59 protein-coding genes, 3 pseudogenes and 1 riboswitch (1 of these 63 running past the window's edge) are annotated in these 57,671 nt (G+C 36.6%); of the genes and pseudogenes, 7 read left to right on the forward strand and 55 right to left on the reverse strand.

Annotated elements, in window-relative coordinates; genetic code table 11:
- The first annotated feature begins 228 nt into the window (after positions 1-228).
- Positions 229-438: a hypothetical protein gene (locus tag ACIQYS_RS18935; RefSeq protein WP_402983451.1), complete on the forward strand. Its 210-nt coding sequence runs from the start codon at positions 229-231 to the stop codon at positions 436-438.
- A 202-nt stretch (positions 439-640) separates the two neighbouring features.
- Here ACIQYS_RS18935 and ACIQYS_RS18940 read toward each other — a convergent pair whose 3' ends face one another.
- The 6 genes from ACIQYS_RS18940 to ACIQYS_RS18965 all read right to left on the reverse strand — a co-directional run bounded on the left by ACIQYS_RS18940 (position 641) and on the right by ACIQYS_RS18965 (position 8,713).
- On the reverse strand, positions 641-1,933 hold the full coding sequence (locus tag ACIQYS_RS18940) for a dihydrolipoamide acetyltransferase family protein (RefSeq protein WP_402983454.1): 1,293 nt from the start codon (positions 1,931-1,933) through the stop codon (positions 641-643).
- 12 nt (positions 1,934-1,945) lie between these two features.
- Positions 1,946-2,929 (reverse strand): alpha-ketoacid dehydrogenase subunit beta, encoded by a 984-nt coding sequence (locus tag ACIQYS_RS18945; protein ID WP_402983457.1) that lies wholly within the window; start codon positions 2,927-2,929, stop codon positions 1,946-1,948.
- The gene (locus ACIQYS_RS18950) at positions 2,929-3,939 is read right to left on the reverse strand and encodes a thiamine pyrophosphate-dependent dehydrogenase E1 component subunit alpha (protein ID WP_402983460.1); all 1,011 of its coding nucleotides are present in this window, start codon (positions 3,937-3,939) and stop codon (positions 2,929-2,931) included. The genes ACIQYS_RS18945 and ACIQYS_RS18950 overlap by 1 nt, the downstream gene beginning before the upstream one ends.
- Before the next feature lie 15 nt (positions 3,940-3,954).
- Positions 3,955-5,385 carry a dihydrolipoyl dehydrogenase gene (lpdA, locus tag ACIQYS_RS18955; RefSeq protein ID WP_402983463.1) on the reverse strand — a complete coding sequence of 477 codons (1,431 nt, stop codon included), beginning with the start codon at positions 5,383-5,385 and terminating at the stop codon, positions 3,955-3,957.
- Between the two features lie 117 nt (positions 5,386-5,502).
- Entirely contained in the window at positions 5,503-6,597 is a 1,095-nt protein-coding gene (gene bcd / locus ACIQYS_RS18960; RefSeq protein WP_402983466.1) for a branched-chain amino acid dehydrogenase, read from the reverse strand.
- A 91-nt stretch (positions 6,598-6,688) separates the two neighbouring features.
- The gene (locus ACIQYS_RS18965; RefSeq protein WP_402983470.1) at positions 6,689-8,713 is read right to left on the reverse strand and encodes a sigma 54-interacting transcriptional regulator; all 2,025 of its coding nucleotides are present in this window, start codon (positions 8,711-8,713) and stop codon (positions 6,689-6,691) included.
- A 129-nt stretch (positions 8,714-8,842) separates the two neighbouring features.
- On the opposite strand from ACIQYS_RS18965, the gene ACIQYS_RS18970 reads away from it, so the two are divergent.
- Positions 8,843-9,088, forward strand: a complete 246-nt coding sequence (locus ACIQYS_RS18970; protein ID WP_402983473.1) for a DUF2627 domain-containing protein — start codon at positions 8,843-8,845, stop codon at positions 9,086-9,088.
- A gap of 4 nt (positions 9,089-9,092) precedes the next feature.
- On the opposite strand, the gene ACIQYS_RS18975 is transcribed toward ACIQYS_RS18970, so the two are convergent.
- From ACIQYS_RS18975 to ACIQYS_RS19145, 35 genes and pseudogenes are all read right to left on the reverse strand, one after another.
- On the reverse strand, positions 9,093-9,818 hold the full coding sequence (locus ACIQYS_RS18975) for a glycerophosphodiester phosphodiesterase (RefSeq protein ID WP_402983476.1): 726 nt from the start codon (positions 9,816-9,818) through the stop codon (positions 9,093-9,095).
- Complete coding sequence (locus ACIQYS_RS18980) at positions 9,811-11,382, reverse strand: flagellar assembly protein A (protein ID WP_402983621.1); 1,572 nt, start codon at positions 11,380-11,382, stop codon at positions 9,811-9,813. Before ACIQYS_RS18980 ends, ACIQYS_RS18975 begins: the two co-directional genes overlap by 8 nt.
- Before the next feature lie 454 nt (positions 11,383-11,836).
- On the reverse strand, positions 11,837-12,628 hold the full coding sequence (gene spo0A / locus ACIQYS_RS18985; RefSeq protein ID WP_402983479.1) for a sporulation transcription factor Spo0A: 792 nt from the start codon (positions 12,626-12,628) through the stop codon (positions 11,837-11,839).
- Between the two features lie 224 nt (positions 12,629-12,852).
- Positions 12,853-13,809: a SpoIVB peptidase S55 domain-containing protein gene (locus ACIQYS_RS18990; RefSeq protein WP_402983482.1), complete on the reverse strand. Its 957-nt coding sequence runs from the start codon at positions 13,807-13,809 to the stop codon at positions 12,853-12,855.
- Between the two features lie 127 nt (positions 13,810-13,936).
- Positions 13,937-15,640, reverse strand: a complete 1,704-nt coding sequence (gene recN / locus ACIQYS_RS18995; protein WP_402983485.1) for a DNA repair protein RecN — start codon at positions 15,638-15,640, stop codon at positions 13,937-13,939.
- 73 nt (positions 15,641-15,713) lie between these two features.
- Entirely contained in the window at positions 15,714-16,163 is a 450-nt protein-coding gene (ahrC, locus tag ACIQYS_RS19000) for a transcriptional regulator AhrC/ArgR (protein ID WP_402983488.1), read from the reverse strand.
- Positions 16,164-16,263: 100 nt separating this feature from the next.
- The gene (locus ACIQYS_RS19005) at positions 16,264-17,082 is read right to left on the reverse strand and encodes a TlyA family RNA methyltransferase (RefSeq protein WP_402983492.1); all 819 of its coding nucleotides are present in this window, start codon (positions 17,080-17,082) and stop codon (positions 16,264-16,266) included.
- Complete coding sequence (dxs, locus tag ACIQYS_RS19010) at positions 17,079-18,974, reverse strand: 1-deoxy-D-xylulose-5-phosphate synthase (protein ID WP_402983495.1); 1,896 nt, start codon at positions 18,972-18,974, stop codon at positions 17,079-17,081. Before dxs ends, ACIQYS_RS19005 begins: the two co-directional genes overlap by 4 nt.
- Positions 18,975-19,063: 89 nt before the next feature.
- Positions 19,064-19,948, reverse strand: a complete 885-nt coding sequence (locus ACIQYS_RS19015) for a polyprenyl synthetase family protein (RefSeq protein WP_402983498.1) — start codon at positions 19,946-19,948, stop codon at positions 19,064-19,066.
- Positions 19,941-20,162: an exodeoxyribonuclease VII small subunit gene (gene xseB / locus ACIQYS_RS19020; RefSeq protein ID WP_402983500.1), complete on the reverse strand. Its 222-nt coding sequence runs from the start codon at positions 20,160-20,162 to the stop codon at positions 19,941-19,943. The genes ACIQYS_RS19015 and xseB overlap by 8 nt, the downstream gene beginning before the upstream one ends.
- 5 nt (positions 20,163-20,167) lie before the next feature.
- A complete protein-coding gene (gene xseA / locus ACIQYS_RS19025) occupies positions 20,168-21,520 on the reverse strand; it encodes an exodeoxyribonuclease VII large subunit (protein WP_402983503.1) in 1,353 nt (450 codons plus the stop codon).
- Positions 21,521-21,593: 73 nt separating this feature from the next.
- Positions 21,594-22,448, reverse strand: a complete 855-nt coding sequence (folD, locus tag ACIQYS_RS19030; protein ID WP_402983506.1) for a bifunctional methylenetetrahydrofolate dehydrogenase/methenyltetrahydrofolate cyclohydrolase FolD — start codon at positions 22,446-22,448, stop codon at positions 21,594-21,596.
- Between the two features lie 27 nt (positions 22,449-22,475).
- Positions 22,476-22,853 (reverse strand): transcription antitermination factor NusB, encoded by a 378-nt coding sequence (gene nusB / locus ACIQYS_RS19035; protein WP_402983508.1) that lies wholly within the window; start codon positions 22,851-22,853, stop codon positions 22,476-22,478.
- A gap of 122 nt (positions 22,854-22,975) precedes the next feature.
- Complete coding sequence (locus tag ACIQYS_RS19040; RefSeq protein ID WP_402983511.1) at positions 22,976-23,368, reverse strand: Asp23/Gls24 family envelope stress response protein; 393 nt, start codon at positions 23,366-23,368, stop codon at positions 22,976-22,978.
- Between the two features lie 14 nt (positions 23,369-23,382).
- Complete coding sequence (gene accC, locus ACIQYS_RS19045; protein WP_402983514.1) at positions 23,383-24,732, reverse strand: acetyl-CoA carboxylase biotin carboxylase subunit; 1,350 nt, start codon at positions 24,730-24,732, stop codon at positions 23,383-23,385.
- A gap of 33 nt (positions 24,733-24,765) precedes the next feature.
- The gene (gene accB, locus ACIQYS_RS19050; RefSeq protein WP_402983517.1) at positions 24,766-25,263 is read right to left on the reverse strand and encodes an acetyl-CoA carboxylase biotin carboxyl carrier protein; all 498 of its coding nucleotides are present in this window, start codon (positions 25,261-25,263) and stop codon (positions 24,766-24,768) included.
- A gap of 135 nt (positions 25,264-25,398) precedes the next feature.
- Positions 25,399-25,932 carry a SpoIIIAH-like family protein gene (locus ACIQYS_RS19055; protein WP_402983520.1) on the reverse strand — a complete coding sequence of 178 codons (534 nt, stop codon included), beginning with the start codon at positions 25,930-25,932 and terminating at the stop codon, positions 25,399-25,401.
- A gap of 1 nt (position 25,933) precedes the next feature.
- Positions 25,934-26,278 carry a hypothetical protein gene (locus ACIQYS_RS19060; RefSeq protein ID WP_402983523.1) on the reverse strand — a complete coding sequence of 115 codons (345 nt, stop codon included), beginning with the start codon at positions 26,276-26,278 and terminating at the stop codon, positions 25,934-25,936.
- A 291-nt stretch (positions 26,279-26,569) separates the two neighbouring features.
- Positions 26,570-27,484, reverse strand: coding sequence for a stage III sporulation protein AE (locus tag ACIQYS_RS19065; protein ID WP_402983526.1), 915 nt, complete (start codon positions 27,482-27,484; stop codon positions 26,570-26,572).
- A 15-nt stretch (positions 27,485-27,499) separates the two neighbouring features.
- Positions 27,500-27,883: a hypothetical protein gene (locus ACIQYS_RS19070; RefSeq protein ID WP_402983529.1), complete on the reverse strand. Its 384-nt coding sequence runs from the start codon at positions 27,881-27,883 to the stop codon at positions 27,500-27,502.
- Positions 27,884-27,886: 3 nt separating this feature from the next.
- Positions 27,887-28,096 carry a SpoIIIAC/SpoIIIAD family protein gene (locus tag ACIQYS_RS19075; RefSeq protein WP_402983532.1) on the reverse strand — a complete coding sequence of 70 codons (210 nt, stop codon included), beginning with the start codon at positions 28,094-28,096 and terminating at the stop codon, positions 27,887-27,889.
- Positions 28,097-28,461: 365 nt separating this feature from the next.
- The gene (gene efp, locus ACIQYS_RS19080; protein WP_402983535.1) at positions 28,462-29,019 is read right to left on the reverse strand and encodes an elongation factor P; all 558 of its coding nucleotides are present in this window, start codon (positions 29,017-29,019) and stop codon (positions 28,462-28,464) included.
- Between the two features lie 16 nt (positions 29,020-29,035).
- Positions 29,036-30,100 carry a M24 family metallopeptidase gene (locus ACIQYS_RS19085; RefSeq protein ID WP_402983538.1) on the reverse strand — a complete coding sequence of 355 codons (1,065 nt, stop codon included), beginning with the start codon at positions 30,098-30,100 and terminating at the stop codon, positions 29,036-29,038.
- Between the two features lie 70 nt (positions 30,101-30,170).
- Positions 30,171-30,593: a hypothetical protein gene (locus ACIQYS_RS19090; RefSeq protein ID WP_402983541.1), complete on the reverse strand. Its 423-nt coding sequence runs from the start codon at positions 30,591-30,593 to the stop codon at positions 30,171-30,173.
- A 643-nt stretch (positions 30,594-31,236) separates the two neighbouring features.
- A complete protein-coding gene (locus ACIQYS_RS19095; RefSeq protein ID WP_402983544.1) occupies positions 31,237-32,502 on the reverse strand; it encodes an erythromycin esterase family protein in 1,266 nt (421 codons plus the stop codon).
- A gap of 56 nt (positions 32,503-32,558) precedes the next feature.
- Positions 32,559-32,767, reverse strand: a pseudogene (locus ACIQYS_RS19100) (hypothetical protein); the annotation flags it as partial.
- A gap of 47 nt (positions 32,768-32,814) precedes the next feature.
- Positions 32,815-33,633 carry a sensor histidine kinase gene (locus ACIQYS_RS19105; protein WP_402983547.1) on the reverse strand — a complete coding sequence of 273 codons (819 nt, stop codon included), beginning with the start codon at positions 33,631-33,633 and terminating at the stop codon, positions 32,815-32,817.
- 109 nt (positions 33,634-33,742) lie between these two features.
- A complete protein-coding gene (locus tag ACIQYS_RS19110) occupies positions 33,743-34,492 on the reverse strand; it encodes an ABC transporter permease (RefSeq protein ID WP_402983550.1) in 750 nt (249 codons plus the stop codon).
- Positions 34,485-35,402: an ABC transporter ATP-binding protein gene (locus ACIQYS_RS19115; protein ID WP_402983553.1), complete on the reverse strand. Its 918-nt coding sequence runs from the start codon at positions 35,400-35,402 to the stop codon at positions 34,485-34,487. The genes ACIQYS_RS19110 and ACIQYS_RS19115 overlap by 8 nt, the downstream gene beginning before the upstream one ends.
- A gap of 95 nt (positions 35,403-35,497) precedes the next feature.
- Complete coding sequence (locus ACIQYS_RS19120; RefSeq protein ID WP_402983556.1) at positions 35,498-36,178, reverse strand: response regulator transcription factor; 681 nt, start codon at positions 36,176-36,178, stop codon at positions 35,498-35,500.
- Positions 36,179-36,622: 444 nt separating this feature from the next.
- Positions 36,623-36,875, reverse strand: a pseudogene (locus tag ACIQYS_RS19125) (heteromeric transposase endonuclease subunit TnsA); the annotation flags it as partial.
- A gap of 327 nt (positions 36,876-37,202) precedes the next feature.
- The gene (locus ACIQYS_RS19130; RefSeq protein ID WP_402983559.1) at positions 37,203-37,889 is read right to left on the reverse strand and encodes a hypothetical protein; all 687 of its coding nucleotides are present in this window, start codon (positions 37,887-37,889) and stop codon (positions 37,203-37,205) included.
- 312 nt (positions 37,890-38,201) lie between these two features.
- Positions 38,202-39,974: a vitamin B12-dependent ribonucleotide reductase gene (locus ACIQYS_RS19135; protein ID WP_483880191.1), complete on the reverse strand. Its 1,773-nt coding sequence runs from the start codon at positions 39,972-39,974 to the stop codon at positions 38,202-38,204.
- A gap of 336 nt (positions 39,975-40,310) precedes the next feature.
- Positions 40,311-41,105 (reverse strand): annotated as a pseudogene (locus tag ACIQYS_RS19140) (ribonucleotide reductase N-terminal alpha domain-containing protein); the annotation flags it as partial.
- A 159-nt stretch (positions 41,106-41,264) separates the two neighbouring features.
- Positions 41,265-42,101, reverse strand: coding sequence for a lipoate--protein ligase family protein (locus ACIQYS_RS19145; protein WP_402983562.1), 837 nt, complete (start codon positions 42,099-42,101; stop codon positions 41,265-41,267).
- A gap of 121 nt (positions 42,102-42,222) precedes the next feature.
- Between ACIQYS_RS19145 and ACIQYS_RS19150 the strand changes: the two genes are divergently transcribed.
- Both ACIQYS_RS19150 and ACIQYS_RS19155 read left to right on the forward strand, forming a co-directional pair.
- Positions 42,223-42,588, forward strand: a complete 366-nt coding sequence (locus ACIQYS_RS19150; RefSeq protein ID WP_402983624.1) for a rhodanese-like domain-containing protein — start codon at positions 42,223-42,225, stop codon at positions 42,586-42,588.
- 115 nt (positions 42,589-42,703) lie between these two features.
- Entirely contained in the window at positions 42,704-43,972 is a 1,269-nt protein-coding gene (locus tag ACIQYS_RS19155; RefSeq protein ID WP_402983565.1) for an AAA family ATPase, read from the forward strand.
- Between the two features lie 41 nt (positions 43,973-44,013).
- Here the strand turns inward: ACIQYS_RS19155 and gcvPB are convergent, their stop codons facing one another.
- From gcvPB to comGA, 11 genes are all read right to left on the reverse strand, one after another.
- The gene (gene gcvPB / locus ACIQYS_RS19160) at positions 44,014-45,474 is read right to left on the reverse strand and encodes an aminomethyl-transferring glycine dehydrogenase subunit GcvPB (protein ID WP_402983568.1); all 1,461 of its coding nucleotides are present in this window, start codon (positions 45,472-45,474) and stop codon (positions 44,014-44,016) included.
- Positions 45,467-46,813: an aminomethyl-transferring glycine dehydrogenase subunit GcvPA gene (gcvPA, locus tag ACIQYS_RS19165; protein WP_402983627.1), complete on the reverse strand. Its 1,347-nt coding sequence runs from the start codon at positions 46,811-46,813 to the stop codon at positions 45,467-45,469. The genes gcvPB and gcvPA overlap by 8 nt, the downstream gene beginning before the upstream one ends.
- Before the next feature lie 24 nt (positions 46,814-46,837).
- Positions 46,838-47,941 (reverse strand): glycine cleavage system aminomethyltransferase GcvT, encoded by a 1,104-nt coding sequence (gene gcvT / locus ACIQYS_RS19170; protein WP_402983571.1) that lies wholly within the window; start codon positions 47,939-47,941, stop codon positions 46,838-46,840.
- Between the two features lie 158 nt (positions 47,942-48,099).
- Positions 48,100-48,195, reverse strand: a riboswitch (glycine riboswitch).
- A 117-nt stretch (positions 48,196-48,312) separates the two neighbouring features.
- Positions 48,313-48,825: a shikimate kinase gene (locus tag ACIQYS_RS19175; RefSeq protein ID WP_402983574.1), complete on the reverse strand. Its 513-nt coding sequence runs from the start codon at positions 48,823-48,825 to the stop codon at positions 48,313-48,315.
- Positions 48,826-48,839: 14 nt separating this feature from the next.
- On the reverse strand, positions 48,840-49,046 hold the full coding sequence (locus ACIQYS_RS19180; protein WP_402983577.1) for a hypothetical protein: 207 nt from the start codon (positions 49,044-49,046) through the stop codon (positions 48,840-48,842).
- Positions 49,024-49,479 (reverse strand): competence type IV pilus minor pilin ComGF, encoded by a 456-nt coding sequence (gene comGF, locus ACIQYS_RS19185; protein ID WP_402983580.1) that lies wholly within the window; start codon positions 49,477-49,479, stop codon positions 49,024-49,026. Before comGF ends, ACIQYS_RS19180 begins: the two co-directional genes overlap by 23 nt.
- The gene (locus ACIQYS_RS19190) at positions 49,458-49,766 is read right to left on the reverse strand and encodes a hypothetical protein (RefSeq protein ID WP_402983583.1); all 309 of its coding nucleotides are present in this window, start codon (positions 49,764-49,766) and stop codon (positions 49,458-49,460) included. Before ACIQYS_RS19190 ends, comGF begins: the two co-directional genes overlap by 22 nt.
- Entirely contained in the window at positions 49,756-50,196 is a 441-nt protein-coding gene (gene comGD / locus ACIQYS_RS19195; protein WP_402983586.1) for a competence type IV pilus minor pilin ComGD, read from the reverse strand. Before comGD ends, ACIQYS_RS19190 begins: the two co-directional genes overlap by 11 nt.
- Before the next feature lie 4 nt (positions 50,197-50,200).
- Positions 50,201-50,524, reverse strand: a complete 324-nt coding sequence (comGC, locus tag ACIQYS_RS19200) for a competence type IV pilus major pilin ComGC (RefSeq protein WP_402983589.1) — start codon at positions 50,522-50,524, stop codon at positions 50,201-50,203.
- A gap of 12 nt (positions 50,525-50,536) precedes the next feature.
- Positions 50,537-51,601 carry a competence type IV pilus assembly protein ComGB gene (gene comGB / locus ACIQYS_RS19205; RefSeq protein ID WP_402983592.1) on the reverse strand — a complete coding sequence of 355 codons (1,065 nt, stop codon included), beginning with the start codon at positions 51,599-51,601 and terminating at the stop codon, positions 50,537-50,539.
- A complete protein-coding gene (comGA, locus tag ACIQYS_RS19210; protein WP_402983595.1) occupies positions 51,582-52,598 on the reverse strand; it encodes a competence type IV pilus ATPase ComGA in 1,017 nt (338 codons plus the stop codon). Before comGA ends, comGB begins: the two co-directional genes overlap by 20 nt.
- A gap of 184 nt (positions 52,599-52,782) precedes the next feature.
- Between comGA and ACIQYS_RS19215 the strand changes: the two genes are divergently transcribed.
- Entirely contained in the window at positions 52,783-53,463 is a 681-nt protein-coding gene (locus tag ACIQYS_RS19215; protein ID WP_402983598.1) for a helix-turn-helix transcriptional regulator, read from the forward strand.
- Between the two features lie 141 nt (positions 53,464-53,604).
- Positions 53,605-53,847, forward strand: a complete 243-nt coding sequence (locus ACIQYS_RS19220) for a DUF2626 family protein (RefSeq protein ID WP_093265843.1) — start codon at positions 53,605-53,607, stop codon at positions 53,845-53,847.
- 132 nt (positions 53,848-53,979) lie between these two features.
- Here the strand turns inward: ACIQYS_RS19220 and ACIQYS_RS19225 are convergent, their stop codons facing one another.
- A complete protein-coding gene (locus tag ACIQYS_RS19225) occupies positions 53,980-54,618 on the reverse strand; it encodes an MBL fold metallo-hydrolase (protein WP_402983601.1) in 639 nt (212 codons plus the stop codon).
- A 153-nt stretch (positions 54,619-54,771) separates the two neighbouring features.
- Here ACIQYS_RS19225 and ACIQYS_RS19230 point away from each other — a divergent pair, with 153 nt between their 5' ends.
- Positions 54,772-54,951 (forward strand): DUF2759 domain-containing protein, encoded by a 180-nt coding sequence (locus ACIQYS_RS19230; protein WP_093265849.1) that lies wholly within the window; start codon positions 54,772-54,774, stop codon positions 54,949-54,951.
- Between the two features lie 47 nt (positions 54,952-54,998).
- Here ACIQYS_RS19230 and ACIQYS_RS19235 read toward each other — a convergent pair whose 3' ends face one another.
- Together ACIQYS_RS19235 and ACIQYS_RS19240 are read right to left on the reverse strand one after the other, a co-directional pair.
- On the reverse strand, positions 54,999-56,111 hold the full coding sequence (locus tag ACIQYS_RS19235) for a YqgU-like beta propeller domain-containing protein (RefSeq protein ID WP_402983604.1): 1,113 nt from the start codon (positions 56,109-56,111) through the stop codon (positions 54,999-55,001).
- Between the two features lie 162 nt (positions 56,112-56,273).
- On the reverse strand, positions 56,274-57,671 hold the 3' portion of the coding sequence (locus ACIQYS_RS19240; RefSeq protein WP_402983607.1) for an LTA synthase family protein. 507 nt of this gene lie beyond the right edge of the window; the window shows 1,398 of its 1,905 coding nt (coding positions 508-1,905); its start codon lies off the right edge, out of view; it ends in the stop codon at positions 56,274-56,276.

Below are 57,671 nucleotides of genomic sequence, written 5' to 3' on the forward strand. Positions count from 1 at the left end.
CTCTTTTCTAGGATTGGTTGTGGTGACTTAATTCTACCAAGAAAAGGTCTTCCTTTTTTGTATTTATTCATTTACACAAAATATTTTACACTCTCGAAATCTAGCCTCTACATAATAAAAAAGTAACTTTCTAGCTCAAACAAAAAAAATAAGTTTACATAAAGAAAAATGAGGTACATAGAAAATAGACACAACAAACTTTAACCTATGGAAACGGAGGTAATTTCAATGAAAAGAAAAATGATTGCTTTACCATTTGCGTTATCTACCGCCTTATTATTAGGGGCTTGTGGCGATAGTGATGACGACTTAGATGATGTGGAAGTAAATGATCCATTATTAGAAGATGATGGTCAAAACGATATCGGGATTCCTGAAGACGAAAATGAGGAAGAGGTGGATGAAGGTACTGATTCCACTGAAAACTCCACACCATAAAACTTTCAACAAAAGCACACTCTCCTTTTTTATAAAGAGAGTGTGCTATAAATCTACTATCAATATTTTACATACATATAGTCCTAAAATCTAACTTGCAACTAAGAAAGTACCTGTGTACACGACTAATGAAATAACAACAATTCGCGATTAGATAAAAAAAACTCAAAATCGTTGAAAAAACGATTTTGAGTCACTTTCATTAGTAAACTGATGTATTCTCTTTCGTAATATTCTCCAAAATCTCTTTCACGCGCGCTAGGAAACGACCGGCAACTAAACCATCCAGTACACGGTGGTCTAATGATAGACATAAGTTCACCATATCACGTGCCGCAATCATGCCACCATCCATAATAACAGGGCGTTTCACAATAGACTCCACTTGTAAAATCGCAGCTTGTGGGTGGTTGATAATTCCCATGGATTGCACAGAACCGAATGAACCAGTGTTATTTACTGTGAAAGTACCACCTTGCATTTCGTCTGATTTCAATTTGCCAGAACGAACTTTTACAGCTAATTCATTTATTTCACGTGCGATGCCTTTAATTGTTTTTTCATCCGCACTTTTGATGACTGGAACGAAAAGTGCATCATCTGTCGCTACCGCAATGGAAATATTGATGTCTTTTTTCTGTACAATTTTATCTCCTGCCCACATCGAATTCATAATAGGGAATTCTTTTAGTGCTTGGGAAACGGCTTTTACGAAAAATGCGAAATACGTTAAGTTGAAGCCTTCTTTTGCTTTAAACTCTGTTTTTAGTGAATCACGGTATTGTACTAGGCTTGTTACATCCACTTCAATCATCATCCAAGCATGTGGAGCTTCATGTTTGCTTCGTAGCATATTTGCTGCGATTGCTTTCCGTACACCTGTAACTGGGATCTCAATATCCCCTACTGCTACTGGTACATTTACTGAAGCTGTTTTTGGCGCAGCTGTTGGTTGTGGAGCTAAATTAACTTGCTCTACATTTGGTTCAACTTGTGCAGCAACTGGGATTTCTCCGTTTTCAATAATTTTCAGCAAATCTTTACGTGTAATACGGCCTTCATTGCCAGTACCATTAACTAACGTAAGGTCAATTCCATGTTCTTGTGATAATTTAAGTACGGCCGGTGAATAACGAGCTTTTGCACCTTTTTCGCGGTCGACTTTCCCTGCATGCTTTTGTACTTCTGCAGGTTTAACTGTTTCGGCTGTTGGCTGCTCTGGAGCAGTTTCTACAACTTCTTCTGTAGATCCGCCTTCTGTTTCAATTGTACAAACGACTTCTCCAACCGCAAGTGTATCTCCTTCGTTAGCAATTAGTTCCTTAATAACTCCTGTAAAGGAAGAAGGCACTTCTGCCGTTACTTTGTCTGTGTTTACTTCAGCAAGTGCGTCATACTTATTTACTTGGTCGCCTGGTTTTACTAACCATTTTTCGATTGTACCTTCTGTTACACTTTCCCCAAGTTGAGGCATTTTGATTTGTTCTAAAGCCATGTAAGTCCCTCCTTAATAGTCCGCTAATTCGCGCATCGCTTTTTCGACTTTATCTGGATTGATCATAAAGAATTTTTCCATCGTTGGCGCATATGGCATAGCAGGAACATCTGGACCAGCAAGACGCATAATTGGTGCATCTAGATCAAATAAGCAATTTTCTGCAATGATTGCCGCTACTTCGCTAATAATGCTGCCTTCTTTGTTATCTTCGGTTACGAGAAGAACTTTACCTGTTTTAGATGCTGCTTCAATTATTGCTTCCTTATCTAATGGATAAATAGTACGTAAATCAAGGACATGCGTAGATATTCCGTCTTTTTCTAATCGTTCTGCAGCTTGCAGCGCAAAGTGAACAGCAAGACCATACGTTATGACTGTAATGTCTTCCCCTTCACGTTTTACGTCCGCTTTACCGATTTCGATTGTATAATCCTCTTCCGGAACTTCGCCTTTAATAAGACGGTACGCACGTTTATGCTCAAAGAACATAACAGGATCTTCATCGCGGATTGCCGCTTTTAATAGGCCTTTAGCGTCATAAGGAGTAGAAGGAATGACAATTTTCAATCCCGGTTGGTTTGCAAAAATTGCTTCTACTGATTGTGAGTGATAAAGCGCACCATGGATACCACCGCCGAAAGGGGCACGAATTACAATTGGACAAGTCCAGTCATTATTCGAACGGTAACGTATACGCGCTGCTTCCGAAATAATCTGGTTTACTGCAGGCATGATAAAATCCGCAAACTGCATTTCCGCAATAGGACGTAGACCGTACATAGCAGCACCAATTCCAACGCCTGCAATAGCAGATTCCGCAAGGGGTGTGTCTAAAACGCGATATTCACCGAATTCATCATATAGACCATTCGTAGCTTTGAATACTCCGCCTTTTCGACCTACGTCTTCTCCAAGAACGAATACGCGCTCATCACGAGTCATTTCTTCTTTCATTGCAAGTGTAATTGCATCGATATAAGACATGATTGCCATTATGCGTTCCCCCCATCTTTTTCTGCATATACGTGCTTCAATGCATCTTCTGGAGCAGCATACGGTGCATTTTCAGCATAATCCGTTGCTTCGTTTACTTCTTTCATGATGCGGTCGTTAATTTCTTTTTCTAATTCAGTCGTTAAAATATCATGATCTCGTAAATATTTTGCAAACGTAATAAGTGGATCTAGTGCTTTACCTTCCGCAATATCTTCTGCAGTACGGTATTGACGATCATCATCATCCGATGAGTGAGCAGTTAAACGATAAGTGACTGCTTCGATCAAACTTGGACCTTCTCCGTTACGAGCACGATCCGCTGCTTCTTTCACTACTTTATAGACAGCAATAGGATCTTTTCCATCAACTGTCACTCCAGGCATACCGTAACTGGATGCACGATCCGCAACCGTTTTACTCGCCACTTGGCGTTCAAATGGGACAGAGATTGCGTATTTATTGTTCTCAACCATTGTGATACATGGTAATTGGTGAACGCCCGCAAAGTTTAATCCTTCGTGGAAATCTCCTTGGTTAGATGAACCTTCTCCAAGCGTTACAAATGTAATGAAATCCTTTTTCTCGATTTTAGCAGCAAGTGCTACTCCCACAGCGTGTGGTAATTGAGTAGTAACCGGAGAAGAACCAGTTAAAATTCTATTTTTCTTTTGACCAAAATGCCCAGGCATTTGACGACCGCCAGAGTTTGGATCTTCCGCTTTTGCAAAAGCAGATAACATTAAATCCTTTGCCGTCATACCAAAATGTAATACAACACCCATATCACGGTAATATGGTGCAATATAGTCTTTTGTATTATCAAGAGCAAACGCTGCTCCCACCTGTGCTGCTTCTTGTCCTTGACAAGAAATAACGAAAGGAATTTTACCAGCACGGTTTAATAACCACATACGCTCATCAATACGACGTGCCATTAACATCGTTTCGAACATTTTCAGCACATCTTCGTTTGTTAACCCTATTTCTTCGTGACGATTTGTTGTCATATAGAACTCCTCCTTTTACATATGAATAGCTTTACCATCTACAGCTAGTGCCGCTTCTCCCATTATTTCACTAAGTGTTGGGTGCGGATGAATCGTATGCGCGATTTCCCAAGGAGTTGCATCCAGAACCATAGCTAGACCTGCTTCCGAAATCATATCCGTTACATGAGGTCCAATCATATGAACACCTAAAATATCATCCGTCTTTTTATCAGCAACGATTTTGACAAAACCATCTGATTCGCCATAAACAAGTGCTTTGCCAATTGCTTTAAAGGAGAATTTACCAACTTTCACTTCGAATCCTTGCTCTTTTGCTTGCTGTTCCGTAATCCCAACACTAGACGCTTCAGGGTTCGAGTAAACACAACGAGAAACTAGTGTATAGTCAATTGGCGAGATTTGCTTTCCGGCAATATGCTCGATAGCTGTAATACCTTCATGACTTGCAACATGTGCTAGTTGAAGACCCCCAATTACATCACCAATAGCATATATATGAGATTCTTTAGTTTGGAATGTTTCAGTTACTTGGATAAATCCTTTTTCTACAACTATATCTGTGTTTTCAATCCCAATACCTTCTACATTCGCTTGACGGCCAACTGAAACGAGCATTTTTTCAGCCGTGAACGTTTTATTTTCTCCATTTAGTTCTGCCGATATGGTTACTTGATTGTCCCCTGTTTCCAATGTTTCCGGGAGTACTTTTGCACTTGTTGCAAATGTGACTCCTTTTTTAGCAAGTAGTTTTTGCATTTCTTTAGAGATATCTTTATCTTCCGTTGGTATGATGCGATCAGCATATTCAATAACCGTCACTTCTACACCAAAATCATTTAACATGGAAGCCCATTCGATTCCGATAACTCCACCACCGACGATAACAATCGATTTTGGTAATACAGTCATTGCTAATGCATCGTCTGAACTCATGACAAAAGTGCCGTCGATTGTAAGACCTGGTAAAGTACGAGGTCTTGAACCCGTTGCAATGAGTACATTTTTCGGAATAAGCATTTCATTTTCATTGCCATTATTCATCTCAACGGAGATCGTTCCACCTGGTGAAGGAGAAAAGATGGATGGACCAAGCATTCTACCTGTACCTTCATACACATCAATTTTACCTTTTTTCATAAGCCCCTGTACACCTTGATGCAACTGGCTGACGATGGCTTCTTTACGAGCTTGCACACGATTAAAGTCCAGTGTCACGTCAGAAGTATTGACACCAAAATCGGCTGCATGATTTTTCGTCGTTGCGTACACTTCTGCGCTACGAAGCAAAGCTTTACTCGGAATACATCCTTTATGTAAGCATGTACCTCCAAGATTGCCTTTTTCTACAATTGCCGTTTTCAATCCTAATTGAGCCGACCGAATAGCCGCGACATAACCTCCTGTACCTCCACCGATGATAACTACATCATATTCTTTTGCCAACGAATTAGCCTCCTTCATACTAAACAGAACCAATTTTGAACGAAGAAGGCCGCTTTTTTCAAAGTCGGCCCTTCATTTGGTTATCTATTATTTTGCTTGTTTTTCGTCTACTTTATATTATCGATTTGTAATAATATGTTTGCCGTTTTGTAAAAATTGGCTACGAGATTTTCCTATACGTTCAATGCGCTCTTCCGCAAGTCGGTCTGCTGCAACGTACGTAGGAATTTCATCTCTTTTAGAAATAGCGAAAATCTTTTCTATTGTATCATATATACATGAAACTCGTTTCATCGCACGCTCGTGATTGTAGCCATATAATTCATCTGCAACGTTAATAACTCCACCCGAATTGATAACATAATCTGGTGCATATACAATGCCCATTTCATGAATGATATCGCCATGTTTTGTTTCTTTTAATTGGTTGTTTGCAGAACCTGCAATTACTTTTGCTTTTAGTTGTGGAATGGTGTTGTCGTTAATAATTGCACCTAGTGCACACGGTGCAAAAATATCTGCATCTTGTGCATAGATTTCGTCTACTCCAACTTGTACTGCACCAAATGCATTTACAGCACGGTCAACTGAAATCTGGTTAATATCCGCTACAATTAGTTTTGCGCCTTCTTTGTGTAAATAATCGCATAATGTGTATGCAACATTGCCTACACCTTGCACTGCAACTGTTTTTCCTTCTAAAGAATCAGAACCAAATGCTTCTTTTGCAGCAGCTTTCATTCCTACGTATACACCGTAAGCAGTTACTGGTGATGGATTACCTGATGAACCAAATGCTTCGGAAATACCTGTTACATAATTCGTTTCTTCATGAATAATATCCATATCTGCTACAGTTGTACCAACATCTTCTGCTGTAATATAACGACCATTTAACCCTTGAATAAAACGACCGAATGCACGGAACATTTCTTCGTTTTTGTCTTTCAATGGATCTCCAATAATAACCGTTTTCCCACCACCCAGATTTAGACCTGCAGCAGCATTTTTATATGTCATACCTTTTGCTAATCGTAGCGCATCTTCAATTGCCTCTTCTTCTGATGCATAATTCCACATACGAGTACCACCAAGTGCTGGTCCAAGCGTTGTGTCATGAATTGCAATAATCGCTTTCAATCCAGATGTTTTATCTTGGCAAAAAATTAATTGCTCATAATCGTAAGTCTCCAAATATTTGAAAATTTCCATGTGTAATTCCTCCTAGTAGTTAAATGATTTGTCTATCTATATAATCAATACCTCTTGTTGCTTGAACGTAACTCTCATTTTGTTGAGAAAGTTAAACTAAGTTATATTTTTCTAGTTTGTAATATAATGTACGCAGCGAGATTTGCAGTTTTTTAGCAGTTTGCGATTTATTTCCACCGCAAGTTTTCAGTGCACGAGACAATACTTTTTTCTCCATCTCATCCATCTGTTCGGCAAGCGTACCCTTTGACTCATCATCTTCGTCTCCATTAGTTGTTAAAACAAGCATTGATTTTGGTAAATGTTGTTCTTCAACAAATCGATCATTTGGCTGCAGGAAAATCATGGAACGGCTGATAATATTTTCGAGTTCACGAACATTTCCAGGCCAATCATAGTCAAGTAAGCTTGCCATCGCTTCCTCTGTGAACCCTTCTACATTCCGACCAAATTCTTGGTTTAGTCTCACAAGTAAATGTTCCGCTATAAGTGGAATGTCTTCTTTTCGCTCTCTTAAGGAAGGAATATGAATGGGCATTCGATTTAATTGGAAATAAAAATCTTCCCGAAAAGTGCCTTCGCGCATTGCTTTTTCTAAATTTAAACTGCTCGCTGCGATAATTCGTACATCTACAGGAATAGAAGAAGTACCTCCAACCCGAATGATGGCATTTTCTCTTAGAACGCGGAGCAATTTTGCTTGCGTCTTTTTCGTTAGTTCCCCAACTTCGTCCAAGAAAATAGTACCATTAACAGCACTCTCGATTAGTCCCGCTTGACTTAACCCACTCTCTTCAAAACCAAATAAGTCTTTTTCCAATAAATGCTCTTCCAAAGCACTACAATTAACACGGATAAATGGATAAGGCGCTCTGTCGCTTTCACTATGAATCGCATGGGCAAATAAATCCTTCCCCGAACCGACCTCTCCCCTCAAAAGAACGGTAACTGTTACACTTGCCGCTAGTTTCGCTTGCTCAGTCGCAAAAATTATTTGTCTAGATGTTCCGGAAATATCTTTCAGTGAATAGGATAATTCCAATGTCCGAATAAGCGTTTTTGCACGATCCAGCTCTTTCATTAGTCCGCGCATTTCAGTCATGTCGTGAATGACCCCGACACTCCCTTTTATCTCGCTATTCACAAGAATCGGAGCAACATTCACAATCACATCTTTTTTCTGTTTCCCAACTCGAAGATTTACTCCACGAATCGGCTTTTTCGTTTGCAATACCTTTAAATGGATACTTTCCCCTTCTGAAATATCCGCAGTTGCTGGCCTACCGATTACTTCTTCTTCGCTGAAACCGGTAATGCGGGTATATGCAGGATTAATAAGAATCCCTTTACCTTCTTCATCCACTACAGAAATAGCGTCATCACTTGAATGGATAATTGCTTCTAACATTTTTTGTATTTCTGTCAAATTTGTAATCTCTTCTGCAAGTCGAAGTACTTCAGTAATATCCTTAAATACCGCAAATGCGCCGACTCGTTTTCCCTCTGCATCAATCATTGGATATCTTGACGTAACTATTTTGGTACCGCTTTCAAGAGTGAGTTCTTTGTTCAATTCGACACTACCAGCCTCGAATATTCTCGGTAATTCACTTAAGCTTATTACTTCATGCACATGCTTTCCTATTGCTTGTTCAACGGGCATTTTCGTCATTCTTTCGGCACTTTTATTGAAAAAATTGACGATTCCTCGGTCATCAATCCCGATCATGCCTTCCTCGATAGAGTTAAAAATAAGTTCTTGCATCATTTTTTTGCGATCAATGATTTGAATATAATCATTTTTTTCTTCTAATAATGTAACGATTAAGTTGGCAATCCCACCTGGTATTATTACTGCTGTAGCAGGTCTATTTACAAGAAGTTGTTGAAAAACCTCTTTTTGTCCTGTTACATCAATGATGATTTGAATATTTCCGCTTATAAGAGGTTTCCAATCTGAATAAGTTGGAATTTGATGCTCTTTTGCGTAAATTATTCCTGGGGCTTCTTCGTTGATATCAACGATTGCAGATACTTGTAAGTAATCCGCTTGTTCGATCAACTTCAGAAGTGCATATCCACCGTTACCTGCACCTATAATTAATATATTTTGCAAAAATATGCACACCCCCGTTTTCTCTTTCGCAACTTATTGCACTTCTCATTTATCATAACTTAAGTTTCTTTCGTTGACAATCATATTCTTGCATGTAAAATTAAAAATGTAGGAACAGGAGTGAAGAAAATGGGTCGTTTAGCGGCTTTGATCGTGTTATTAATTCCTGGAATTTTAGCAGCGTTTGGGATTAAATTAATGAGAGATACGTTTTTCGGTTTGCAAATTCTCCCTATCGGGGGCTTAGCTTTACAATTTATAAGCGGAATTATTTTCACTGTTTTAGGCTTAGGGTTCTTTGCCGGATTTTTATTGAACAGGGATCGAAAGAACGGAAAAGTAGCTCCACGATTTCAAAAGAAGAAGGAATCTTGACTTTTTAAGTCAGATTCCTTTTTTGTCGTTGCATAATTTTTTCTGGATAGTCCGTAATCCAACCAATAACGGATTCATGTGGATGATCGATGTATTTTTCATTTCCTTTGACATTGTAAAAGCGAATCGGAAATCCTGCATTCCATATTCTGTACATTAGTTCCGAATCATAAAATTTTTTGTTTAAATGTATGGCATCCCATTTTTTTATAGATAAAACATAATCCCAATCGGAGTTTTTTCTTCCGATGAAAGCTGTTTTTGCATTCAACCCCATTGCATGTATCGTTTGCAATATACTAAATTCGAACGAAGAAAAATGGACATCTACAATACCTTTTGTTTTTTCAACAACTTCAATAATTTTTTCTATTTTTCCTAGAAACGATTCCTTTATTTCAATATTCAATTTTACACCAGTAGGTGCGACTAATTGTAAAAACTGGTCGAATGTCATCACGCGACTGTACCAAAATTTTCGACTAAGTGGACTTCCTAATTTAAGCTGCAAAATTTCTTCTGCTCTCATATCCGTAATACGTCGACTATTTCCAGCTAATCGAAAAAAGTCAATATCATGCGTCACGAAAGCAACACCGTCTGCGGATAGCTGTAAATCTATTTCAATCCCATCAACTCCAAGCATGATTGCACGTTTGACAGCTTTCATAGAATTTTCGACATACCTATTTGGGGCTCCACGATGCGCATAAACGGGTATATTAGACATTTAACTCCCCATTTTCTATTTTAAATTTTCCTTTCGTTGAACTTGATAATACGGATGATTTATAGCCAATTTGAATTAACGTCCCAGCATTCGCTTCTTTTGTAATATGAATATAGCAGTCATTTGGTTGGCGTAACGTTTTTAATATTCGTTGGATTTCTGCGTCAATTCCTTTTATTTCCGTTTGCAATTGATTGTACTTTTGCTTTGTTTGTTCAAATACGGCTATTTGTTGAACGGTCATGGCATTTTTCATTTGACTAAATTGACTAATTTGTCCATTCAACTTCGACATTTCCTCTTGTAGTTTCATCATTTCTTCTGCTTTCACTTTTGCTTTTTCCGTTAGTATTTTTCTATCGATACCTTGGACGATGAGTTCTGTTTTTCTTTCCAAACTATTACCAGAATATGCAGCAGTAATAGAATTGACTGCTATCGTTTTGCCACCAATAATTTTCCCTTTTCTTTCATCTAACAATATTTTGTTGGCTGCAATAGATGAACCAAGTGTATAAAATCCTATATGAATGTCCTCTTTCGCTTCTAATGTACATTCGTTCGCATGCTTTATATAAATATTTTTGTAAGCTTCAACTATTGTCACACCACGGCCGAAAATGCCTCCTTTGATAAAGACATCTCCTTCTGTTGATTTTATCAACTCCGCAGCATTTACACCTTCTTTTCCTTCGATCGATACGTCCCCTGAGGCGATAACTGAATATCCAGCCATAACCGTTCCTTTTACAAGAATCGACCCGTCAAATGTTAGATTTCCTGTTTCTAACCCAACATCCCCATCTATGACTAAATGCTTTTGAACAGATAGCACTCCATTCACTTCACCAATGATACCATTTGTTTTAGAACGAAGCACGATTGCTCCATTTTCTTCCACTTCATATGCACTCTTTGTGTCATATTTTAATGGTGTATCATCGCCTGGCTCAGCTGGAACCATTTCCCCAAATATATTCATGCCATCTACACCCTTTTGAGGAGGGGTTTTCTCCCCTAACCAGGATCCTTCTTTAATTTCGACAATAAAATTCATATCAAAAAAGTCAGTGTTACCATCCTCTTTAACGACTGGTTTTTTTTCCGCTTGTTCTAAATAGATGACTTTTGCATCTTCGCCTTTTTGTGGGGACAATCCTTTTGCAACTATGTAAGTTTTTCCTGTTTTTATAGTTAGTAAATCGATTGGTCTATGTCCATAAATAATTCTTTGTTCCTGTAACACTTTTTGAATGTTCGTGTGAATTTCTGCTAAATTTTCTTGGATGTATGTCTGTGATTCATAAATCGTAAGAAGCGCTTCCATTTTATCTTCACTTATTACTAGTTCCATGCTTTCGATCCAACTGCCTATCTCGATTGGATCGTGCGATTTATTTTCCAACGCTTTTTTCAACGCCAAAAAATTAGATACTTTCAGGCGTGTGTGCTTACGTGTCAATTCATCAAATTTCTTCAAGTTATAGCCATTATTATTTATTGCAATGAACACGCGTCCATTATTTTCTGATAATGTTATTTCGTCATTTTTTTCAATAATCATCAAGTTCACACTTCCCCTCCAACATTATTATACGTCTAATTGAGATTAGCGTACCTAAAAAATAGAGGGGGATTTGAATTTCCTTATTAATACCTAAATTAGTCAAAAAAATAATGACAACTTTCCGTAAAATACAGTCGTTTGGATGTATCTTTCACTGTACAAATTAGGTCAAAAGGTAAACTTTTCATTTGCTTTATACGACTTTTTCTTGTCGTTCTATCTAAAAATACGTCCAAGAGTAACAAACTAACTACTTAATAAGATTCAGGCTTTAATTAGTGACCGTTTGGATTTTCACTGCAGGCGAACGCTTTCCGCGGGCATAGCTTCCAAAAGCAAAAAAAAACCAGCGAACCCATAAATTCGTTGGCTTTGTTAGTAAGAGTTTATAGGCATTAAAATAAGATTTTAGGTATGAATGTATTTACAATAAGTCCAGTAATACCAACGATTAACTAGCCATATTCTCCATGCGAATTTTATCTGCAATCATCGCGATAAATTCACTATTGGTAGGTTTTGACTTCAGATGATGTACTGTATAGCCAAACATTTTCGAAATAGTTTCGTAGTTTCCTCGGTTCCATGCGACTTCGATAGCATGTCGAATTGCTCGCTCTACACGAGATGGAGTCGTTTGGAATTTCTTAGCGATTTCTGGATATAATACTTTCGTGATGGAACCAAGTAACTCAACATCCGTATAAACCATTTGGATCGCTTCTCGTAAATAAGAATAACCTTTAATATGTGCAGGTACACCAATTTCTTTAATAACATTAGTAATCGTGTGATCAATCATACGTTTACTTTGTGCTGCTTCTTTTTCTGGATTTGACTTCACAGGAATGTCTTGGACAAATTCTTTTTTCCCTGCAACTTGTTTAATTTGTGTGACTAGGCGATCAAATTCAAACGGCTTTAACATAAAATAAGATGCTCCTAAATCGACTGCCTGTTTCATTACGTCCTCTTGCCCGAAAGCAGTTAGCATAATGATTTGAATACCGTTTATTAAATTATTTTTTTGCAAACTATCAAGTACAGCAATTCCATCTAGATGAGGCATAATAATATCTAGTAAGAGAACGTCTGGTTTTATTGAATCTAATAATTCCAAACAAAGTTTCCCGTTACTAGCAGTACCGATAACTTCTATTTCTGGATGTTGTTCAAAATAAGATCCCATTGTCCGAAGTAGGTCCTTATTGTCGTCTACTATTGCAATTTTAATTTTCTCCATTATAATCATCCACCTTTGTATTTTTTGACTTAAGTACTATTCGCTATTTTTAGACTACTTCCTTTATTTTTGATAAAAATAAGTCTTTTCTATTACGGTTTCTACCTTTTTTGATAATTAAATAATTATTTCGACAATTTCGTCGAATACTTAATACACCTATTGTATCTATATTTTGTGAAAAAGGGTAGACCAAATTTTGGCCTACCCTGCATGATCAATTTTCATGGATTTTTTTTCATCATTTCGGTTATTGCAAGTGCCGCACCATTTTTAGGTTTGTCCACATACATATGTGTGACCACGCCGATTAGTTTGTCTTTTTGGATGATAGGACTGCCACTCATACCTTGTAAGATTCCACCTGTTTTTTGTATGAGCGATTTATCCGTAACTGTAAATTGAAAAAGATGTCCATCGACCGAGGAAATATTTATCGTAAAGTCTTGTACTTTTTCACCATCGATGGATGTTCGCATAATTGCTTCACCTGGCATTATCGTTTTTATGTCCGCAATTTCTACTTGTTGCAATGGGATATTAGCGAAAGCATTATCCTCTAACTTACCAAATATGCCATATATATTGTTTTCATCCACACCACCTATAGGCGAAGTATTCGCCTCATGGGAAGTGATTTTATATCCTGGTTGCCCTGGGATACTTTTCTTTATTTGTTCAATGGAAGATAAATAAATAGATCCTTCCGAAAATTTTGGGGTTACCCCTGTCATATGGTCGACAATTTGATGACCAAGTGCTCCAAATTCCTTTGTTGCAGGGTCAAAATAAGTTAATGTGCCAATTCCTTCTGTAGCATCCCGTAAAAATGGAAGCAGTTTTAATGTTTGTTCAGAAGTAATCTCTTTTGTATGCATTTTTTTATTGTGCTCATACTGAATAGTAATTTGTTCTTTATCTTTTACGTGCGTTTTTACATCCTGTACATTCGTTATCGTTTGATTGTTTATCTGGTGAATGGAATCACCAGCGCGCAACCATTCTTCATCTGTTAACATAACATCATGACTGAGGAATACAGCGCCGTATTGAAGATCAATTTGTATGGATTGACCAAGTGGGACAACAGAGGGTTGCTCTGCAAAAGTAGGGTTGCTTACGACAAATAATGTAAAGAAAAGCATTGGCATTAGCGACCATTTACGATAGGGTTTTTTCATGTTTCACCTCCTATACAAATACTATGTCCTGCATAAAGAACTCTATGTGAGGTAAATAATTGATAATAAACAAATGAAACAAACGCCTATAGTAGTCAAAAAAATGAAGACCCGTTTTTAAAGGTCTTCATACTTTTCTTAATATTTTTTTCCGATCTTTTGCTAATTTTAACAGCTCTTTTGAATGTTTTAATGTTGTACTTGTAATTTCAGCACCGGACATCATACGGCTAAGTTCCTCTGCACGTTTATCATCAATTACTTCTTCTAATACCGTGAACGTGCGATTGCCAGTAACTTCTTTCTTAATCATTAAATGTTGATCCGCCATTGCTGCGACTTGCGGTAAATGGGAAATACATAACACTTGTGAATTCGTAGCAATTCCAGCGATTTTTTCAGCTATGGCCTGTGCTACTCTTCCACTTACACCTGTATCGACCTCATCAAATATAATTGACGTAATACCTTGATGTTTGGAGAAAATACTTTTAAGTGCGAGCATCATACGAGATAACTCTCCACCTGATGCAATTTTCGTCAGTGCTTTTAGTGGTTCTCCTACATTTGTGGAAATATAAAAAGACAATTCATCGAGTCCATTTTCATTATACGTAGGTTTCGATTGTTCATAAAACATGACTGAAAAGGTAGCCTTTTCCATATAAAGTTCTTGTAATTGCTCCATAATTGCTTTACTTAATTGTTTGGCAGCAACTTTTCGTTTATATGTTAAATCAGTCGCTTCTAGTTCTAAGTCTTTTTCAATTTGTTTAATTTTTTCGGCCATTTTTTGTATTTGTTCATCTCTATTTACTAGCTGTCCTAGACTATACTCAATTTGTTCCTTATATTGCAAAATCTCCTCGATAGAAGTACCATACTTTCTTTTCAAAGTTTGAATCAAAGCAAGTCTATCTTCTACCAATTGTAATTGATTACTATCGTATTCCATTTCATCTAATTCATTTTTTAACTGGTATGCAGCTTCTTGTAACATATAAAATGCGGTTGATACATTTTCACTTAAGTCTTGCATGTTTTTATCTACTTCTGCTATGTCTTGTAAGTCAGCCATTGCCGTTCCGATATAATCTAATCCTCGTGATTCGGCTAGAATGGCTTCGTATGCACTGCTCATCTTATCAAATACTTTATGAAAGTTTTGCAGCTTCTTTTTTTCTTCTTGGAGCTGTTCTTCTTCCCCGATGACTAAACCTGCCTCTTCAATCTCTTCTACTTGAAACGTATATAAATCAATTTTATGTGCGATTTGTTGTTCATTTTCTGTTAAAGTGGCAAGCTCTTTTTTCCATTTTCTATATTGAGTAAATAGTTCTTTATACGATTCTTTTACTAGTTTTAAATCTTCTCCAGCAAATTGGTCTAACAGATGAATGTGGGCTTTGTCATCCATCAATTCTTGGCTTTCATGTTGGCCATGAATATCGATTAACGATGCACCAATCTCTCTTAAAATACCGATTGTGACAAGTTTACCATTCACTCGACAAACACTTTTGCCCGTATCGTTAATATCTCTTCTTAAAATAATGGACTCTTCGTCTATGTCTATCCCGACATCCATCATTTTTTTGAAAACACTATGTTTTGGGTTAGAAATGATAAATAATCCTTCTAACTCAGCCTTTTTGGCACCATGGCGAATAAATTCTTGAGATCCTCTTCCACCGCATAATAAATGAACGGCATCAATGATGATAGACTTTCCTGCCCCTGTTTCTCCAGTCAATACGGTTAGTCCCTCTTCAAAACTAACCAAGAGTTCATCAATTATCGCAAAGTTTTTAATAGTCATTTCCTTTAACAACAATCCTCACCTCTTTTTATCAATTACGCCTCGGCTTAATTGCGTCCAGATTTTGAATTACGCTTAAGTCAAGTTACAGCATTTCTAAAAGTCGACTTTTGACAATTTCACTATCTGCTTTTTCTCGACATAAGATGAGGCAAGTATCATCCCCGCAGATTGTTCCAAGTATTTCTGTCCAATCTAAATAATCGATTAAGGAACCAATTGCATGTGCATTCCCCGGCAACGTTTTCATTACTAAAAAATGATCTGCTCCATCGATACTAACAAAAGCATCCGTTAATGCACGACGTAATTTCTGTGTTGGATTAAATCGTTGGTCCGCAGGTAAACTGTATTTATAACTACCATTTGGTAGTGGAACTTTCACTAGATGCAGTTCTTTTATGTCTCTAGAGACAGTAGCCTGCGTCACGTTATATCCTGTATTTTTTAAGAAGTCTACTAAATCGTCTTGTGTTTCTATTTCGTTATTGGCAATAATATCTCTAATGCGTATATGCCTTTGTCCCTTATTCATATAAGTCACCCCATTGTATATTTATACTAGTTACTTTATACATTAGCACTTCATCCTAAAAGTCACAAGAAAAAACGCGACTCTCTTGTTGAGTCGCGAATTATTTGAAAGAATTATGTGCAACGCTGACGAGTTTGGTAAAATCTATCTCATGAGGGGTAACTTGTCCCTCTTCTACACTTATTAAATGAAAAAGAAACTCAATATTCCCTTCTCCACCAGTTATCGGTGAGAAAGAAGCATTCACCAATTGAAAATGATTTTTTTCCGCAAAGTTCGCGATGTCATTTAATACATCTACATGTACCGATGGATCTCTTACTATCCCTTTCTTCCCAACTCGATCTTTTCCTGCTTCAAACTGTGGTTTTACAAGAGCAATTACATCACCATTTGGAACTAGAATGGTTTTTAACGTTGGAAAAATTAATTTCAATGAAATAAACGATACATCAATCGATGCAAACGATGGAAGTCCTTCTCCAAAATCAGCAGGAGTCGAATATCGGAAATTCGTTTTCTCCATCACAGTTACACGGGAATCTTGACGAATTTTCCATGCTAATTGGTTGCTTCCAACATCTAGTGCGTACGCATGCTTCACACCATTTTGTAACCCACAATCTGTAAATCCACCAGTTGAGGAACCGATATCTAACATAATCTTGTCTTGAACAGTAAGATCAAATTGCTCTAAGGCCTTCTCTAGTTTTAGTCCGCCTCTACTTACATATTTCAATACTTGACCCTTTACAGTTAAAACGGAATCGATTCCTATTTTTTCTCCTGGTTTGTCTACGCGTTCTTCTTTGTTATATATAAGCCCTGCCATAATCGCACGCTTTGCTTTTTCTCTCGTTTCAAATAAACCTTGTTCTACTAATAGTATATCTACACGTTCTTTCGGTACTTTTGTCATGATGAGATATACCTTGTACTTTCAATTACGGTAGTGTTTACTAGCTTTACGATATCTTCCGTCGTTATATGAATTTCCTCTAATAATTGACTAACATCTCCATGTTCGATAAATACGTCCGGAATTCCAATTCGTTTGACATTTGCTTGTAAATTTTGCTCGTTGAAAAACTCTAGTACAGCACTTCCGAAACCACCTTGAAGCGCACTTTCTTCGACTGTAATAATTGGAATATTACGTTCTTGCAAGCTCACTAACATTTGTTCATCTAGTGGTTTGATAAAACGGGCATTCACAACTTCGACTGAAATATTCGATTCCGCTAGTTGTTCGGCTGCTTTCATCGCCATTGGAATCGTCGTTCCGAAAGTTAATATGATAGCTTGTGTACCTTCTTTTAATACTTCCCATGAACCAATAGGGATAGTTTTCAATTGGTCGTCCATAGGAACACCTAATCCATTTCCTCTTGGGTAGCGAATTGCGATTGGACCATCTGAGTAGTCAAATGCCGTTTTCACCATATGTTGTCCTTCATTTTCATCTTTTGGCATCATGATGACCATATTCGGCATATGACGTAAGAAGGAAATGTCGTATACTCCTTGATGTGTTTCACCATCTGCTCCTACTAATCCCGAGCGGTCTATACCGATAACTACATTCAAGTTTTGTCGACAAATATCGTGCAGTACTTGATCGTATGCTCGTTGAAGGAACGTCGAGTAAATAACTAAAAATGGTTTCATCCCATCAGCCGCCATACCTGCAGCCATTGTTGTAGCATGCTGTTCTGCAATTCCAACGTCAAACATACGATTTGGGAACTCAGAAGCGAATCCTTCTAGTTTGGAACCAACAGGCATCGCAGGTGTAATTGCAACGATTCGGTCATCTGTACGTGCTAGTTTACGCGCTGTTTCTGCGATCAACCCACTCCATGAAGGTGCAGTGGATGAAGATTTTACAAAAGCACCCGTTTCCATTTTATAAGGGCCAGTACCATGCCAAGTACCAATTTTGTCTTGTTCAGCAGGTTTGTATCCTTTTCCTTTTTTTGTAATTACATGAAGCAGAACAGGACCTTTCATCTTCTTCGCATATTGCAGGTTTTCTTCTAAAGCTTCGAAACTATGTCCATCAATTGGTCCTAAATAAGTGAAGCCCATCTCTTCAAAGAATACCCCAGACACTAATAAATATTTTAAGCTATCTTTTACTCGCTCCGCAGTTCCTGCAAGTTTTCCACCAACTGCGGGAATTTTTTTCAGTAAATATTCTAAATCATCTTTTGCTTTATTGTACGTACCGTGTGTTCGTAGTTTTCCTAAAACATTATGAAGAGCTCCTACATTCGGAGCAATGGACATTTCGTTATCATTTAAAATAACAATCATATCTGTTTTTTCATGTCCAATATGATTAAGTGCTTCTAATGCCATTCCACCTGTTAGCGCCCCATCTCCAATAATTGGTACGACGTAATTCTTTTTGTTTTGTAAATCTCGTGCTTTCGCCATCCCCATTGCAGCAGAAAGAGACGTAGAGCTATGCCCTGCTTCCCACACATCATGTTCACTTTCAATTCTTTTCGGAAATCCGCAAAGTCCTTTAAATTGACGTAGCGTATCAAACTGATCTGCACGCCCCGTTAAAATTTTATGCACATATGCTTGATGTCCAACATCCCAAAGAAACTTATCTTCTGGACTATTGAATGATTTATGAAGTGCAATTGTCAATTCGACAACACCCAGATTCGGACCTATATGACCGCCCGTTACAGATAATTTTTCTATTAAAAACGATCGAATATCTTCACTTAATTCCTTTAATTGTTCATTATCTAAACTTTTTAAAAAGGATGGGCTAGAAATTGAAGTTAAATCCATTGCCATCACACACCTTCTTTTAAGATTTCCTTCTTTACAACTAGTTAATATAATATCAATAAACAGCATTAAAACAAAGCTTTACGCTGTCAGTTTGATCTTTTTGTAATATAATCGGCAAATGCAACAAGAATGCCTTTATGCATATTTACTTCTTCTAATGCTGCAATTGCTGACTTATACTGCTTTTGCAACTGCTCTTTTGCACCGTCTATCGTTAGTATCGAAGGATATGTATTTTTTTCACTTAATACATCTTTTCCAACAGTTTTTCCAAGTTGCTCCGAAGTCCCTTCAATATCTAAAATATCATCTTGAATTTGAAATGCTAAGCCAATATGGAAGGCATAAGTTTGTAATGCTTTCATAGTTTCTTCCGAAGCATTTGCAATAATTCCACCGGCTAATATACTAAAGGAAAGAAGTGCCCCAGTTTTATTTATATGAACTTTTTCTAGTTCATCAAGTGTTAACGATTTACCCTCACCTAAAATATCTAGTACTTGTCCACCAACCATGCCTTCCGCTCCCGCTGCAAAGCTAAGTTGATCGATTAGTTGTATTTTCTGGTCCGCTGTTAGATTGGTAAGTCGCGCTAATATTCCAAATGCGTATGTTAAAAGTGCATCCCCCGCTAAAATAGCAAGTGCTTCTCCATAAACTACATGATTCGTTGGTTTTCCTCTTCGCAGATTATCATCATCCATTGCAGGTAGATCATCATGAATTAGGGAATACGTATGAATCATTTCAATCGTACTAGCGACAATCGAAGCGTCTTCGCTTTTTACGTTCAATTCTTCTAATACAGCAAGTGTATACAATGGTCTTATTCTCTTTCCGCCTGCTTGAAGTGAGTATGCCATCGCTTCTTTTAACGGTTGAGGAGCAACTATTTCTTGGATTAGTGTAGTTAGTTTTTGTTCGATAATTGGCTGATTGGTTTGGATGAATGTTTGTAGTCCTTTACTCATTTGCGTTACCAGCTTCCTCTGGCGATTCTCCCATGAAAGAGACAAGTTGCTTTTCTGCACTTTGTAATTTTTCACTACATAGCTTGGAAAGCTCCATGCCTTTTTGATACAATTCGATAGCGTTTTCTAATGGTACATCCCCTTGTTCTAGTTGACGAACAATATTCTCCAATTGTAGCATAGCCTCATCAAATGGAATTTCTTTTTTAGTCATGAAAATTAGTCCCCTCTCTCATTCCTATCTACTTCTTGAACAATCGCTTCGAGTCTGCCATCCGATAAAGTAACAAGGATTGAATCACCTGGCTGTACATCAGCAACTGATTTTACTAATTGACCATTTTTATACGTAATGCTATATCCACGGTCCATTATCTTTAATGGATTTAATGCCTCCAATGTACGAATAGAAGCAATAAATTGTTGTCGATTTTTTTCAAATGTTGATAAAGTCACTTGACTCAGTTGGTTTGTAATTGTTTGTACTGATTTTTGATGTTGATCTATTACTTTCTGAGGTGAAAGTTGGGTAAATCTATTTTGCAATTGTGTAAAATAACGACTCTTATCTTTATACAATCGACTAGTTTCTCTTTGTAGTTGCTGCTCTGCACGTACATATCTCTCTATAAAAGGACGATATAATTTTTCTGGTGTTGCAAGCACGGGAGATTCTATCGCACGCTTATATCTATTTTTCTCATCCGCTAATTTTTTGGATACAAAGTGTAAGCAGGCAGATTGATAAGATAAAATATTTTTCATCAAATTTTCTTTGCTTGGTACTGCCATCTCTGCAGCTGCTGTTGGTGTAGGGGCACGTAAGTCGGAAACGAAGTCAGCAATCGTTGTATCCGTTTCATGTCCAACGGCACTTATGATAGGTATGCGACTGTTTGCAATAGCTCTAGCTACTTGTTCTTCATTGAATGCCCATAAGTCCTCAATGGATCCCCCGCCTCGCCCAACGATGAGTACGTCTATGGAACGTACACTATTTGCTTGCTCAATCGATTTTACAATGGAAGGCGCCGCTTGAGGTCCCTGAACAATACTCGGAAACACAACAACTTCGCAAATCGGATATCTACGTTCTAAAGTTGTTAAAATATCGCGTATTGCTGCTCCAGTTTTCGAAGTAACGACTCCAATTTTTTTAGGGAAAGCTGGAATCGTTTTTTTACGACTTGGGTGAAATAATCCTTCACTATCTAATTTCTTTTTTAATTGTTCAAAAGCGAGGAAAAGTTCTCCAATGCCGTCCGGTTGCATACTAGATGCATAGAGCTGATATTGCCCTGCTGCTTCAAATACGTTAATATCACCACGAATGAGCACGTTCATTCCGCTTTCTGGAGTGAATTTGAGCCCTCTTGCATTCATTGCAAACATGACCGATGTGACTCTTGCAGCATCATCCTTCAACGTAAAATAAATATGCCCACTTGAGTGGACCTTGACATTCGAAAGCTCTCCTTTTACATACACATCACGCAAATGTGTATCCGCATCGAATTTTCTTTTTATGTATTTAGTTAATGCTTTTACAGTTAAGTATGTATGTGATGTCACGAACGAAACAACTCCTCAGAATTTCCACAATGTAAAAGCTGTCTTTCTGTTAGAAAAACAGCTTTCCTTCGTATTAGTTGTTCAGGGTATTTTCAGCCGCTAAGCATGTATTTTCCATTAGCATAGCTATCGTCATTGGGCCAACCCCGCCTGGTACTGGGGTAATTTTGGAAGCAACTTGTTGGGCAGATGCAAAGTCAACGTCACCACACAACTTATTATGTTCATCACGATTAATTCCTACGTCGATCACCACTGCTCCTTCTTTAATGAAGCTTGCATCTATCATTTTCGCACGACCAGTAGCAACCACTAAAATATCCGCTTGTTTTGTAAAAGTATGTAAATCTTTCGTTTTTGAATGGCAATACGTTACAGTTGCATCTTTTTGTAATAGTAGTTGTCCCATCGGTTTACCGACGATATTACTTCTCCCAATAATAACCGCATGTTTTCCAGCTACTTCTACATCGCTATATTCTAGCAATTTTATAATGCCAAAAGGTGTACAGGAAAGGAAGGTTGCCTGCCCAATCACCATTTTACCAACGCTTTCCGGATGAAAACCGTCCACATCTTTTTGCGGTGAAATAGCTGCAATTACACGATCTTCGTCTATTTGTTTTGGTAAAGGTAATTGCACTAAAATACCGTGGATTTTTTTATCATTATTTAATGTTTCTACATGTGTTAGAAGTGCTTCTTCTGAAATAGTTTCTTCTAATTCAATCATGACAGAATGCATGCCTAGTCTTTCACACATTTTTGTTTTGTTATTCACATATGTTTGCGAAGCTGGATCTTTTCCAACTAATACAACCGCTAAACCAGGTGTGATACCTTGAGTTTTTAAACGATCGACACGTTCTTTTACTTTTTCAGTAACTTGAGCTGCTATGTGTTTGCCATCAATTATATGATTTGTCACGGTTAAAGCTCCTCCATTGTAAGTAGATTATTTCTCTGTATATTTGGATAATACACCATTTACGAAACGACTTGATTTTTCGTCACCGAACACTTTGCAAATTTCCAATGCTTCGTTAATAACTACTTTCGCTGGTGTTTCTTCCGTAAATAATAATTCATATACTGCTATACGAAGAACTGTCCGTTCTATTTTAGGTAATCTAGCGAGTGACCAGTTTTCCAATTTGTCTACTAAAGAAGCATCGATCTCCTCTTTATACTTAAGCGTACCGGTTACTAATTGAGTTAAAAATGGGTCTTGTTTCTCTGTAACATGGCCAATCGCCTCTTCTATTGATATCTCGTGATTGTCTAACTGAAATAGTGCTTGCAATGCTAGCTCTCTTGCTTGTCTTCGTTTCATGAATAAGTTCTCCTTTAAATGTAGCTATCTAAAGAACAATAATAGCATATTTCCCACAATAATGCGTAGGAGAAGAAAGAAAAAAATGAAAAGAGCCACCTTAGTCGATGGCTCTTTTCCTATTATTCTGCCGTTTCGAATTGCACACCGGTAATATGAACATTCACTTCTTTCGGTGTGAGGCTCGTCATATTCTCGATTGCTTGGCGAATTTGGGACTGTACTTCTCTTGCAACAACAGGAACAGATGCGCCGTATTTTACTAGACAATAGACATCGATAAACAATCCATCGTTTGTTATTTCTGTTTTAATCCCTTTACCATGGACTTTTTTACCTAGCCGTTCTACAACACCCGCAGCAAAGTTACCGCGAGTACCGGCAATTCCTTCTACTTCATTTGTTGCAATTCCCGCAATTACAGTAATTACTTCGGGAGCAATTTCAATTGTCCCTAAATTGTCTTTTCCTTCAGGAGTCATTTGAACAAATTTTTGTTCGGTATTTTCTGTCATATAGAACACTCCTTTTATGAATTCATTACATCGTATTTCTCTAAAAACTTCGTATCAAAATCTCCAGATACAAACACTTCATGATTCATGAGTTTTTCATGGAAAGCAATTGTTGTTTCTACTCCTTCTATTGCGAACTCGGAAAGAGCACGCTTCATCTTAGCGATTGCTTCTTCTCTTGTTTCCCCGTACGTAATAAGTTTTGCCACCATGGAATCATAGAATGGTGGAATGTTATAACCTGGGTAAACAGCAGAGTCGACACGTACACCAAGACCACCTGGTGGCAAGTAAAATTCTACTAGTCCTGGGGATGGCATAAAGTTTTTCGCAGGATTTTCCGCATTTATACGGCATTCAATTGCCCAACCATTTAATTTAATATCTTTTTGTTTGAACGATAATTTTTCACCTGATGCAACTAGTAGCATTTGTTTGATCAAGTCTATACCAGTAATCATTTCAGTTACAGGGTGTTCTACTTGAATACGGGTATTCATTTCCATGAAGTAAAATTTTTGATTGATATGATCGAATATAAATTCTACTGTACCAGCACTCTCGTAACCTACTGCAAGCGCCGCTTTTACAGCAGCTTCTCCCATTTCGGCACGAAGTTCTGCTGATAATGCTGGGGATGGTGCTTCTTCTACAAGTTTTTGCATTCGACGTTGAACTGAGCAATCTCGTTCACCAAGATGAATAGCATTACCATGCCCGTCTGCAAGTACTTGAATTTCTACATGGCGGAATACTTCGATGAATTTTTCTAAGTATACGCCTGGATTTCCAAATGCTGCGGCGGCTTCTTTTTGTGTAATTTTAATCCCATTAATAAGGTCTTCTTCGTCTTTTGCAACGCGAATTCCTTTACCTCCACCGCCAGCAGTTGCTTTAATAATGACGGGGAACCCGATTTCTCTCGCTACTTTTAGCGCATCTTCTTCTGTTTCCACAATTCCTTTTGAACCTGGAACTGTTGGAACACCCGCTTTTTGCATCGTCTCTTTTGCAACATCTTTAATACCCATACTTCTGATTGCCTGGGATGTAGGTCCGATAAATTTAATATCACATTCTTCACAAAGCTCTGCGAATTCTGCGTTTTCTGCCAAGAATCCATAACCAGGGTGAATACCTTCACAACCGGTAAGTTTCGCTACACTAATAATATTGGAAAAGTTTAAATACGAATCTTTGGATAATCTTGGTCCGATACAATATGCTTCATCTGCAATTTGGACATGAAGGGCTTCACGATCTGCCTCAGAGAATACTGCGACCGTTTCAATCCCTAATTCCTTACACGCACGTATTATTCGAACGGCGATTTCACCACGATTGGCGATTAATACTTTTTTCATTCTTTTATGCCCCTTTCCTCTGTACTTGTCGACTTAAATTCCTTTTACGAGGAACAATGGTTGACCATATTCAACTAGTTGACCGTCTTTAACTAGAATTTCAACGATTTCACCTTCTACTTCCGCTTCTATTTCGTTGAATAGTTTCATCGCCTCTACAATACAAACGATCGAATCGGCGTTTATTTTACTGCCAACTTGTACATAAGCTCCTGCATCTGGGGAAGAAGATTGATAAAATGTACCAACCATTGGAGAAGTAATTTTATGTAGTGAGCTATCTTCCGCAACTGGTTTTACTTCTGTTACAACTACTTCCTCTTTCACTTCGCTAACAGGCTCAGGCTGAACTTCTACAATTTTAGGTTGTTCCACTACAGAAGAGCTTTCGAATGAGTGTCCAACTGTTGAGACAGTTCCTTTTTCATTCTTTTTTAATTTAATTTTCGTACCATCTGATTCATATAGAAATTCGTCCAATGTGGATTGGTCAATCAATTTAATAATTTCTCTGATTTCCTGGATTTTCATATTTCTTATCTCCCTTTTGTATACATTTAATACTTACTATACCCATTTTAGACGTTTTTACGATAATTTGAAATAGCTACGAAGGAAATCTTGCTAAAAGAATGAAAAAAAGCGCCCGCTTAAGGCACTTTTTTCTTATAATCCATTAAAGTTAACTTCTACATTATATGCTTTTGGCCATTCTCGTTTTACTGCATAAATAATATCCGATGCCTTTTTAGTAGATTGTTCATTAGAAACGACATCAATTAATACATCATTGTCTTCGATACGTACTAGCGCATCGTCGTAGCCTAACGATTTAATAATTAGCTCTAACATCGCTTCTGTGGAATCTATTTTCACTATTTCTTCAATTTTGTTGAAGGCTGCATCTTTTTCTTCTGCGGTAAAATCATTGGAACCGACTTTTGTTGTTAATTGTTCACGAAGTTGGCTTCGTTTTTCTTGTACTTCCATTCTCATCTCTTCGAATGCATTACTATTAGCTACAAATGATTCTTCATTCGTAGATGATGTTTCAACTAATTCTACATCTTTTAATGTGTCATTGGAAAATAGGGCAATTCCGTCAAAAGGGGATGGTCTGTCTGATAAGTAGAAAACCGTCACTACCGCTACTAAACTGATTAAAGTTAAAAACCAAACTGATCTCTTTTTTATATTCATATTATTTATCCTCCATTTCCATTTCTTGTATCACGATTCGATGTGGAGCTATTTGCAAAACAGATGAAAGGGTCTTGATCAAATTATTTTGTACGCGTTTATCCCTCGCTCCTTCCGCTACTACTAGAATTCCAATCAGTTCTTTCTTGCCCCCCCTACTGTCACTTGTCCACTGGAAAAATGATACATCACTTTCCGTCGATGTTTCAGTGTTCTCTTTGTAATGAAAATATACTTCTACTCGACCAACTCCACTGATTTTCTCTAATATGTAAGCTAAATCTTCTGTTGTTTTGGGAGCTAGTTTTGTATCTTGAGCATTACTTCCATCATTCCAAAGGAACACTTCTGAAAAAAGTAGACTGATGATGAGAACAGCAATACTAATGACAACAAAACGAAAAGTGGGCTTTTGTTTGAATGATATAATGCTTCACCCTTCTTTTCATGATGGATACCATACTTTATGCAAGACAAACTATTTATATGAAGAGAAAGGACAAGATCCAGAAGATTATCGCAATTTTCACGAGAAAGTCTATCCGTTCACTGCCCGAACCTTCTAGTAATATCGAAAGTAGTTCACCAGCAACGGCGATTAATAAGAGACCAAATAAAAAACTGGAAACGATAGTATTTATCCTTTCACACTTATGAGTAATTTCGCAAAAAGCATCGTTAAAATAATTGTAAAAAAGAAAGCAAATGCGATTAATACGGAAATAATAGATAACACGAATAACGTCCTTCCAATATCATCTAGCAGCCCACTAATACTGCCATCGATAAAAGGATCGAGTATCGCTCCTAATAATCGGTATAAAAAGGCGATTAAAATTGTTTGAATTGTCGGTACCGATACTAAGATTAATACGGAAAACAGCACGGCATTGCCTGTAACTACAGAAGCCGAAGAGGAATAACTTTTCATCGTACTAATACTTTCTGTTAAAAGAGACCCAACAAAAGGAATGTTATTCGAGATCAGTCGTTTTGCTGATTCACTAACCGCACCACTGACCGACCATGTGAAGACCCCATTAACCGTCATAAAAAAACTATACAGAACTAAAATAATAGAGGTAGTCCCAACTAGCGTCATTCGAATCAGATCCGACATTTTGGAAAACGAAGTAGCTGGATGTATTCTACTAATTACATCAAAAATGAACGCCGCCATGATGGATGGTATTAACACTTTTTTAGCTAATAGCGTCGTAAAAGAAGCAAACACCATAACCATTGGATTCCACAGAGTGATTAGTAACGCACCACCAGATACTGCGATTCCTGCTGTTAATAAAGGATACATTCCTAAAAATAGCGTTACTAATTGGTTGGAGAGCGCTTGAATCACATCTAATGTTCGGATTGCAGGCTCTAAACAATAAAAACAAATGATCATAATAAACAAAAATCTAAATAACCTTTTACTATTCGGGATCAACCATTCTAAACAAACAAACACTAATCCAAACAATAAAACATACGTAAATGTTTGAATAACTTCTCTGACTGGCTGCCATAATGTTTGTAACATTTCATCTATCATTCAAGGTTCATTCCTTCAAGAAAGTAATCCTAGTACGGATAAAAACTTTTCGTAAAACTGCTTCATATGTTGCACCCAAGCGAGGAGTATGATTGCTTTTGTAGTAAACGTAAACATTGTTGCAAGGCTTGTATATTCATATTCCGAAAGAAGTTCTTCTACAATTTGAGAAATAAAAAGTAATAACACAGAAAAAAGGAGTAATTTAAATACGGGTAGTAGGGCAACTGGAACGACGGAGAAATAGTGCGTGACAAAAGGTATAATAACGGAAATTATTAAATACGTTAAAAAAAGAAAGATATAAATCGTATAGATAATCGAATGTAAACGTGGATATGTTTCCTTCACTAATTCCAACAAGCAAAATGCTAAGATAATCGTGACATATACAATCATCGGTTAACTCGTCATTAGAAGCCATTCTAAAAATGTGGAAATCTCGTGAAAGAATAATCTTAATAAACGTAACAATTCGATTGTCATATATATATATCCAACAAAAAACAAGAAAAAAGCAAATTCTTTTTTACCAGTAGATTCAAAAAACAAGTGAAGAATAGCTATTAATAAGCCTATACCCGCAACTCGAAGTACATCGTGAAGTTCCACAATGCCTCCCCCTTCCATACGAATAACATATGAACGAACATCCGGGAATATGAAAAAAGAGCCCTCGCAAAATTGCAAAGGCACCGAAGAAAATCCTCTTAATGTAAGTTTCTATTATAATACTGTTGGTTTCCGATACAACCAACGGAACCTGCTAATAATCAACATTAATCATTTATTATCAGCCCGTATATGGCTATATTCACAGTAAATCCCAAGAGAATATGGAAACTTATAGATTAATATAATCGGAAAATAGTAACTTAAAGATAAAAAAAAGACGACCAAAATTCAAACTTTTGAATTTTAGAGTCGTCTTTTTAGTTTTCGGTGCCCCGCAAAATTGCGAGACTCTTTTCATATAATTAAGCTCTTGAAACGTATGAACCTTCATCTGTGTTTATGATTAATTTATCTCCAACATTGATGAAAAGTGGAACAGTTACAACTAAACCAGTTTCTACTGTAGCTGTTTTAGAACCACCACCAGAAGTGTCTCCCTTAATGCCTGGTTCTGTTTCTGTAACTTCTAATTCAACTGATTTTGGTAATTCCACACCAAGTGTTTCACCTTGATATTGGATAACATGAATTTCCATGTTTTCACGTAAGAATTTTAGTTCGTACTCAATTTGATTTTCGCTTAGTTCTAATTGCTCGTAAGAATCTGTATCCATGAATACATGTTGATCTCCACTTGCGTATAAATATTGCATTTTTTTATTGTCAATTTGCGCTTTTTCTACTTTTTCCCCAGCACGGAACGTTTTTTCATTGACAGAACCGTTACGAAGATTTCTTAGTTTAGAACGTACAAATGCTGCACCTTTTCCTGGTTTTACATGTTGGAAATCTAATACACGGTAAAGTACTCCGTCTACTACAATTGTTAAGCCTGTTTTAAAATCATTTACTGAAATCATCTATTTCCCTCCAAAATTAAGTTAGTATTAATAGTTCTTTTGTCGATTGCGTGAGCTTTTCTAAACCATTTTCCGTTACAAGTGCATCATCTTCGATACGTACCCCACCGATATTAGGTAAGTAAATTCCTGGTTCAATCGTAATAACCATACCTGGTTCTAACACAATATCTGAACGGGATGATAATCCTGGCCCTTCATGCACCTCTAAACCGATCCCGTGACCTAATGAATGTCCAAATGCTTCTCCGTATCCTTTAGAAGCAATATAATCACGTGCAATAGCGTCTGCTTCTTTACCAGTCATACCCGGTTTTACCTTTTCTAAAGCAAGTAATTGTGAATCGAGAACAACTTGGTAAATCTCTTTCAACTGTTCGCTTGGCTCCCCGACCGCAACTGTTCGAGTCGTATCGGAAATATAACCATTATATATTGCCCCAAAATCTAATGTCACAAAGTCGCCTACTTCGATTACTTTATCCGACGCAACACCGTGTGGTAGTGCAGAACGAACTCCCGAAGCAACGATTGTATCAAAAGAAGAAGAGGTAGCTCCACGCTTACGCATGAAAAATTCCAACTCATTGGACACTTCTAGCTCCGTCATTCCTGGTTTTATGTATGTAAGGATATGCTCATAAGCCTCATCCGCAATTAGACAAGCTGCCTTTATTATACTAATCTCTTCGTCCGTCTTTATCAAGCGAATTTTTTCCACTAATCCAGATAGGGGCACTAAATCAGCTTTGACGGCTTTTTTATATAATTCAAAGCTACTGTATGTCAAATCTTCTTTTTCAAATCCAAGTGATTGTATGCCCATTTGAGTGACTTGCGTTGCTACTTCTTCTATTAATGTTTTCTCATGTTTGACAATGCGGAAATCTTTGATCTGGCTTGCTGCTTGTTCTGTATAACGGAAATCCGTGATAAAAACTGCATCATTTTTGGAAACAATGGCAACACCAGCGGTTCCAGTAAATCCAGTCATATACCGTCTGTTATAACCATTTGTAATTAATAAAGCCTCAATTCCTTTTTCTTCTAACGCAATGCGTAACTTCGCAAGTTTCATCATTACCCCTCATCTCATTTTCTAAATAACTACTGCAATCTATTTTATCATACGAAATAAGGATGGTAAATTTTCATTTACTTAATGGTTTATCTTGCGCATGGAAGATGGCAGATTCCATTAGAAAACGCGTAGACAATATGATAATACATACAAAGGGAATGGACATTTTTTTGATTGTTTTTTCGATAGAATGTGCATCTAGAATAATCCATTCAAGTGCAAATGCTATTAGTAGCCCAAGTACGATGCTTGTAATAGCTACTGGAATTTTCATGAACAGCAAACTGATATAGTACAAAACAATGCTCGCAGCCCACACGATGATGAATAATATACCCCATTTAATAAATGCATTGCTGTCCTTTAAAGCTTGAAAAGTATTAGAAAACCCGACTGGATTCCATTTTATAAAATGAAAAAGATCTAATATTTTAAACATAATTATTGTAACGACTGCAGCAGCAAAACTAGTGCTAATTGCTAAACCTTTCATGTAAATCTCCTCATCTTTTTAGCCTAGTGTAGGCCTTGAAAGGATAGTTTAAACAAGAATATAAAAAAGTGTTCGTGGCTTGTTCTCTAGAGCTACAAACGATTGGTAGTGCAATATAGGTTAATGCGCACTAAAAAGCTCGATTAAGTGTCCGTTATGATTGTCGCTGCAGGCGAACGCTTTCCGCGAGGTGAGCGTCGGAGTCGCCCCCTTTCGCTTCAATCAATAAGAATTTTTTCTTAAATTGGCGTTTGCTGAAATCAGAAAATAAATATATTAGGTCCACTATCATTAAACCTAATTAAAGCACTCCAAAACATCAGTTGGATTGGTTTAGTCATGTTCAGCGGTTAATGTCGATTTTAGGATGAGCTTTGTCACGTTTACAACGTATATAATCCCATTACTACATAAGATTGAAATTAGAGTATTGAAGCTGATTAACTGACAAATTTCGTGGATTGGAGCGGAAGGGCAGCGACTTTCTTACGACGTCTTATCCCTAATTAGTGACATATACTTTATATCGACAAGATAGCGGTATCCGAATTACCTAAAGCATAAAAAAGCACAAATGGATGACTTGCTCTAATCCATTTGTGCTTTTAGCTTTAAAATAAAGTTTAATCATTTTGGTGCTGCTTTACTCCATTACAGTTGTTGGTGTTGCTTCCTTTATAATAATAATGCCGTCATATGCATGTTTTGGTACCATTTTAATAGTGTAAAACATCTTTAACAATTTGTACCAAGGGCGAAAATCATCACCTATATTCACCATTTTTTGATCGTTGCTTATAATTTCTAGTAATTCCTCTGATTCACTCGCTTTATCAAATCCAATGTAAAAAACATTTGGCCCTACTTCATTAAATACAGCAACTAAATCATTATGATTCTCTATATTATGAATCTGTCTTTCAGCAGAGCTTCGGTTTAAGGCTTGAAATTCGCTATTAATTAGGTCAGTACCAATTGCGAAATACTCCGATCCATAAAACTCATCTAAATAATTTCCCATTGATTTGTAACCAGTTAATGATGCAGACGTTTTTTCAATATGTCCATTATGTCCAGAAACAAATACTTTGTCATGACCATGTGCTTCTTCAAATTCTACAATCCATTGTAAGTTATCTGCTAAATATCGGTCGCGAAGCTTTGTATAGTTCCCCTCATTTAAAAATAGCTGTGTACGCTGCCTCATAATTTGTGCGTGTTGTAAAGCGAAGGAAAAGGCATCATGAGATGAGTGTTTCACATATGTCCCCTCGTTAGCTTGCATATCCGAGATGATGGTATCGATAGAATGATTAATTTCTTCTAGTTGCTTTGTTGTTAATTCACGCATTGTATCATTTGAGACATGCTTCAGCTGATCACCGTATTTTTCCTTTGCATTTGAATTAACAACTTCAAAATAGTCAAGGACTCCTTTTTTGTTAAAGTCATAACGCTGCATATCGTTGCCATAAAAGTATACTTTCTCATTTTCATTCGCCGTAACGTTATAATCATGCATCCATTGAACAAGACTAATCATTTGTTCTGTCTTGTAAATATCATAATCAAGGGCATTCACCGCATCTTCTACGGTACCATTTCCATTCAAAATGAACTGATTGATTTGCTGTCCGCCTCCAAAATCCCCTTCCAAGATAAATACACGAACATTTTCATTTTTAATTAACCGTTCAAATACATCTTTTTTCAATTCTTGAAATTCGACGTTTCCATGTGTTGCCTCTCCCAAGCCGATTACCTTTACATCATCTGGAATATCAATTTCTTCAATGACTGAAATATATTGATCTGCTTCGTTAACTGGTTCAACACTCCCACACCCTGATAATAAAACAAATAGAAAAATGACTGTACATAATAAAAAACATTTTTTAGAAAATATCATTTTTATCCCCTTAAAACATTCTGATTTAGTAGAGTCGATCTAATTAAATTGTTGTCTTAAACTGTTTTTCTTCGAAAGTATAAATATCCTCCCAGAAAAAATAAGATAAAACTCCCACTTACTATGGTTATTAATTCCAATGGAACAAAAAATATTAAAAATGATGTTAATAGAAATTCTTTTATATGTTGTTTTGTGCTTTCGTTACTGCGACTATCGACAATTAAAAACTAAGCGAGGTATTATCAGGATATTTCGTAGCCACAAAAAGAAGTGGTAAGTGCTCCGAAATGTTCACATTATATTCCCGGCCTAATCCCATTTTCTAAACGACACCTCAATTATAAATTCATTTTCACGGACATCTGCAACCGCTTTTCCTCCTTGTTTGTTAACAAGTTGCTGAACAATATGAAGCCCTAATCCAAGCTGGGTACCAGTTCGACTAGGATCCAACCTAAATGTTCTATTAAAAATCTGTTGAAGTTTCGTAACATTAATCTTATCAACATCATTTACTGCCCTTAACCAAATATAATTTTCATCCTCTACAAAGCTAATTTGCAAATAACTTTTGGCATAAGTTAAGGCATTCTGAATAATGTTAATTACAATCCGGACGATTGCTTTATTGTCAGCAAGAACAGGACATACAGTCCCTTCATCCAGCTTCACCTTCAATTGCTTTTTCTCAAAATCATCATAGAACATAAGCATTGTTTCCACGACCATTTGATCTAGAAACTGCTTTTCCATGGTCAATTTTTTGTCCGAGGAATCAAGCTGTGAAAGTTCATAGAATAAATCAACAATCATGGTAAGATTATCAATCTTCCTTTGAATAATACTTAAAAACTCTTTCCTTTCTGCTTCAGATATAGACGGATCTATTAATAACTCTGAAAATCCTTTGATCGATGTTAACGGTGTTCGTAAATCATGGGAGATATTTGTGATTTCTTGCTTTAGTTCCATTTCTCTTCTTTCGATGGACTGCTGATTCCGTTTGAATAAATGAGTGAGCTGATTGATTTTCGCAGCAAATCGGGCCAAGTTTTTATTATGTGTATTTGTACGAACTAATTCATTTGTCCCGAAATTTTTACTAATTTCCTCTAATTGTTTCGTCATCATTCTGACATCCCAATGGAACAACAGAAGCATCGAGACCAAAACAACCAGAAGGAAAACCAAGATTATTATAATCAACCAGCTATTCACTTTCATCCATCCTTCTCCATCAATCGATGTTTTGATTTGCGAACCTTTTCGCTCCAATCAGCAAAGCAATCAGGGAAATTACTATGCCTACAGCCCAATATTGATAACCGAACTGAACCGTACCATCCATAAAGCTCATTAAATTATCATTTAATAATGTATTTGGCACATATTTGTATAACTCGTTTAAGCCTGTAACCTGACGGAACAAAATCCGTAGCAGGTTACTAGAGAGTCCAAAAATAAATATCAGCACGATAATGATATAAACTTCTCCAACTTTCAGCATTTTTAAAATATGTGTTAGAAAGAATCCACTAAGAACAAGCGGAGCCATATTTACACTTGCTATTAGAAAATTTCTGACTGCCTGATTATCGCTGTTCAGCAAGTTTTCACCTAGCGCAATCATTAATAATATGCCAACGACACAAATTAGTAGAAAATAACTTAAAGTTAGGATTAGTTTAGACCAGAAGATTATATTCCTAGAAATGCCAAAAGAAATAGATTGTTTAATCAAAGACATATCTTTGCCAGTGAGAGCTGAATTAAAGAGTACCCCCACGATTATAATGAGTAATCCGCCGCTAATTACATTTGAATAGAAAAATTTACTAGTACCGTAAGGGAAATTCGGGTCATGCTGTTCAAAATAATAAAGGACGGCAGCAGCAGCGGCGATCAGCAAAAAACATATCAAACTTGTAAAATGCAGGCCTTTTTTACGCAGTAGACGATAATATTCGCTTTTCATATAATTAATCATTTTTATTCCCCTCCACTAATCCTAAGAAGTATTCCTCTAGATTCAGTGCTTCGATGCGAAACTCTTTCACCATCACTCCATTATCAACTAAGATACGATTGATATCTCCACCGTTCTCTACATGATTTTGGATGATGATTACTTGATTAGGAAGAACTTTAAACTGAATATCTGCATATGCCTGTTCTAAAAATCGTGCCGCTTTCGCTGAATTATCAACTGTTATCAGAATTTGTTTCCTACTCTTCTCTTCCAGAGACTCTCTACTTAAATCATCGACGACTACACCATTTTTGATAAATACAAAACGTGTGGCTAGCAATTTCAATTCCGTTAAAATATGACTAGAAATTAATATTGTTATTTGTTTTTCCTGGTTGAGCTTCATCAATAATTTGCGGATTTCCACAATCCCCTCCACATCCAAACCATTGATTGGCTCATCAAGCACTAAACAATCAGGGCTGCTTAAGAGACAAAGGGCTATGCCTAATCGCTGCTTCATCCCCATGGAATAGTCTTTAAACCGTTTTTTCTTTTCATTGGTCAGACCCACAATCTCCAGAACTTCATAAATGCGTTTTTTGTCAACGATCCCCCGTTGAATACGAAAATATTCCAGATTTTGAATTGCAGTAAAATCCGGGAAAAATGTAGGTACTTCTATCATAAAGCCCATTCTTTTTTTCGCATGGTCTATCTGTTTACCGGATTTTCCAAATAGCTGAATCTCCCCAGTTGTCGGCATTAGTTGTCCGGCAAGAAGTTTTAAAAACGTCGATTTTCCTGCACCATTTTTTCCAATTAGTGCACAGATTTCCCCTTTTTTTATTGTGAAGTCAAGAGGTTTAATGACCTCTTCTTCCTTAAACTTTTTCGTCAATTGATAGGTCTGTATAATGGTATCCATCTTTTTGACTCCTTCACTAAATTTCTTGTTACTTTCAGTTTAGCTTAGAAGTCTTTAATATCCTTTAAGCAAAACATAAAGAATTCATAAAGAAGTCATACAAGCATAAAACCTACTCCCCAAATGGTCTTTATATATTCTTCAGTTGTTATTTCGGAAATTTTCTTACGGAGATTGGAGACATGAACACTGATTGTATTATCATCACCATAATAAGTTCCTTTCCAGATGCTTTCATAAATCTCCTTTTTAGAAAGTGCACGTTCGGGATTGTTCATGAAAAATGTTAAAATATCAAACTCAGCATTCGTCAACTGCAGCTCTTTCTCGTTTAAAGTTACAGACCTTTTTTCCATATTGATTATAAGTCCACGCCATCCCATTTCTGCTGGCTGCATAGGGAGAAAACTTGCTTTTCGTAATTGAACTTCTACTCGAGCCATCACTTCTTCCTGATGAAACGGTTTGGTTATATAATCGTCCGCACCCATTTTCAATACCTGCACTTTGTTCTCTATATCGCTTTTGGCTGAAATGACAATGATTGGAATAGAACTCTTTTCTCGAATCTCTTTTATAAGTTCCTCCCCGCTTTTTCCCGGAAGCATCAGATCCAATAATATTAAATCAAACGTATTATTTTGTAGCTGCAACAAACCTTCTGTACCGGAATATGCAGCAACCGTTTCCATATGTGACCTTGCCATAATTACACTTAGCAACATACTGATCTCTTGATCGTCTTCAATAATTAAGGTTCTTTTACCTTCATACATAATTATCACCCATTTTTTGAAATATAGCGTTTTATGCTCTATTAATTATAACTAAATACAACATGCCTTTTGGGGGTAACCCGATAATATGAAAATTAGACAATGAAATGTATTTATTCATACACCTAAGAACGTTGCAAAGTTCCTCTTTAGGACAGGTAGTTCTAGTAAATTACGAACAAATGAAACTATCCTAAGCCAAAACATCCCTTAAAGCCCAATCAACTGGTGAAGTTTTTGAATAATTTTTTTACTGGTAGTACCCGAATCATTCGTTTCCGATTTAGAATCACTTAAAAGGGGACGATATTTCGATTCATATTCCTTTGCACTTTTACGGGATTGAATATCTTTTTACGGATCCTCTAGTTATTATACCAATAATAAAACTGACCGTAAGATGGTATACGATTAGCTTCCCATACAAGGTGCTTTTCTTTGCCGTCTAATACCTAACTCATCTGCAATGACAATTGTTTCTTCCAACGGAAATAAAGGAAATTGTTCTCTTGTATCAATAACAAAATCCGAGTATTCAGTTAAATAAAAGTAAATTCGTTCCAAATCGGACAAGAATTCGTGCTGCCTTCCTGTTTTGATTCCTTTCAATCGAGTAGAGCGACCTAACGAAGAGACAACTTATAATCAACCAAGGTTTATTATCCGAACCAATCCCAGAGCCACGACCTTCTTTAATCCATTAGTCGATTTTAGATGTTCTAGTTCTTTTAGACATAAAAAAACCCTTTAGACAATATCCAAAGAGGTATTTTTTCGTGACTTTTTTTAAAATATCGCGACTTTATTGTAGCTATGGAAGAAAGTTTGATCAAAAAACACCTCGCAAACCTACATTTTACGTAACTTAAAAAGAACCCATTTTGAAAAAAAGATTGATCAAAACGAATTCTTTCCTTGTGAAGCATTGTACAATTTTTGTAAAAAGGTTTGATAATATTCGAGCTAGAATCTTCAAAATTGTGCCATTTTCTTGAAGATTAGCTTAGTCAAAGGATTCTAATGATTAAAGTATTATTGTTACTAAAGCAGAAAATACAACTATAGAAAACGGAATAATAAATAAACATTGCTTTTTCGTTTTAGGAACAAGAAGTAAAATAATAATTATTATTAAAGCATATACTATTTCAGTGCCAAGCATATAAAAATATTCTCCTTCACTTATAAGAACATTTTCGTATTGCATGTATTTTCCATAAAAGTTTACCGTAGAAAGATAGATTTTATATCCTTCAAATGCAATTACGGAAATTGGTAACGCTATAATAACACTAGAAATTAAGTTATCAGCATGAGAAAACCACATAATATAGGCTGGAATCGTTGATAGTAATGTAATGATGCACCAATAAATAATATATCTTAATGGAAAAAGTCCAAGAATTAAAATTGTATATGTGTAATACGAAAATAGCATTGAAATTAGAAACATAAAAACACGTATTGCAGCTAATTTAGGCGTATAAGAATATACAGCTAACAAAGTAGAAATAAATATCCATACTCCCCAGTGACTTCCGATAAGACCTAAGTTTGAAATTGCAGAAGGCATTATAGGTGAATCGATTATTTTAGCAACGATACCCAAAGTAAATCCAAGAATGGACGAAAATAAAATAGAATATGTAATTTGCTTTTTGCTTACGCTAATACTAGTACGTATTTTATCAGATTTTAAAAATACACTCATAATTAACCTCGATGATTTTTTATTTTTGTTTTTACAATGTCTTCCTCTCAATTGATGATAATCGTTTGCGTTTTGCCATGAAACTCCCTCCTAATTAAATATTTCAATTGAAGTAAACCTGCAATTCGAGTAAGCATTGTATTAAATTTAGGTAAAATCACACCTATATTTTCAGAAATATAAAAATAGTAACCTCTTACGGTCATCATACCGAAGAGGTTACTTTTTATCAAACTTATTACCGATTATCAATCTTTTTTTAATATGATCGAACTTTATTTCAAAGCCACAGTGCTTTTATCAATTGTTCTATTATAAACCACATTTCAGCTGTGCATTACAGTTCGTACATGTGTTACAGCCGCCCATTTCTTCTACAGTTCCTTTTCGGCAAACCGGGCAAGTGTTCCCTACTTCCGATCCAATCGTTACATTTGTAGAACGTAAATCTTGGATTGTATCAATTAAAACGATTGGTCGTTTTTCGAACACTTTTTCTTCTTGTTCATGGTTATCTAATGTATTTTCCTCGGCTTTTAGCGTCAATACTTGCGCATCACGACTTCCATCAACATAAACAGTACCACCTTTGGCACCGCCTTTATATAAACGTTCATAAACGGCTTCTACTTGCTCTACTGTGTATCCACGAGGAGCATTTACTGTTTTTGAAATCGAACTATCAATCCAACGTTGGATAATACATTGAACATCTGCGTGCGCTTCAGGAGGTAATTCCATTGCTGTCACAAACCAGTTAGGAAGATTTTCTTCTTCCACTGTATCATTGTTAGCTAAATATTCTTGTACAATGTCTGCTTTTACTTCGATGAATTTACCTAGACGTCCACTTCTGTAATAAGTAAACGAATAATAAGGCTCCAGACCAGTAGAAACACCAACCATTGTTCCAGTAGATCCAGTAGGCGCTACTGTTAATAAATGTGAGTTACGAATGCCAGTTTCTAAAATAGTATTTCTAATTTCCTCTGGCATAGTTTGCATAAATCCTGTTTCTGTAAATGCTTTTCGAAGTCGATTTGTTTCTTCTTCGGTTTCGCCTGTTAAGAACGGGAAGCTTCCTCGTTCTTTTGCTAGTTGTGCGGAAGTTTCATATGCTGTGATAGCAATTGTTTTAAAAATCTCATCAACTAAAATATTTCCTTCATCAGATCCATACTCTTTTTCACAATAAATAAGAAGATCTGCTAATCCCATTACTCCAAGACCAACACGTCTCTCACCAAGTGCTTGTACTTTATTTTCTTCTAAGAAATATGGTGTTGCGTCAATGACATTATCTTGCATACGTACACCCACACGTACTGTTTCTTTTAATGCTTCATAGTCTACTGTTTTTGTTTCTTTATTTGCAAATTGTGCAAGGTTCACAGCCGCTAGGTTACAAACAGAATATGGAGCTAGCGGTTGCTCACCACATGGGTTAGTTGCAACAACTTTTTGCCCATATGCTTTTGCATTCGTTTTTTCATTGGCGTTATCGATGAAGAAAACGCCAGGCTCTGCAGAGTACGTTGCACAAATATTAATAAGGTTCCAAAGCTCTTTTGCTTTTACTGTGCGATGCGTTCTCACTTCATAGCCCATTTTTTCCCACTCACGAACGTCGCCAATCGTATGCCAATTTTCGTTGTAGAATGCCATTTCCTCTTCTGTATATGATTCAGTTGCTGGGAAACGAAGGTCAAAATCTTCGTCATTTTCTACTGCTTTCATGAAATCATCTGTTAATGTTACTGAAATATTCGCACCTGTTAAAAATTCTGGATTATGAACAGTGTACGTTCCACCATCACGAAGTTTCGTTTCTGCATCACGAATGATTTCGTTACTGAACCCTCCAAGACCTGGTATTGCTTTATAGTTAATAATTCCTTGGTACATTGCTTCTTCTTGGAATGTTAAAGGTTTAAATTTAAGCTTGTCCTTCGCCAATTGTTTAATCGTTTCATCTTTTGTATTTTCGATTAGGAATCGTAAAATACGTGGATTTTGCATTTTCGAAATAATGAATTCCGCAATATCCGGATGCCAATCTGCCAGCATTATCATTTGTGCTCCCAATTTTGTTACACCACCAAATGTGGGGTTAGGTCATTTCTGCCTAACTCTTATGCTTTCACATAAGTTCAGACTATATCATCAAAGAATATCATTATTCTTTGTCTCGTGCCTTATAGAATCATTACTGATCACTATAATTTACTTCTTCCATAGCAATGCATTAGGAAGTTTCAATAGTCGTTGAACGTTGATCTCCGTTTCCGAAGACCCTTCGCTGCTGATTGTCCAATCTCTCCTCTTTTCAAACCTTCACGCTCACTATTACTAGTCACGTTGTGGTGAAGAAAGCTCTAAGGATGTTCCAGCAATTCACGAGATTACGTCGCCGATATGTTAACGACGTGATCCACCTTGTTCGACAAGATGAGTCAATTTTGCAATATCATCTAACCAAGAAACAGAACCAGAAGATTTTCCGTTTACCCCGCGAGCTAATGTGTTACGTGGACGAAGTGTGGAACCGTTAGTACCAACTCCACCACCGCGGCTCATAATTTCCATTACTTGTTTACGATGATCACTAATTCCTTCACGCGAATCAGCTACAAACGGCATTACGTAACAGTTAAAATATGTTACGTCTGTTCCTGTACCTGCTCCGTATAATACTCGTCCAGCAGGGATGAATTTCAATGAAACTAATTGCTGGTAGAACTTTTCGAACCATTCTGCTCTTTTATCTTCCGTTTTTTCAACGGAAGCAAGTCCAGTTGCATTTCGCTTTGCAATTTGCTCGTAGAATACTTCTAACGGCTTTTCAATTACGCTTAAAGGACGGCTCACAATACCAGATGCTACTTGATTGCTATCGTCAATCGCACTTCGGTAATCTTCTTCGATCAAAACTTCAGCTGTCTTTGCTTCGTGATTTATCGACACGATATGCCCTAATCCTCGCGCTGGAAATTTCGGATCATCTTTTACCGTCAATACGACAAAATCTCCTGTTTTTAGAGTTTTTTTCTCCGTATCTTTAAAAGAATAACGGTCAATCATAACGAGTCTAGAAACACCTTTATGTGTCAATGTCATGTCGTCTGTAATTGGGTGTACTTGTGGAAATTGTTCAATATCTTTGTTTAACTGTTCCATGTTAATGATTGCTTTTTTGTTCTGAGATGCTAATACCATCCTATTGCCTCCCTTTTATTTCAAAAATAAAACACACCATATATGGTATATCGTTATTTAAAAACGATACTATATGTTGTGTTTTTTTGCAAATGAACCGATTTGGTTCAAATGCACTCATATCAATAGTCAATGGACTTAATGACTAAAAAAAATAAATTATTTTTTATAATTCCATTCATCATTAGCATATCGCTTCGCTTCTATCTCTTTCACATAACTTTCTTGCTCTTCCGTTAACGAGTATTCAATCAATTCAATTCGCAAAGCTTCTTCAAAACCTTTTTTAAAAGCCACCTTACATTCGTCGATCGTTATCGGCTTTTGACTAATTTTGTTGATGGAAACTGCTTTTTTCGATAAACTCACTTTTACTTTTTCTCTCAATTCATCGGAGGAGAACTTAAATGTCTGAATTAATTTATCTTCATCTAAATCCAGTAGAATAGCCCCATGTTGCAAAATAACACCTTTTTGTCTCGTTTGAGCACTTCCAGCTACTTTTTTCCCTTCGACTACGAGCTCGTACCAACTCGGCGCATCAAAACAAACTGCAGATTTCGGCTTTTTTAAATCCAGCCTTTTCTCTTCTGTGTCAGGGACTGAGAAATATGCTTCTAACCCAAGATTTTGGAAGCCAATTAACAAACCTTCACTTATCACTCGATAAGCTTCGGTTACAGTGGCCGGCATATCTGGATAACTTTCAGTTACAATCACGCTATATGTAAGTTCATGTTCATGGAGTACGCCTCTTCCACCGGTAGGTCTTCGGACAAATCCAAGCCCTAATTTTTTTACAGCATCCATGTCAATTTCTTTGTCAACTGATTGAAAATAGCCAATCGACAATGTAGCAGGATTCCACTGATAAAATCGAACGATCGGTGGAATGAGTCCTTCACTATGCCAATCTAATAACGCTTCATCTAATGCCATATTATAAGACGGACTACAAGGCCCTGAATTGATAAAATACCATTTTGTGTTCTCCACTCAAGTCTCCTCCTTCACAACGATATTCATTTTATCAAATAGATTGAATTGTATCTAGTGAATCTTTTATAATAGATATGGAAACATAGAAAGGGGAAAGACCGTGTCTAATACTTTATACATTTTAATCGCAGTAATTGTCGTGTTAATAGTCTACGCTGTCGTTCAAGCATTACGATTAAAAAAAGCAGTTACAAATCTTACGCAGGAACAATTTATAACGGGTTATCGTAAAGCCCAACTAATCGATGTGAGAGAGCCAAAAGAGTTCGATGCCGGGCATATTCTAGGAGCAAGAAATATTCCTTCGTCACAACTTCGACAACGTTTCAAAGAAATTCGACCAGATAAGCCTGTTTACTTATATTGCCAAAGTAGTGCAAGAAGTGCTCGTGCCGCAATGTTTTTAAAGAAAAAAGGCTATACGGATTTAAACCAACTTCAAGGCGGCTTCAAAACTTGGACTGGTAAGATTAAAACGAAATAATATTAAAAAGCGCTCTTTGCAAAAGAGGCTTGGCGCTTAAGTCTAGATATACATAAAGGTTCTTCTTTTTAAGAGGGACCTTTTTCTATCATCATCTCGCTAATGGAGGAATTAAATGCAAAAGCATGTTTTATTTTCGCACAATGAAGACTTTAGACAAACACATCCTAATTACGAAGATTTCGCGATCGTTTCCAAACGTATTGTTTATGCATTAAAAGAACGAATGTATGCTGATTGGAAAACGATTGATATTGGCGAATCGATCTTACAGTTAGACGGAAATTTACTGGAAATGATGGAGAATCATCTCATACAATATGAGGTTTTAGCTACCATATTCGAAACGAAAGCGCAAAGCAAAATTACAAGTAAATCGCAACTTTCGGTAGAGAGTAAGCTAGAAGTTGTGGAAACATTTGAAAATAAATTGATCTTTTTCCCTGAATATAACATAGCGCTCACCCTCGCATTTAATTTCTCCGGAGGTAACACTTGGCCTGAATATTATTTCTTTGCAGATTCTCCTGAAACTGCTCTTAATTTCTTAAAAGTAATCAATGAAAAAATGCGCCAATTATTAATGCAGTCCGTTACATATTTAGTGGATACCGAACATGGTGTTCAACGACGAAAATATGGTGAACAAGCGGCAGTCAATAGAGAAGACGTATTATTATCAGAAGGAATTAAACAAGATATTTTCCGGTCGATCGACGAATTTTTTAAAGAAGATGGTCATTTTTTCAAAGAGTATGGTCTGCCATATAAACGCGGAATATTACTATATGGGTCACCAGGTAACGGGAAAACGACTTTAGTAAAATCGATTACGGGTTCTACTAAGGCACCTGTCGTCTATTGGCAAATTACCGAATTCACTGGAAGTCATTCTGTACAAGAAGTATTTGGGATCGTCACTCGGTTAGCTCCAGCAATATTAGTCATCGAGGATATCGATTCCATGCCAGAATACACCCGTTCCGTCTTTTTAAACACGTTAGACGGCGCCCAATCACGAGAAGGGTTATTTATCATCGGGACGACAAACTACCCGCAGAAAATTGATCCTGCGCTTATTAATCGCGCTGGTCGTTTTGATCGTGCTTACGAAATCCCTGCACCTTCCGAAAAAATGCGGGAAAACTATTTACGCAAACTGGATATTAAGCATATATTCACAGATGAACAGTTTACTGACATGGCGAAACGCTCGAAAGGATTGTCCATGTCACAGCTAAATGAACTTTATATGTCCGTTGCTCTCAATTGGCATTACGATGGAGAGCTCGCTTATGAAAAACGGATCGAGGAACTAATTAACCAAAACAAACGATCGAGGAAAAATGACTGGGAAAAAGATGAATCTTCTATTGGGTTCTAAATAGAAAAAAGTGCGATCCGAATAAGGACCGCACTTTTTTATTATGCTTTTGTATAACGCAACACCGGTTGACGTGCAGCTTTTGTTTCGTCTAAACGATTAATAACTGTTGTATGTGGTGCATTTTGAACGATTTCCGGGTTGTCTTGTACTTCTTTAGCAATTTGGATTAATGCATCACAGAATGCGTCTAATGTCTCTTTTGACTCTGTTTCTGTCGGCTCGATCATCATACCTTCTTCTACATTTAATGGGAAGTAAATTGTTGGAGGATGATATCCAAAGTCAAGCAGACGTTTTGCCATATCTAAAGTACGAACGCCAAGTTTCTTTTGACGGCGACCACTTAATACGAATTCATGCTTACAGTGACGGTTGTATGGAAGATCAAAATGTTCTTCTAAACGTCTCATCATATAGTTTGCATTTAGCACTGCATACTCCGTAACTGCTTTTAGACCATCTGGACCCATTGAGCGGATATATGTGTATGCACGAACATTGATACCGAAGTTTCCATAGAACGGTTTTACACGACCAATCGCTTGGGGACGATTGTAGTCAAATGTATATTTGTCATCTTCTTTTATAAGTACTGGGCTTGGTAAAAATGGAATTAGATCTGCTTTTACTCCAACTGGACCTGAACCTGGACCACCACCGCCGTGAGGACCCGTAAATGTTTTATGCAAGTTTAAGTGAACACAGTCAAAGCCCATATCTCCTGGACGTGCTTTCGACATTACAGCGTTTAAATTAGCACCATCATAGTATAATTTACCACCAACACCGTGGATGATTTCTGCTAATTCTAAAATATTTTCTTCAAATAGACCTAATGTATTTGGGTTCGTTAGCATTAGAGCAGCAGTATCAGGACCAGCAACACGACGTAAGTCTTCTAAATCTACTAATCCATTTTCATCTGATTTTACAGTAATAGTTTCAAAGCCTGCAACAGTAGCAGAAGCAGGGTTTGTACCATGAGCAGAGTCAGGAACGATTACTTTTGTACGCTGTAAGTCACCATTTGCTTCATGGAATGCACGAATCATCATGAGAGCAGTCCATTCACCGTGTGCACCTGCAGCAGGTTGAAGTGTCACTTCGTCCATACCAGTGATTTCGATCAAATGTTCTTGAAGATCATACATTAGCTCCATCGCACCTTGAACTGAAGATTCATCTTGTAATGGATGAATATTTGCGAATCCTGGGAAACGTGCAACCGATTCATTCACTTTTGGATTGTATTTCATCGTACAAGATCCAAGTGGGTAGAATCCTGTATCTACCCCGTGGTTACGGTTTGATAGAGCAGTATAATGGCGCATAATATCTAACTCAGATACTTCAGGTAACTCCGCTTCTTCTTCACGTAAAATGCCTTGAGGTAATAGTGAAGCCAAATCTATTTCTGGCACATCTAGTTCTGGTAAGCTATACCCCACACGGCCTTCTTTCGTTATTTCAAAAATTAGTGGTTGATTGTCCTTATGCATGAAGAGCCCCCATTTCTTGCACGAGTGCATCTATTTCTTCTTTTGTACGTTGTTCTGTAACAGCGATCAATACATGATTTTGAAGATCCGCGTTCACTCGACCTAGATCGAATCCTCCGATAATTCCTTTTTCCAGTAGTGCTTTATTTGTATCAGCAACAGAACCGTTCACTTTTACAACGATTTCATTGAAATGTGCCCCTTGGAAAGGCACTTCAAATCCAGCTTTCTCAAAAGATTGTTTTGCATAATGTGTTTTCGCAATATTTTGTATAGCCATTTCTTTCACACCTTTTTTACCAAGTGCAGTCATAGCAACTGAAGCTGCCAATGCATTTAGCGCTTGGTTCGAACAGATGTTAGAAGTAGCTTTATCACGACGAATATGTTGTTCGCGTGCTTGAAGTGTTAATACAAATCCACGACGACCATCTTCATCTGTTGTTTCTCCAACTAAACGACCAGGAACTTTACGCATCAATTTAGAAGATACGGCAAAGAAACCACAGTGAGGTCCGCCGAATGCTTCCGCAATTCCGAACGGTTGTGCATCTCCAACTGTAATATCTGCTCCAAATTTACCTGGTGGTGTTAATGCTCCAAGTGCAAGTGGGTTTGCAGAAACAACGAATAATGCTTTTTGTGCATGTGTTAGTTGTTCCACTTTAGCTAGATCTTCAATTTGTCCAAAGAAGTTTGGATACTGAACTAATACAGCTGCTGTTTCTTCATCTACTAATTCTTCAAGTTGCGCTAAGTCTGTTATGCCATCTTTTGTTGGAACCGTTACAACTTGAACATTTTGTCCTTTTGCATACATTTTTACCACATCGATATATTCCGGATGAACAGCTTCCGAAACGACTAACTTTTTACGACGAGTGTGACCTGCAGCTAAGTTACCAGCTTCAGCAAGTGCTGTACCACCGTCATACATAGAAGAATTGGCAATATCCATACCCGTTAATTCACAAATCATTGTTTGGAATTCAAAAATTGCTTGTAATTCCCCTTGCGAAATTTCCGGTTGGTAAGGAGTATATGCCGTATAAAATTCGGAACGGGAAATAACATGATCTACTATAATTGGTTTGAAATGATCATAAACGCCAGCACCTAAGAAAGAAGCGTGTTTTTTGCTATCTGCGTTTTTGTCAGCAAGCGCAGATAGTTCTTTTAATAAAGCAGATTCTGCTTTCGCAGGTTTAATATTGTACTCCCCTTTAAAACGTACTTTCTCAGGAATATCAGCAAACAATTCATCAATAGAAGAAATGCCGATTACTTCTAACATTTCTTTTTGATCTTGCTCAGTCATTGGTAAATAACGATGCTTCATCAATAGACAACCTCTTTCTGCGAATTATTTTTCTCTTTTATAAAAAGGAGTAGCGACAGTGACTGCTCTTAACCTTTTGTTTCTTATTTCCACTTCTAGCTCTTTACCGACTTCAGCGAATGTTGCGTCAATTAACACTAAGCCGATATTTTTTTTAAGTGTTGGAGATTGAGTTCCTGTAGTAACAACACCAACTTGTTTATCACCAACATACACAGGGTATCCTGTACGTGGAATTCCTTTATCAATCATTTCAATTCCAATACTTTTTCTTGGAACGCCATTTTCTTTTTGAGCAGCTAAAACAGATTTACCGTTGAAATCTTGTTCTTTCTTAAGCTTTACAACAAAACCTAAACCAGCTTCAAGTGGGGAAATATCTTTTGATAGCTCTTGACCATATAATGGTAAGCATGCCTCAAAGCGTAATGTATCACGAGCCCCTAGCCCACAAGGTAGAAGTCCATCTTCCTTACCTGCTTGTAAAATATCTCTCCATAAATCTCTTACATCATTACTAGCTGCATAGATTTCAAACCCGTCTTCGCCTGTATAGCCGGTACGAGAAACGAGAACTGACTTTCCAGCTACTTCGACATTTTCTACGAAACGGAAGAATTTAATTTCGTCTAGGTTTTTGGAAGTAAGCTTTTGTAGAACCTCTTGCGCGATTGGTCCTTGCAGCGCTAGTAAACCGTATTCATCCGATTTATTTACAAGCTCTACATCACCTGTCGCGAATTGTTTCATCCAGTCAAAATCTTTCTCAATATTACCTGCATTTACTACTAATAAATAATGGTTATCTTCTACTTTATAAACTAATAGATCATCTACTATACCGCCATCTTCATAGCACATAGCTGTATATTGCGCTTGGCCATTCACTAATTTGGAAACATCATTTGTCATGATTTTTTGTAAAAACGCTTCACTTGCTGAACCTGAAACGATAATTTCTCCCATATGAGAAACATCAAACAATCCTGCTTTTGTTCTTACTGCTTCATGTTCTTCTTTAATACTAGAAAATTGTACAGGTAATTCCCAGCCACCAAAATCAATTGTTTTTCCTCCATATGTTGCATAATCTTCAAATAGAGGTGTTCGCTTCAACTGTTCTGACAAAAAAATCTCCTCCTTAATTTTATTCTTACAGAAAAAAGGACAGAAAAACCCCTTTAAATTAACAAGGGTTCTCTGTCCTGGCACCTGAAAGTTTACCGAAACGGCTTTCCTCTTTGGTGGCTTTCCGTGATACTAAACGAAAGCACTCTCCAGAGTTGCGTCCTATACGAGTTCTTTTGCCTGAGAGATTCATAATGGGATATTACTTGCTCCTTCGGCGACGCATCTAGTGCGTTCTCTCCCCGTATATTCATCCGCGATATCTGTATAAATGGCTTGCTTTGTCTATATCCTAACATTTAACATAAAAAGACGCAATACTTTTTAGAAAAATACCAAAAACACGAACTATATTTTAATTTACATCATATTCATTCGCCTTTTAGTCGATTCACCTGATATCCAGCATATTCTGTCACTTGTCGTAATGGTCGATTTTCGGTAAGGATTGTAATATGTGTCGCCTTCTTATAGGCTCTTTTTCTCTTATTGTATAACTGCTCTAACTCTTCTTTTGTACTACTTTGCACAATAGGTCGATTTTTATCGTTTTTAATACGCATCCAAATATCATTAAATGTTGCGTCTAAATACAAAACTAACCCTGTATTTCGCATAATTCGAACATTTTCTTCATTCATTGCAACCCCTCCGCCCGTAGAGATAATACAAGACTCTTTACGGAAGTTTTGCAAAAAATCAGTTTCTAATTGCCGAAAATGAGCTTCTCCCTCCTGTTCAAATATTTCTGGTATCGTCCTTTTCTGCTTATTTACGATTTCTTTATCCATGTCGTAATAAGGCATTTTTAACAAATAGCTCAGTCTTCTTCCGACTGCACTTTTCCCACTTCCCATAAAACCAACTAAATATACTTTGTACATGATTCACCAACTCGCTACATATCAAGATTATTTTCTCGCTCATTAAAATTATCTATTTTATTGATAGTAGCATTAATGTTGCTTATTTCCAACGAATCATACGTTCGATATTTGGATTGGTATGCAGCAGTTGTTGCAAATAGTGACAAACAAACGATTAATAACAGTAACATTGCAGCAGGTAACAACACGCCTTTTTCATTCCGAATGATATGTGACATAAAAGGTATGCTCCTTTTCGATACCATTTAAAAAGGTGACAAAAAAATGTAGAGATTGGCCGTCCACTTTTACCGACATAGTTTTTACATGTAGCAGCATTTGCTCATGTCCTAATCGATTCTTTTGTTTCCTTATTAAATTTGCATATAATTCAATATCATACTCTTCCTCATTTTTTCGAAACCGTATACCTGGTTGCTCTTTTTGAATGACTAATGAGTCGATATCATTTAAATAAGTTTCTACGTTTTGCACAAATAGTGCCCATTCCGTATCTGTTGGGTTCGTAATCATCTCTTCTATTCTATTCGACCAGCCGATCGTAACTGCAAATACTTGAGAAAAAAGCATCAATACAGATAACTGAATGATTCCATCCAACAGCGTATACCCTTTCTCGTTGGCGAATCTTAATTTGAAACAGTTACGCAATTTGTTTTCTCCTCTCGCATACCTGCGTAATATACACAAATTTGATCATTTCTAACTACATACGTATAAGCAACCATTTCAATATCCATTGTTCCATTATAACTGCTTTCGCTTATAAACTTTTTGGCTGCATCATGGATAACAATAGAGGCATGATACTTTCGCTTCTTCTCTTCTAGTTGTACATGCATATTATTTAATAATGGAAGTAATGTGATCGCAATGATAAATGTAATCGATAGCGCTAATATTGTTTCTGGCCACGAAAATCCGTTACTATTCTTCATACATTAACCTGCCATTACCGATGTACACAGTAACAATTTTATGCCCTTTTCTTGTATCAAACGTAAACGTTCCGAACTGACTCACCGCTCCGTTTGGATGAAAAGCAATTCCTTTCAAATAACTATCGATCGAAAGGCGCATATGCTTAGGCACTTCATATTCAAATAGTGGAATATTCGCTGATTTTGCTATATATTTTGATCCGTTCATATCAAAATTTAAATACGTATATTTATTTTCACCAATTGCAATCGACTGTAGCCTTTGTACATCTAAATGAAATTGTCTAAAAAAACGTTTTTCTTCCGCAGCTTCTACTTTCGTAGTAGTCACATATACAACTGAGGTAGTAATAACCATTACGATAGACAAGACGAGCATTGTTTCAACTAAAGTGAAGCCTCGCTCGTTTTTTCTAAAATCGCTCATCTTACTATTCCTCACTTTCTTTGGCTACTACAACACTTCCGTCTGTTTGGATTTTTATTTTATCTCCATTTGGGCAAGAATCCACTCCTTTTAAGAATTCGCTTTCACTTAACAATTCGATCGTTGGAATTTTTTTATTTTCTATTTTGTAAGCTTCTACTTGACCTTCTACCATTTTGATAAAAGCTTCGCATCCTTTTTTGTCGATATTTGCAGAATGTTTTGTCACATTCGGGATAGAGATGAGTATTAAAACAGAAATAATAAGTAAGACAATCATCATTTCTACTAAAGTGAAACCTCGTTCATTCTTCCATATTTTCTTCATAATAATTCTCCTTTACACAATATTTATCATCTCGTAAATTGGCAACAATATTGCTAAATACGCACCGATAATGAAAATAGCTAAGATGAAAAACAATGTCGGTTGAATAATACTTAAATACCGAGAAAGTTTTGTTTCAATTCGTTCCGATAAAAATTCACTGTACAATGTTAACTCTCTTCCAAGATACCCATTGTTTTCGCCGTGCACGACAAAATGATGGAAATCTTCTGTAAAATAACCTAAAAGTAAAACTGATTTAGAGAAAGATTCTCCATGCACAATTTTGTTTTTCATTTGTTCTGCCATAAACTGAAGTGCTTTATGCTCTGGTTGGTTTATTAATGCATCAAACGACTGTTGTAATGGCATGCCGCTCTCGATCAGCCCACCCATTTCCCTTGAAAACACTCTAGTCAACAGAAGTCGGCACCAATTATTCACAATTGGAATCTTCTGAGAAAAGTTAAGCCGTACTTCCACCGTTCGCTTTTGGAGGAAGAGCAGGACTATGCTTATAAGTATTGATACTACAACGATTACAAATAAAAAAATATTTGGCATTTGTAATAAAACAGTTGTCCATGCGATAGAATTTTCGGATTTGAGTGACTCCCTCGTTCCGAGCAAGGACTCCATATTTGGAAGGAAATACATACGGAAAATCGTAAACAGCAAAAAAATAGCGACAAACAAAAATAATGGGTACATTAATAAATTATTTAATCGTTTTTTTGCTCGTTCATAAATAGCGATATTCACTCCAAGAGTCGAGATAGTTTCTTGTAATTGACCGTGAATCATTGCTAAATTAATGGGAAGGAGTAATCGACTTGGAAAACCTAGCAATTTAAATACTTCAGTCACACTCAAACCGCTCTTTTGGACTTCCGTTACTTGATGAATCACTTTATCCGCATTTTTTACATGGAAAGGCAATAACATAGAGACGGACTCATGAAATGTATAACCTTCCTTCAACAAGTCACTTAATCTAATTAAAAATGGTGACTGCATATTCGAAGGGATTGTTTCATGCTTTCTAGTGAAGTATGCTTTAATTTCTTTGAATAACACCTTCTCTTACCCCTCTCTCAATTTGATAGGAAAGAGTTATAGCATGTGGAATATGAAAATCCTTACCGCTAAATAAAGAGTCTAGTGCCTCTACTAAAAATTCATCTGAAATAATTTCGAATATAGCAGAGAGCTCCGGTTGTTTCAAATTCGATACTGGTACTAGTCTTTGCGTTACAATACCAATAATCGTTTGTTTCAATTCTTCTGCGGAGACTCCTAAATCCATTAACCGATAAAGCGCGCCAACACCATCTTTTGCATGAATGGTGGACACAACTAAATGGCCCGTTAAAGATGCTTGTATGGCAGCTTTAGCAGTATCTTCATCACGAATTTCACCAATCATAATAACATCCGGTGAATGCCTTAAGATTGCTTTTAATCCCGCAGAATATGTTACACCGGAACGTTCATTCACTTGAATTTGCAATAAATGTGATTGACTATTTTCTACAGGGTCTTCCAGTGAAATGACATGTCGATTTAAGTTTTCGGAACAATATTTAGTGAGTGAGTACATAGTCGTTGATTTACCTGAACCAGTTGGACCAACAAAAAGAATTAAACCTTGTCGATTGTTCGCAAGCTCTACTATTTTTTCGGATGCATCTCGAAATAAAGACAAAGCATGGATTATTTTTGCATTATCATGTTGCTGCAAACGGATAACAAGACTTTCTTTTCCATAAACTGATGGCAATGTTGAAACACGAAATGAGAATTTTTGATTGTTGAATGTTTGTTGAAATGAACCACTTTGTGGCTTTCTTTTTTCGCTGATATCAAGAGAGGATAAAAACTTGAAGAATGATATAATACGTTCACCCAAATGGAGGGGAAGCTTCCCTGCTTCAAACATTTGAGCGTGTTTCTTAAAATAATAAAAATAATTTTCTTCATTTGGAATCATATGCAAATCGGAAGCGCCAAAACGATGTGCTTTTCTTAATAATTGTGCACATTTTTGCTCAATTGTATTTTCTATTTGTTGCATGCATCTTTCCTTTCTCCAGGTACAAGTTGTGACCGCAAACAGCTTGTACAAATTTAGTATACTTCCAATCTCCAAATAAATAAAGAGATTTATTAAAATCTTCCAACTATTTATAAACAAATTTATTTGTCATTTTATTTTTCTTCATTATAATTATAGAAAAGATGGGATAGGAGAAAATAGTATGCCAGATACTTTAAAGATTACAAATACACTAGCAGATGAAACTAGGTACTCCATATATCAATATATAGTGAAAGAAAAGAAACAAGTCAATGTTCAAGAAATAGCAGATCAGTTTGGCATACATCCAAATGTTGCAAGACTACACTTAACAAAATTAACCGACTCCAAATTAGTTTCTTCTGAATTAGAAAACAATAAAAAAGGTGGACGTCCTGCGAGAGTTTATTTTCCTGCTGAAGACCCAATCTATTTAAGTTTTCCAAAGCAAGAACATCGTTTATTGTTGCAATGGCTATTAGAGTTAGTCTATTCAATGGAAGAAGTAGCAATTGCAAAAGCAAAAGAAATTAGTTATCAACATGGACGAGCAATTATAGAAAATATCACTTTTTCCACACAATCCTTTGAAAGTAAAATAGAACTCTTAATAGAAACAGCAAATGCAATTGGGTACATTCCTCAAATTACAGAAAATGAAGGGAAAAAAAACATTACTTTTTCCATTTACAATTGCCCTTATAAAAATCAATTACATAAACACCCAGAACTTGTTTGTTCCCTGCACGAATCTTATTTAAAGGGACAATTTGATGCATTATTTCCAACGAATAGATTTGTCCAAATGGAAAGTATGCAAGATCATTGTAACAATTGCGTATATCAAATAGAAGTTCTATAATGAAGCTATAGATGAATCATAATTGTGACAATCCAATGTATATTCAAAAATCGAAATGCAATAATCAGTTTACAGTTGTCGACATTATCATCTATAATGAATAGGAGAATATTTGTGTCGTTGCAAAAGGAGGGACTACAAATGGGCAATATGTATAAAGTGATGGCTTTCTGGACAGGGATTTTTGCAGTTTTCTTTTATTTAGGTGGTATGTCAGAAGCTTCTCTACTATTTTTAGCAAATACGGGATTATTCCTTCTTTTAGGGTTTTTAAACCTTTCGGAACGTATGTATATGTACATCTTCGGAGCTTACTTAATGTTCTTCTTCGCAGGTTTTACATACTACACTACTTTTTTACACGTACCAGGTGCTGGACATTAATCGTTCATATGAAAAAAGCAGCTCAACACGAGCTGCTTTTTTTGTTTCATACAGTAATCAAATCTGTCCAAAGCCCTCTGAAAACAAATAGGAATAAATTTTGAACATAAACTGCGCTTTCGCTATTTTTTACTAGAATCCATTTAAGAATGGATTTGACTCCATTTCATCCTCAATCGTTGTCGCTGGTCCATGACCTGGATAAACAATAGTAGACTCCGGTAATGTTAAAAGCTTCTTATGGATTGACTTCATCAATTCTGCTTGATTGCCGCTTGGTAAATCCGTACGGCCGATACTATTTTGAAATAGTGTATCTCCAACAATTGCAAATCTAGCTTCTGGAAAATAATAAGTTATACTACCTGGCGAATGACCAGGTGTGTGCAATAATTGCATAGAAAAGCTACCTATTTCTAAATGTGTTTCCTTTTCCAGTATAATGTCCGCTTCTTTGCAAACGATAGACGGAATTTCAGCATACTTTGCTGAACCATTTTTTGACGAATCGACCAACCATTTCTTTTCTGTAGTATGAATATATACAGGTATTTGGAAAGTATCTCTCACATAATCTACTGCGCCGATATGATCAAAATGAGCATGTGTTAAAAGAACAGCAAGTGGTTTCAATTTCAATCGATGAATTTCACTTACTATTTTCTCTCCTTCTCCTCCTGGATCAAAGATTAGACATTCTTTTTCCGCATTCGAAATAACATAGCAGTTCGTTTGAATAAATCCTAATGGATAAGTACGTACACTTAACATTTAAATCACCTCTATCTTAGTTTAAACGATAATCCACCTGCTGTTCAACGTTTCGCCACTTTTTTCACTCGACAAAGTTGAAGAATACAATTACAATAGAAGAGGAATATGCAAAGCGACATTCATTTTCTGATGTCGAAAGGAGTGTCTTTCATGAACTTATTAATGGTTATTTTTGGACTAGTTACAGTTTTAGCTGTAATCGGCACTTTCCAAGCTTTCAAAGAAAAGAATGTGCTAGGAGTTCTATTTAACTTTGGTACTTTTGCAGTTTTTGGCTTCTTTACAGTCATGACTATTTTGAACCAAGGCTATCCACCAAGCTTACACTAAAATGTACAAGAAAAAAGCTGTCTTACTTTATGTATGACAGCTTTTTTCTATTCCTTAAACTCTAGCCAAATTTGTTCTTTGAATGGTTCTAGTTGAATCCAATTTTCTTTTTCATATCCACCTAGACAAACTGCTCCATTTGGAGAACAATCGATTGGTTGAGCATCTATTTCCCCGAGTTGCTTTACTCCATTTAATGAAATACTAGAAAGTACACTTTTGTCTGTAAACTCATCCACATTCCCAGACTTTTTCGCTTGAAGGATTATTAGCTGATTCGGCTGAATGATAGATACATTCGGCACAATCCATTCTGAATAATTACTAACAGCAGGAGAAGTCCACTCATAAACACGATTCGTTTCTTTCTCTTCTATTCGATACTCAAATTGATTTTGTTGTTCGTTTATAGTTATATAGAGCATGCTAGCCCCTAAATTTTGAATATCCAACAGATGATTCAAGCTAGTTTCTTCTAATGTCTCATCTTTTACGGAATAAAAGTAAAGCTCACTTCCATCCAGACTACTTTCTGCCCATTTAAACACCATTAAACGATTGCCGTCGTACCATTTGACAAATGGGTTTTCTACTTCAATTGCCTGCAAACTTTGGGTTGTTCCATCGAAAATAAATGTGTCGTATGTCCAATCTTCGTAAAATGTTGAGAATACAATTAGATTCGGATTTTCTGGGTGCCAATTCATATAAATTTCAGCAGACTCGAAAAATAAACTTTGTGCGACATGACCATCCTTATGTAACAAAACAACTTCTGCGGAGGAGGAATTACTGGATGTATGTAATAGAATCATTTCTTTGTCCGGATGAATTTCCCCTTGAATAATTGGGGTCGTCGTTGCATATATCGTTTTCCATGTTTCGGTTGACAATGTATAGGACTGTACCGTCCACTCCGCATTTTCCATCAAAATAAATAGTATTTCATCATCGGACATCCACCCAATGACACTATGAAAGACGGAACGATTTAACTGTAGGGACGGAATTTTTTTAGATGGAGCCAATTCAACATCAGATGGAAAAGAAGGTGGTACTTCTTGAGTAATAGTAGAATCTGGAGTTTCTACTTGTAAATCTTTTTCTTTACATGCTTGTAGGAAGAACAAGCATAAAATAAGTACTACAGCCTTCTTCAATTGACTCCCCCCTTCTTATTTCAGTATTGTAAGTTCGCTCTTATACAATGAGACGCTTTAATCTTCCGTTTGTTTCACAAAAAAGCACAGACGACAAATGTCTGTGCTTTTCTTTCAATCCAGCATTAACACACGATGTTGCTAACTAGACTATACTTCTGTTTACGGATTTTTTTGTTCTGCTTGATCTAATAACAGATTTCCTGTTTTTAAATCATAGAATCTGAGCAGATCTCCATTAATAATTTGATCGGAGTAACCCAGCTCTTTTGTAGTTCTATCTATATATGGCTGGCAGCTTTCGATTCCTATTTCTTCCCCAGTTTCATTGTCATAACAAGCGTTATTTGCGAATACTAATTTATCCGTCACAAATCCACCATTACGGAAAATAACAAACTCTTCATGTTCATCAGAAAATACATCTGCGCCAAGTTGCATATCTTTAGCCGTTTCCACACCTAACAAATGCAAAATTGTTGGGCGGATATCTATTTGACCAGCTGTTTCAGTAATTGTTTCCCCTTTTCCACTATTCGGTATATGAATAAAGAATGGGACACGTTGTAATTTTGCAGATTCATATGGTGTTATTTCTTTACCCAAATATTGGGACATTGCTTTATTATGATTTTCAGAAATACCATAATGATCTCCATACATTACGATAATAGAATTATCATATAAACCTTGTTCTTTTAAATCGTCAAATAAATTTTTCAACGCTTCGTCCATGTAACGTACTGATTGAAAATATTTATTTAGTGTACGAGAATTGGAATCATATTGAGGTATCAATTGATCCTCTTCATCTAAATCAAATGGATAATGATTCGTCAATGTAATTAAACGTGAGTAAAAAGGCTGAGGCATTTCTTTCATCAGCGAAACGGATTGCTCAAAGAATGGAATATCTTTCATCCCCCAGTTTACCGCATCTCCCTCGTTTACTACATAACTGTTCACATCATAATACTTTTGAATCGAAAGGGCTTGATACATCATATCACGATTCCAAAAACTCTTATTATTTGGATGCATAACATTCGTAAAATAACCTTGCTCGTTTAAACTCTCTGCCATTGAATGGAATTTATTTCCACTGTGCGTAAAAAATACGGCTCCTCCACCTAACGGATAAAGAGAATTTTCTACTAAGAATTCAGAATCAGAAGTTTTCCCTAGACCAGTCTGATGGTAGAAATTTGAAAAATAAAATGTATCTTTATCCTGCGTTAATGAATTTAAAAATGGCGTCACTTCGTGTCCATTCATATCATTATTAATCACGAAGTTTTGTAAAGATTCCATAGAAATGACGATTAAATTACGATCTTTTGCAAGTCCGAACATTTCAGCATTTGGCTCTGCTTGGTTCGAACGAACATAGTTATTTACTTCAACAAGCTCACTTCCATCAGCTAGAGCTCGCTGTGCATGTGATTTAGATTGAATATACAAATCATATAAATGATAATTGTATGAGCCAATATTTTTAACTAACATTTCACGGTCGAAACTTCTTGTTAACAATTGAGGTCTTTCAATTTCAGATAACCC

This window comes from Psychrobacillus sp. NPDC096426 (genome assembly GCF_044762745.1).
GTDB lineage: Bacteria > Bacillota > Bacilli > Bacillales_A > Planococcaceae > Psychrobacillus.

Excerpts from the sequence above, each read along its gene's own strand:
- comGA (WP_402983595.1), bottom strand. The coding sequence starts at position 52,598 with ATGCAACAAATAGAAAATACAATTGAGCAAAAATGTGCACAATTATTA.
- ACIQYS_RS19155 (WP_402983565.1), top strand. The coding sequence starts at position 42,704 with ATGCAAAAGCATGTTTTATTTTCGCACAATGAAGACTTTAGACAAACA.
- comGC (WP_402983589.1), bottom strand. The coding sequence starts at position 50,524 with ATGAAGAAAATATGGAAGAATGAACGAGGTTTCACTTTAGTAGAAATG.
- ACIQYS_RS19015 (WP_402983498.1), bottom strand. The coding sequence starts at position 19,948 with ATGAGTAAAGGACTACAAACATTCATCCAAACCAATCAGCCAATTATC.
- ACIQYS_RS18970 (WP_402983473.1), top strand. The coding sequence starts at position 8,843 with ATGGGTCGTTTAGCGGCTTTGATCGTGTTATTAATTCCTGGAATTTTA.
- ACIQYS_RS19220 (WP_093265843.1), top strand. The coding sequence starts at position 53,605 with ATGGGCAATATGTATAAAGTGATGGCTTTCTGGACAGGGATTTTTGCA.
- ACIQYS_RS18935 (WP_402983451.1), top strand. The coding sequence starts at position 229 with ATGAAAAGAAAAATGATTGCTTTACCATTTGCGTTATCTACCGCCTTA.
- ACIQYS_RS19230 (WP_093265849.1), top strand. The coding sequence starts at position 54,772 with ATGAACTTATTAATGGTTATTTTTGGACTAGTTACAGTTTTAGCTGTA.
- accB (WP_402983517.1), bottom strand. The coding sequence starts at position 25,263 with ATGAAAATCCAGGAAATCAGAGAAATTATTAAATTGATTGACCAATCC.
- ACIQYS_RS19005 (WP_402983492.1), bottom strand. The coding sequence starts at position 17,082 with ATGACAAAAGTACCGAAAGAACGTGTAGATATACTATTAGTAGAACAA.
- ACIQYS_RS18945 (WP_402983457.1), bottom strand. The coding sequence starts at position 2,929 with ATGGCAATCATGTCTTATATCGATGCAATTACACTTGCAATGAAAGAA.
- dxs (WP_402983495.1), bottom strand. The coding sequence starts at position 18,974 with ATGGATTTAACTTCAATTTCTAGCCCATCCTTTTTAAAAAGTTTAGAT.
- ACIQYS_RS19120 (WP_402983556.1), bottom strand. The coding sequence starts at position 36,178 with ATGTATGAAGGTAAAAGAACCTTAATTATTGAAGACGATCAAGAGATC.
- ACIQYS_RS19215 (WP_402983598.1), top strand. The coding sequence starts at position 52,783 with ATGCCAGATACTTTAAAGATTACAAATACACTAGCAGATGAAACTAGG.
- spo0A (WP_402983479.1), bottom strand. The coding sequence starts at position 12,628 with ATGGAGAAAATTAAAATTGCAATAGTAGACGACAATAAGGACCTACTT.
- accC (WP_402983514.1), bottom strand. The coding sequence starts at position 24,732 with ATGAAAAAAGTATTAATCGCCAATCGTGGTGAAATCGCCGTTCGAATA.
- ACIQYS_RS19190 (WP_402983583.1), bottom strand. The coding sequence starts at position 49,766 with ATGAAGAATAGTAACGGATTTTCGTGGCCAGAAACAATATTAGCGCTA.
- nusB (WP_402983508.1), bottom strand. The coding sequence starts at position 22,853 with ATGAAACGAAGACAAGCAAGAGAGCTAGCATTGCAAGCACTATTTCAG.
- ACIQYS_RS18950 (WP_402983460.1), bottom strand. The coding sequence starts at position 3,939 with ATGACAACAAATCGTCACGAAGAAATAGGGTTAACAAACGAAGATGTG.
- ACIQYS_RS18990 (WP_402983482.1), bottom strand. The coding sequence starts at position 13,809 with ATGAAAAAACCCTATCGTAAATGGTCGCTAATGCCAATGCTTTTCTTT.
- ACIQYS_RS19180 (WP_402983577.1), bottom strand. The coding sequence starts at position 49,046 with ATGTCACATATCATTCGGAATGAAAAAGGCGTGTTGTTACCTGCTGCA.
- ACIQYS_RS19040 (WP_402983511.1), bottom strand. The coding sequence starts at position 23,368 with ATGACAGAAAATACCGAACAAAAATTTGTTCAAATGACTCCTGAAGGA.
- efp (WP_402983535.1), bottom strand. The coding sequence starts at position 29,019 with ATGATTTCAGTAAATGATTTTAAAACAGGCTTAACAATTGTAGTAGAC.
- gcvPA (WP_402983627.1), bottom strand. The coding sequence starts at position 46,813 with ATGAAGCATCGTTATTTACCAATGACTGAGCAAGATCAAAAAGAAATG.
- ACIQYS_RS19130 (WP_402983559.1), bottom strand. The coding sequence starts at position 37,889 with ATGAGTGTATTTTTAAAATCTGATAAAATACGTACTAGTATTAGCGTA.
- ACIQYS_RS18980 (WP_402983621.1), bottom strand. The coding sequence starts at position 11,382 with ATGATTATTGAAAAAAATGACGAAATAACATTATCAGAAAATAATGGA.
- bcd (WP_402983466.1), bottom strand. The coding sequence starts at position 6,597 with ATGGAAATTTTCAAATATTTGGAGACTTACGATTATGAGCAATTAATT.
- comGD (WP_402983586.1), bottom strand. The coding sequence starts at position 50,196 with ATGAGCGATTTTAGAAAAAACGAGCGAGGCTTCACTTTAGTTGAAACA.
- ACIQYS_RS19095 (WP_402983544.1), bottom strand. The coding sequence starts at position 32,502 with ATGATATTTTCTAAAAAATGTTTTTTATTATGTACAGTCATTTTTCTA.
- ACIQYS_RS19090 (WP_402983541.1), bottom strand. The coding sequence starts at position 30,593 with ATGAAAGGTTTAGCAATTAGCACTAGTTTTGCTGCTGCAGTCGTTACA.
- ahrC (WP_402983488.1), bottom strand. The coding sequence starts at position 16,163 with ATGAATAAGGGACAAAGGCATATACGCATTAGAGATATTATTGCCAAT.
- ACIQYS_RS19070 (WP_402983529.1), bottom strand. The coding sequence starts at position 27,883 with ATGATTGTATATGTCACGATTATCTTAGCATTTTGCTTGTTGGAATTA.
- ACIQYS_RS19175 (WP_402983574.1), bottom strand. The coding sequence starts at position 48,825 with ATGTACAAAGTATATTTAGTTGGTTTTATGGGAAGTGGGAAAAGTGCA.
- ACIQYS_RS19105 (WP_402983547.1), bottom strand. The coding sequence starts at position 33,633 with ATGACGAAACAATTAGAGGAAATTAGTAAAAATTTCGGGACAAATGAA.
- ACIQYS_RS19225 (WP_402983601.1), bottom strand. The coding sequence starts at position 54,618 with ATGTTAAGTGTACGTACTTATCCATTAGGATTTATTCAAACGAACTGC.
- ACIQYS_RS18975 (WP_402983476.1), bottom strand. The coding sequence starts at position 9,818 with ATGTCTAATATACCCGTTTATGCGCATCGTGGAGCCCCAAATAGGTAT.
- gcvPB (WP_402983568.1), bottom strand. The coding sequence starts at position 45,474 with ATGCATAAGGACAATCAACCACTAATTTTTGAAATAACGAAAGAAGGC.
- ACIQYS_RS19110 (WP_402983550.1), bottom strand. The coding sequence starts at position 34,492 with ATGATTAATTATATGAAAAGCGAATATTATCGTCTACTGCGTAAAAAA.
- ACIQYS_RS19055 (WP_402983520.1), bottom strand. The coding sequence starts at position 25,932 with ATGAATATAAAAAAGAGATCAGTTTGGTTTTTAACTTTAATCAGTTTA.
- ACIQYS_RS19065 (WP_402983526.1), bottom strand. The coding sequence starts at position 27,484 with ATGATAGATGAAATGTTACAAACATTATGGCAGCCAGTCAGAGAAGTT.
- ACIQYS_RS18940 (WP_402983454.1), bottom strand. The coding sequence starts at position 1,933 with ATGGCTTTAGAACAAATCAAAATGCCTCAACTTGGGGAAAGTGTAACA.
- xseB (WP_402983500.1), bottom strand. The coding sequence starts at position 20,162 with ATGACTAAAAAAGAAATTCCATTTGATGAGGCTATGCTACAATTGGAG.
- ACIQYS_RS19115 (WP_402983553.1), bottom strand. The coding sequence starts at position 35,402 with ATGGATACCATTATACAGACCTATCAATTGACGAAAAAGTTTAAGGAA.
- ACIQYS_RS19085 (WP_402983538.1), bottom strand. The coding sequence starts at position 30,100 with ATGATGAAACTTGCGAAGTTACGCATTGCGTTAGAAGAAAAAGGAATT.